41 protein-coding genes and 2 pseudogenes (1 of these 43 running past the window's edge) are annotated in these 47102 nt (G+C 36.5%); 39 read left to right on the forward strand and 4 right to left on the reverse strand.

The annotated features are described in order from the left end of the window. On the forward strand, positions 1-260 hold the 3' portion of the coding sequence (locus ACFP65_RS09740) for a formylglycine-generating enzyme family protein (RefSeq protein WP_379918117.1). The gene continues 766 nt to the left of window position 1, outside the view; 260 of the gene's 1026 nt are visible here — the last part of the coding sequence; its start codon lies off the left edge, out of view; it ends in the stop codon at positions 258-260. Positions 261-302: 42 nt separating this feature from the next. On the opposite strand, the gene ACFP65_RS09745 is transcribed toward ACFP65_RS09740, so the two are convergent. Then, positions 303-644, reverse strand: coding sequence for a DUF6054 family protein (locus ACFP65_RS09745; RefSeq protein WP_379918119.1), 342 nt, complete (start codon positions 642-644; stop codon positions 303-305). Positions 645-837: 193 nt separating this feature from the next. Between ACFP65_RS09745 and ACFP65_RS09750 the strand changes: the two genes are divergently transcribed. The 14 genes from ACFP65_RS09750 (at position 838) to kduD (ending at position 15728) form a co-directional block, all read left to right on the forward strand. Next, on the forward strand, positions 838-1539 hold the full coding sequence (locus ACFP65_RS09750; RefSeq protein ID WP_379918121.1) for a GntR family transcriptional regulator: 702 nt from the start codon (positions 838-840) through the stop codon (positions 1537-1539). 88 nt (positions 1540-1627) lie between these two features. Next, the gene (locus tag ACFP65_RS09755) at positions 1628-2923 is read left to right on the forward strand and encodes a PTS sugar transporter subunit IIC (RefSeq protein WP_379918123.1); all 1296 of its coding nucleotides are present in this window, start codon (positions 1628-1630) and stop codon (positions 2921-2923) included. A 30-nt stretch (positions 2924-2953) separates the two neighbouring features. Beyond that, positions 2954-3223: a hypothetical protein gene (locus ACFP65_RS09760; protein WP_379918125.1), complete on the forward strand. Its 270-nt coding sequence runs from the start codon at positions 2954-2956 to the stop codon at positions 3221-3223. Further along, positions 3223-4308 carry a DUF871 domain-containing protein gene (locus ACFP65_RS09765; protein ID WP_379918126.1) on the forward strand — a complete coding sequence of 362 codons (1086 nt, stop codon included), beginning with the start codon at positions 3223-3225 and terminating at the stop codon, positions 4306-4308. Before ACFP65_RS09760 ends, ACFP65_RS09765 begins: the two co-directional genes overlap by 1 nt. Positions 4309-4317: 9 nt before the next feature. Beyond that, positions 4318-5427, forward strand: coding sequence for an amidohydrolase/deacetylase family metallohydrolase (locus ACFP65_RS09770; RefSeq protein WP_379918128.1), 1110 nt, complete (start codon positions 4318-4320; stop codon positions 5425-5427). A 2-nt stretch (positions 5428-5429) separates the two neighbouring features. Beyond that, positions 5430-6530 carry a DgaE family pyridoxal phosphate-dependent ammonia lyase gene (locus ACFP65_RS09775; RefSeq protein ID WP_379918130.1) on the forward strand — a complete coding sequence of 367 codons (1101 nt, stop codon included), beginning with the start codon at positions 5430-5432 and terminating at the stop codon, positions 6528-6530. Positions 6531-6547: 17 nt separating this feature from the next. After that, complete coding sequence (gene dagF / locus ACFP65_RS09780) at positions 6548-7303, forward strand: 2-dehydro-3-deoxy-phosphogluconate aldolase (protein WP_379918132.1); 756 nt, start codon at positions 6548-6550, stop codon at positions 7301-7303. 11 nt (positions 7304-7314) lie between these two features. Beyond that, on the forward strand, positions 7315-8304 hold the full coding sequence (locus tag ACFP65_RS09785) for a sugar kinase (protein WP_379918134.1): 990 nt from the start codon (positions 7315-7317) through the stop codon (positions 8302-8304). Positions 8305-8467: 163 nt separating this feature from the next. Beyond that, positions 8468-9142: a hypothetical protein gene (locus tag ACFP65_RS09790; RefSeq protein WP_379918136.1), complete on the forward strand. Its 675-nt coding sequence runs from the start codon at positions 8468-8470 to the stop codon at positions 9140-9142. A gap of 257 nt (positions 9143-9399) precedes the next feature. Further along, positions 9400-11139 carry a glycoside hydrolase family 35 protein gene (locus ACFP65_RS09795; RefSeq protein ID WP_379918138.1) on the forward strand — a complete coding sequence of 580 codons (1740 nt, stop codon included), beginning with the start codon at positions 9400-9402 and terminating at the stop codon, positions 11137-11139. 242 nt (positions 11140-11381) lie between these two features. Then, positions 11382-12914, forward strand: a complete 1533-nt coding sequence (locus ACFP65_RS09800; protein WP_379918139.1) for a glycoside hydrolase family 43 protein — start codon at positions 11382-11384, stop codon at positions 12912-12914. A gap of 81 nt (positions 12915-12995) precedes the next feature. Beyond that, on the forward strand, positions 12996-13874 hold the full coding sequence (locus ACFP65_RS09805; RefSeq protein ID WP_379918141.1) for an ROK family protein: 879 nt from the start codon (positions 12996-12998) through the stop codon (positions 13872-13874). Between the two features lie 212 nt (positions 13875-14086). Further along, positions 14087-14917: a 5-dehydro-4-deoxy-D-glucuronate isomerase gene (kduI, locus tag ACFP65_RS09810; RefSeq protein ID WP_379918143.1), complete on the forward strand. Its 831-nt coding sequence runs from the start codon at positions 14087-14089 to the stop codon at positions 14915-14917. A 28-nt stretch (positions 14918-14945) separates the two neighbouring features. Next, positions 14946-15728 (forward strand): 2-dehydro-3-deoxy-D-gluconate 5-dehydrogenase KduD, encoded by a 783-nt coding sequence (kduD, locus tag ACFP65_RS09815; RefSeq protein WP_379918145.1) that lies wholly within the window; start codon positions 14946-14948, stop codon positions 15726-15728. 53 nt (positions 15729-15781) lie between these two features. Here the strand turns inward: kduD and ACFP65_RS09820 are convergent, their stop codons facing one another. Next, entirely contained in the window at positions 15782-16540 is a 759-nt protein-coding gene (locus ACFP65_RS09820) for an IclR family transcriptional regulator (protein WP_379918147.1), read from the reverse strand. Between the two features lie 240 nt (positions 16541-16780). Between ACFP65_RS09820 and ACFP65_RS09825 the strand changes: the two genes are divergently transcribed. The 13 genes and pseudogenes from ACFP65_RS09825 (at position 16781) to ACFP65_RS09885 (ending at position 33353) form a co-directional block, all read left to right on the forward strand. After that, positions 16781-17626 (forward strand): sugar phosphate isomerase/epimerase family protein, encoded by an 846-nt coding sequence (locus ACFP65_RS09825; RefSeq protein ID WP_379918149.1) that lies wholly within the window; start codon positions 16781-16783, stop codon positions 17624-17626. 19 nt (positions 17627-17645) lie between these two features. Beyond that, positions 17646-18752 carry a glycoside hydrolase family 88/105 protein gene (locus ACFP65_RS09830; RefSeq protein ID WP_379918151.1) on the forward strand — a complete coding sequence of 369 codons (1107 nt, stop codon included), beginning with the start codon at positions 17646-17648 and terminating at the stop codon, positions 18750-18752. 112 nt (positions 18753-18864) lie between these two features. Next, a pseudogene (locus ACFP65_RS09835) lies at positions 18865-19119 on the forward strand (DUF624 domain-containing protein); the annotation flags it as partial. Between the two features lie 51 nt (positions 19120-19170). Beyond that, positions 19171-19497 (forward strand): hypothetical protein, encoded by a 327-nt coding sequence (locus tag ACFP65_RS09840; protein ID WP_379918319.1) that lies wholly within the window; start codon positions 19171-19173, stop codon positions 19495-19497. A gap of 45 nt (positions 19498-19542) precedes the next feature. Continuing rightward, complete coding sequence (locus ACFP65_RS09845) at positions 19543-21330, forward strand: glycoside hydrolase family 35 protein (RefSeq protein WP_379918153.1); 1788 nt, start codon at positions 19543-19545, stop codon at positions 21328-21330. A 20-nt stretch (positions 21331-21350) separates the two neighbouring features. Further along, on the forward strand, positions 21351-23204 hold the full coding sequence (locus ACFP65_RS09850; RefSeq protein ID WP_379918155.1) for a rhamnogalacturonan lyase: 1854 nt from the start codon (positions 21351-21353) through the stop codon (positions 23202-23204). Positions 23205-23386: 182 nt separating this feature from the next. After that, positions 23387-25675: a helix-turn-helix domain-containing protein gene (locus tag ACFP65_RS09855; RefSeq protein ID WP_379918157.1), complete on the forward strand. Its 2289-nt coding sequence runs from the start codon at positions 23387-23389 to the stop codon at positions 25673-25675. 18 nt (positions 25676-25693) lie between these two features. After that, positions 25694-26407, forward strand: coding sequence for a DUF1961 family protein (locus ACFP65_RS09860; RefSeq protein ID WP_379918159.1), 714 nt, complete (start codon positions 25694-25696; stop codon positions 26405-26407). Further along, complete coding sequence (locus tag ACFP65_RS09865) at positions 26400-27086, forward strand: YesL family protein (protein ID WP_379918161.1); 687 nt, start codon at positions 26400-26402, stop codon at positions 27084-27086. Before ACFP65_RS09860 ends, ACFP65_RS09865 begins: the two co-directional genes overlap by 8 nt. Further along, positions 27083-29599 carry a hypothetical protein gene (locus ACFP65_RS09870; RefSeq protein ID WP_379918163.1) on the forward strand — a complete coding sequence of 839 codons (2517 nt, stop codon included), beginning with the start codon at positions 27083-27085 and terminating at the stop codon, positions 29597-29599. The genes ACFP65_RS09865 and ACFP65_RS09870 overlap by 4 nt, the downstream gene beginning before the upstream one ends. 295 nt (positions 29600-29894) lie before the next feature. After that, complete coding sequence (locus ACFP65_RS09875; RefSeq protein WP_379918164.1) at positions 29895-31403, forward strand: extracellular solute-binding protein; 1509 nt, start codon at positions 29895-29897, stop codon at positions 31401-31403. A gap of 70 nt (positions 31404-31473) precedes the next feature. Next, positions 31474-32442: an ABC transporter permease gene (locus ACFP65_RS09880; protein ID WP_379918166.1), complete on the forward strand. Its 969-nt coding sequence runs from the start codon at positions 31474-31476 to the stop codon at positions 32440-32442. A gap of 17 nt (positions 32443-32459) precedes the next feature. Continuing rightward, positions 32460-33353, forward strand: a complete 894-nt coding sequence (locus tag ACFP65_RS09885; RefSeq protein ID WP_379918168.1) for a carbohydrate ABC transporter permease — start codon at positions 32460-32462, stop codon at positions 33351-33353. A gap of 97 nt (positions 33354-33450) precedes the next feature. On the opposite strand, the gene ACFP65_RS09890 is transcribed toward ACFP65_RS09885, so the two are convergent. Beyond that, positions 33451-34437: an AraC family transcriptional regulator gene (locus ACFP65_RS09890; RefSeq protein WP_379918170.1), complete on the reverse strand. Its 987-nt coding sequence runs from the start codon at positions 34435-34437 to the stop codon at positions 33451-33453. 296 nt (positions 34438-34733) lie between these two features. On the opposite strand from ACFP65_RS09890, the gene ACFP65_RS09895 reads away from it, so the two are divergent. The 8 genes from ACFP65_RS09895 to aldA are packed head-to-tail and all read left to right on the forward strand — an operon-like array spanning position 34734 to position 42926. Continuing rightward, on the forward strand, positions 34734-35693 hold the full coding sequence (locus ACFP65_RS09895; protein WP_379918313.1) for a TRAP transporter substrate-binding protein: 960 nt from the start codon (positions 34734-34736) through the stop codon (positions 35691-35693). Positions 35694-35709: 16 nt separating this feature from the next. Beyond that, a complete protein-coding gene (locus ACFP65_RS09900) occupies positions 35710-36237 on the forward strand; it encodes a TRAP transporter small permease (RefSeq protein ID WP_379918172.1) in 528 nt (175 codons plus the stop codon). Continuing rightward, positions 36227-37516, forward strand: a complete 1290-nt coding sequence (locus ACFP65_RS09905) for a TRAP transporter large permease (protein WP_379918174.1) — start codon at positions 36227-36229, stop codon at positions 37514-37516. The genes ACFP65_RS09900 and ACFP65_RS09905 overlap by 11 nt, the downstream gene beginning before the upstream one ends. Positions 37517-37561: 45 nt before the next feature. Beyond that, a complete protein-coding gene (gene rhaB / locus ACFP65_RS09910; protein WP_417498546.1) occupies positions 37562-38977 on the forward strand; it encodes a rhamnulokinase in 1416 nt (471 codons plus the stop codon). Positions 38978-38979: 2 nt separating this feature from the next. Beyond that, entirely contained in the window at positions 38980-40239 is a 1260-nt protein-coding gene (gene rhaA, locus ACFP65_RS09915) for an L-rhamnose isomerase (RefSeq protein WP_379918178.1), read from the forward strand. A gap of 28 nt (positions 40240-40267) precedes the next feature. Then, positions 40268-41089 carry a rhamnulose-1-phosphate aldolase gene (rhaD, locus tag ACFP65_RS09920; protein ID WP_379918180.1) on the forward strand — a complete coding sequence of 274 codons (822 nt, stop codon included), beginning with the start codon at positions 40268-40270 and terminating at the stop codon, positions 41087-41089. A 33-nt stretch (positions 41090-41122) separates the two neighbouring features. Then, positions 41123-41434 (forward strand): L-rhamnose mutarotase, encoded by a 312-nt coding sequence (gene rhaM / locus ACFP65_RS09925; RefSeq protein WP_379918181.1) that lies wholly within the window; start codon positions 41123-41125, stop codon positions 41432-41434. Between the two features lie 37 nt (positions 41435-41471). After that, positions 41472-42926 (forward strand): aldehyde dehydrogenase, encoded by a 1455-nt coding sequence (gene aldA, locus ACFP65_RS09930; protein WP_379918183.1) that lies wholly within the window; start codon positions 41472-41474, stop codon positions 42924-42926. A gap of 25 nt (positions 42927-42951) precedes the next feature. On the opposite strand, the gene ACFP65_RS09935 is transcribed toward aldA, so the two are convergent. Beyond that, positions 42952-43761 (reverse strand): helix-turn-helix domain-containing protein, encoded by an 810-nt coding sequence (locus tag ACFP65_RS09935; RefSeq protein ID WP_379918185.1) that lies wholly within the window; start codon positions 43759-43761, stop codon positions 42952-42954. A gap of 144 nt (positions 43762-43905) precedes the next feature. Between ACFP65_RS09935 and ACFP65_RS09940 the strand changes: the two genes are divergently transcribed. The 3 genes and pseudogenes from ACFP65_RS09940 to ACFP65_RS09950 form a co-directional block, all read left to right on the forward strand. Further along, positions 43906-45480 carry a hypothetical protein gene (locus ACFP65_RS09940; protein ID WP_379918187.1) on the forward strand — a complete coding sequence of 525 codons (1575 nt, stop codon included), beginning with the start codon at positions 43906-43908 and terminating at the stop codon, positions 45478-45480. Between the two features lie 75 nt (positions 45481-45555). Further along, complete coding sequence (locus ACFP65_RS09945; RefSeq protein WP_379918189.1) at positions 45556-46518, forward strand: ABC transporter permease; 963 nt, start codon at positions 45556-45558, stop codon at positions 46516-46518. A gap of 21 nt (positions 46519-46539) precedes the next feature. After that, positions 46540-47102 (forward strand): annotated as a pseudogene (locus tag ACFP65_RS09950) (hypothetical protein); the annotation flags it as partial.

The following is a 47102-nucleotide window of genomic DNA, read 5'->3' on the forward strand; positions in this document are numbered from 1 at the left end:
GAACATCTCCAGTAAAAGCTTTTCCACCCAATGACTACGGTATCTATAGTGTTTCCGGAAACGTCTGGGAGTGGGGAGCAGAATATTTTGATCCAAGCATCAAAGATCAAAAAGATGCACCTAGAGTTACACGGGGAGGGTCTTATCTTTGTCATGACTCTTATTGCAACCGTTATAGAGTATCAGCAAGAACGTCCAACACGCCTGATAGTTCCTCTGGCAATACTGGATTTAGATGTGGGAAATCTGTCATAGCATAAACAAAACCTATCACTCAATCATTTGAGTGGTAGGTTTTTCTTTTACCGTAACCAGGTTTTATTTATTTCCTCTAGAGACTGTTTAAATTCCTCTAAAAACGCACCTTCACCCCAGTTATTGATTTTGAGTGCAATAGCCTGGCTACCACCAGAAGAGATCGCAACGAGTTGAATCTTTCCTTCAAAATTTGTAATCATAATACTTAAGGATACTCTGCTAGAACCGATGATACTATAGCGTTCATAGACCATCATAGCAGATTGATTACCGAATCGGTAACCATCCTCGTAAACTGTTGTTGAGCTGATCTTTTGTGCTAACTCATGCACAACACTTACAAAAGTGTTAAAAACTCCAGTCGTCTCAAAAAGATATTTTGCCATTATGTTTCCTCTTTTCTAAAATAGTTGTCTGTAAATAAATTCTAACAGGTATATTCAAAAAACGTATCCTTCCTAAGCCTGGTTTTGTTTTAAGAAGAAAGCATACCCATTCGTGAAAAGTGGGAGAATCTAATATATGAGTATAATCTTATGATATACTAGACTAAACACCCTACAGTAAAGGATAGAGTATATGAAACGAAAAAAATTATTATATATTGAAATAGCGGAAACGCTACGTAAAAAAATTTTAAGTGGTGAGTATCCTGTAAATACTTTAATTCCTTCTGAAGTAGAGCTTGAGCGAACTTTTGAAGTGAGTAAAATTACGATTCGCAAAGCAGTGGAGATGTTAGTTGCAGATGGTTATCTGGAAAAAAGAAGCGGAAAAGGAACAACGGTTATCAGTGATCGGCTGTTTAATAATTTATCAAAAGCCAGATCTTTTTCTTCTATAGTAGAGGCAAGTGGGCAAATACTAGAAAAGAAAATATTAGCCATAGAAAAAGTCAGACTGACACCTGAAAATGAAGAACTATACGAATTGTTTGGATATGAAGCATATGAACTAACCAGATTATACTATTTGAACAAAGAAGCCTATATATATTTCAAGCATTATCTTCCTGTTCTAGGAGAAGAAGAGCATTTATTGACTCTTAAAAGTTCTCTATATAAATGGCTAAATCAGTTTGGAAAGCAAGTTGAACGATTTGAAGATAGTTTTGCTGTTGAAAAAATAGATTTTAAAACTCAACGATTATTAGAAACAAAGAATCAACATGTCTTGAAAAGAATTAGAAAAACGACTGCAAAAACAGGAGAAACAATTGAGTTATCTTACGCTTTTTATGATACAGAAAAATATCCATACAAAATAGATTACGACGTATAAATCAAAATAGTCAAGTATACGTTTACATTTAAACATTATAATGTTATATTGTTTCTGTAATCATTACAGAATTTATTAGGAGGATAACATGGACAAGTTAGTGGATTTTTTGAACGACAAGATTTTGCCTGTCGCTTCTATGATTAGTTCGCAAAGGCATATGGCAGCAATAAGGAAAGGGATTATCGCAACACTGCCCTTAACGATTATCGGATCGTTTTTTACGATTCTATTAAATATACCAATTGAATCCATTGCGGCACTCATAGAACCGTTTAAAGCTGTATTGGATATACCGTTTAGATTTACAGTCGGTATTTTATCGCTTTATGCCACCTTTGGTATTGCATCGTCATTGGCAAGAAGTTATAAGCTAGATGAAATGACAAGTGGCATATTAGCCGTCATGGGATTTCTTATGGCGACGGTCGTGCCTATTCAAGTTGTTGATGGCGCAGAAGGCATCATTGATGCTGGTCGTTACATGAGTGTCGGCTCTTTAAGTTCAGCATCTTTATTTGGTGCTATTGTAACCGCTATTATATCTGTAGAGATTTATAGATTTATGAAAGAAAAGAACTTCACGATTAAGATGCCGGAAGGCGTGCCACCTGAAGTAGCAAATTCTTTTATCGCTTTACTACCTACGGCGGTGATTTTACTCTTTTTCTGGATCGTTCGACACGTATTTGGATTTGATATCAGTGGTTTCTTAAGTGTTTTATTATTACCATTCAAAGATATACTAGCTGGAAATAGTCTGATAGGTGGACTGCTTACAGTATTCTTGATTACATTTTTCTGGGTACTAGGTATTCACGGACCAGCCATTATGGGACCAGTTATTAGACCATTCTGGGATATTTCTATTGCCGAGAATATGACCGCTTTCCAAGAAGGCGCGAGTGTAAATGCCTTACCCAACATCTTTACAGAACAATTTCTGCAATGGTTCGTATGGATTGGGGGTGCCGGCGGAACGTTGGCACTTGTTGTATTGTTTTTATTTTCAAAATCTAAATACTTGAAAAGTTTAGGTAGATTATCTTTTCTACCAGGATTATTCAATATCAATGAGCCTATCATTTTCGGTGCGCCAATTGTGATGAATCCTATTTTGGGGATTCCATTTATCGTAGCACCTTTGGTGACAACAACACTTTCTTATATTCTAACGGTTACAGAAGTTGTTCCGATGATGATGGCACGTCTGCCTTTCACAGTTTTATCTCCTATAGCTGCATGGATCAGTACTAACTGGAGTGTTATGGCTGGATTGCTCGTTATCATTAACTTCATTATTACGATTGCAATTTATTATCCGTTCTTTAAAGTGTTTGAGAAACAACAACTATTAAAAGAACAAGAAGAAACCGAAGACTAAAATGTCTAGACCTTTAGAAAGGAAGAGCATATGAGAATCGAAGAGTTGGCACTATATGTACTAGTTTTTATTTTGAGCCAAGTGGTCATTAAAAAAAATCAACGAGTTCAAGAATTTTTACAGAAGAAAACACTTTTTGTAGTTTCTTGTTGTTTGTTGGGCTTAGTTACCTTGTTAGCGATTGGTTCCTTTTTACCATTTCTTGGTCTCGTGATTCCTTTTGGAACGATTTTTATCTTTAGCGTAATTTACAAAAGATACTTTATTTTGTTTGAACATAATGAAAAGAGGTTTGTTTAATGAAAAGAAGACTGGGAATGTCGCTTTATCCTGACCACAGCGACTTTGAAAGCGACAAAGCTTATATAGATCTTACGAGTCAGTATCATTTTAAGCGTATCTTCATGAGTATGCTTGAAGTTACCGAAGGAAAAGAAAAAGTTGCTCAAAAATTTCAAAAAACGATCAAGTACGCGAAACAAAAAGGGTTCGAAGTTGTTTTGGATATCGCACCCAATATTTTTCAGGAACTAGAGATTTCTTATGATGATTTATCATTTTTCCATCAGCTCGGAGCTGATGGAATTCGTTTAGATGTTGGTTTTGATGGCAATAAGGAATCCATGATTTCATTTAATCCTTATGAACTAATGATTGAACTGAATATGAGTAATGACGTAGCTTATTTAAATAATATTTTGACATATGAACCTAACAAACCATTTTTATCAGGGTGTCATAATTTTTATCCACAAGAAGGGACGGCTTTACCCTATGATTTCTTTGTCAGTTGTAGTGAGCGATTTATAAAAGAAGGCTTGAGAACAGCTGCATTTATTACTTCTCAAGTGGGGAAGATAGGACCTTGGGATATAAATGATGGATTACCAACGCTTGAAATGCATAGACATCTACCAGTAGCCATTCAAGCGAAGCATCTTTTTGCGACAGGCTTGGTAGATGATGTCATCATCGGTAATGGATATGCTTCTGAAGCAGAATTAAAAGCATTATCTGAAATTGATCCTTATCGAATTGAATTTGAAATTGCGTTCGAACCAGATACGTCTGAAGAAGAAAAAGCGATCGTACTTGAAAATTTGCATTATAGACGTGGCGATATTACCCAGAGAATGGTACGTTCAACTGAAGTTAGAAAATTATATACAAACGAAAATCTTCCACACGATAACGAGATATCTTTTGCCAGAGGCGATGTGGTTATAGGAAATCATTTATTTGGAAAGTACCAAAATGAGTTACAAATCGTTTTAGAACCGCACTCTGACATTCGTAAAAATAAAGTAGGGAAAATTTCAGATGAAGAATTATTTCTATTAGAGTATATCACTCCATGGAAAAAGTTCAGATTTGCTAAGAAATGAGTGGTTCATTTGATAGACGTATTGATAATAAATGGGAAAACAGTCAACGATGAACCAATAGAGATTGCTATACAAGATGGTCAAATCTTAGAAGTTTCGTCCAAATTAACTTACAAATCAAAACAAACAATTGATTTAGAAAATCAGTCATATGTATCGGCTGGATGGATTGACGCGCACACTCACTGTTTCGAGGATTTACCACTGTATCATGATAGTCCTGATAAAATCGGCTATACTAAAGGGGTTACGACTGTTGTAGATGCTGGGACTACAGGAGCCGAAAATATTGGCGATTTCTATCAGGCAAGTAAGGATAGTATCACCAATGTTAAAGCACTGCTGAATATTTCTAAAACAGGCATTGTAAAACAGAGTGAGTTAGCGGATATGAACGATATTAATGAACAATCTGTTCTAGAAAGTGTTAAAAAATATGGGGACTTTATCGTCGGTCTCAAAGCTAGAATGAGTAAAACGGTTGTTGGAGAAAATGGTATCTTACCTTTAAAGGCAGCAAAATCTATTCAAAAGAAGGCAAAAAATTTACCCTTGATGGTGCATATTGGATCAGCTCCACCACTATTAGAAGAGATTCTTGAGTGGTTGGAAGACGGAGATATATTAACGCATTGTTTTAATGGAAAAGAAAACAATATTATGGACAGTCATCAGCAAATCAAAAAAAGTGTTTGGGACGCTTACGATAGAGGCATTGTATTCGATATAGGTCACGGCACGGATAGTTTTAATTTTGAAGTGGCTGAAGCAGCCTTAAAAGAAAAAATGAAAGCACACACGCTGAGTACCGATATATACCATCGAAATCGGGAAAATGGTCCGGTAATAGATTTTTCTACGACGATTGAGAAGTTAATCGTTGTGGGTTATTCACTGCAAGAGATTATACCTATGATTACGACAAGACCAGCTGAAATGTATCGTTTAAACAAAAAAGGACATTTGAAAGAACAATACGATGCTGACCTTACAATATTTAAAGTCGAGAAGAACACAAAAATGCTGACAGACGCCAACGGAAATATAAGAAATACAGATATCATCGTTAAACCAACGCATTCAATTATTGGTGGTTCAGTATATGGTTTAGGAGGATAATTTTGGATTATTATAAAAAATACGACCTTAAAAAGGTTATCAATGCTAGTGGAAAAATGAGTATACTCGGTGTTTCAATCTATTCAGAAGAAACAGTTTCTGCACAAGTATTTGGATCCCAACATTTTTTCGAAATGAAACAGCTAGTTGAGCATACTGGTAATCACATAGCGAAACTTTTAGGTGTTGAGAGTGCCTACATCGTTTCTTCAGCATCCGCTGGAATTGCACAATCAGTAGCTGGAATAATCGGAATGGGTTCGAAAGCTCATGTATACGATCCTTATAATCAAAGTATGACTAAGAGGGAAATCGTTATACCTAAAGGACATAACGTCGACTATGGAACACCTGTAGAGGTGATGGTTCAATTAGGTGGAGGGAAAGTTGTTGAAGCTGGATATGCCAATATGTGTAGTGCAGATCATATTGAAAATATAATCACCGCCCAAACAGCTGCAATCCTTTATGTTAAAAGCCATCATGCTGTACAAAAAAGTATGCTTTCAATCAGCGAAACTGTTGAAATTGCACATAAATTTGATTTGCCGTTAATAGTCGATGCAGCAGCCGAAGAAGATTTGAAAAAGTACTACGAATTGGGTGCTGACATTACAATTTATAGCGGTGCAAAAGCGATAGAAGGTCCAAGTTCTGGAGTTGTATTAGGAAAATCCGAGTGGATCGATAAGATTAAAATGCAATCAGATGGTATAGGAAGAGCGATGAAGATTGGAAAAGAAAATATTCTTGGATTATCTGAAGCAATTGAAGCTTATTTAGTAAATGGTGCTGAAAGTGGAGAAGATATGAAAAATAGACTAGATAGCTTCGTTAGAGAGCTAAACACTCTAACTGGTATTCATTCAAAAATCATTCAAGATACTGCCGGTCGTGATATATACAGAGCTCAAATTACAGTAGATAATGATAACCAAGAAATTTCTGCCACTCAACTCGTGGATAAATTGAAGCAAGGTGATCCGGCTATTTACACAAGAGATTACCAAAAGAATAATGGCATCATTGAATTCGATGTAAGAGCTGTAAGTCTTGAAGATATGCAAGACATCATGGATAGAATGAAAGCATTAATGAAGTAAATGATGGGAGAGTTAGTATGAAAAAAGAACCAAATTATTTAGGAGATCGATTATCACTGAATGTACTAGCAAATTCTATTGAAAATGCGAAAGCATGCTACGAAGCTGCTGGAGGGCATATACTTTTGGGTGTACTATCAAAAGATTATGATACAGATGAAGTAGCGATTGAAGATATGCAACAGTACATTAAAGTTACAGACAATGCACTTTCAATTGGACTTGGAGCGGGCGATCCTAATCAAAGTCAAATGGTTAGTAGACTCGCTGGTGAATTACAGCCACAACATGTTAATCAAGTGTTTACTGGGGTCGGTACGAGTAGAGGAAAGCTTGCACAAGATCAAACAATTGTGAATGGCCTTGTGTCTCCTACGGGTAAAGTTGGTTATGTAAATATCGCAACAGGTCCTTTAAGTAGTAAAGGGGCAAGTGTTGATGTCCCGATTGAAGTGGCCATAACGTTATTAAAAGATATGGGTGGAAGTTCAATCAAATATTTTCCGATGAAAGGACTTAGCCACAAAGAAGAATATAAAGCCGTAGCAAAAGCTTGTGCAGAAAATGATTTTCTGTTGGAACCGACAGGTGGAATTGATTTAGAAAATTTTGAAGAAATCGTTGAAATCGCGCTAAGTGCAGGCGTAAAAAAAGTGATTCCGCATGTCTACAGCTCTATTATTGATTCTAATTCAGGAAACACTAGACCTGAAGATGTTTCTAAGCTATATGCTATAATGGAAAAACTAGTTGAGAAATACAAGAACCAATAGGGGGGTCCACAATGAAGATCGTAGCTTTTGGAGAAGTCATGATGAGACTAACACCTCCAGAGTATAAATTACTTGAACAATCTAGTCAGTTAGATATGAGTTTCACTGGAACTGGATTGAATATTTTAAGCGGCCTGTCTCATTTCGGGTACTACACCAGCTTGCTGACTAGACTACCAAAGAATCATATTGGAAAAGTGGCTGCTGGACAGATCAGAAAATTGGGAGTACAAGACTCTAATATTCAGTTTGGTGATCAGCACATGGGTGTTTATTTCTTGGAAATGGGCTACGGTGTTAGACCTTCAGAAGTGACTTATATGGATCGCAGCAATAGTGCATTTGGGAAAAGTACATTATCAGATTATGATATTGAGAAAATAGTAGACGAGTATAACATCATTCATATTTGTGGTATTACCCTTTCTCTATCTAAAAGTGTAAAAGAGGTAGCTATAAAGTTAGCGCAAGTCGGTAAGGAAAAAGGTAAAATCATTTGTTTTGATTTCAACTATCGTCCAAGCTTGAATAAAAATATTAATAAAGAAGAAATAAAGAATGCTTACAAACAAATTCTACCTCATTGTTCTATTGTAATAGGTGGAGAACGAGATTTGTTAGAACTGTTAAATTATCCTGTAGACCTTTTTCAAAATCTGGCACTTCAATTTGTAAAAGAGTTTGATTTAGATTTTTTTGCTGGAACCAATAGAGGTAGCAGCGAGCATAGTCAAACAATATCTGGGTTTGTCGTTCACAATGAAGAATATGTTGTAACCACTGAACACTCACTTAATGTATATGATCGAATCGGTACTGGAGATGCATTTGTTACTGGACTATTAACAGGTATAATTGAACAATGGGCTGATAAAAAAATAATAGAGTTTGCTGTTGCAAGTTCAGTTTTGGCGCATACGATGTTTGGTGACAGTTTTATTATTGATAAATCAATGGTAGATAGTTATCTAGAAGGAAACCAAATGAATGTGATTAGATGATAGATAGTTAAGAAACTTGCGCTGAGATAATTATGAGCGTAAGTTTTTTTGTTATGAAGTCATTTTAGACATTCTTTTTCAAATTTATAAAGTATACTATTTAAAACAAATACTTATATGAATAAAAATAAGTTAAAATAGTAAATGAAAAAGGGGCAAGTATATGAAAAGTTGGAAATGGTTCATGTCAGCTGTCGTGCTATCAGGTATGCTAGCAGGATGCTCAGGGACTGATAATGGAGAATCAGCCCAGACAGAAGTAGAAACAGTCGAAGAAGCTGGTACGGATACAAATATAACTGAAGCAGAAACTGAGGATACAGATACAGAAGTAACAGATGCTTCTGAAACAGATAGCTCTTCAATGAGTATGAACGAGACAGATGAAGAAACTGGTGAAAGTGTAACGGGCGAATTGGTTCTTTCAAAAGCCTATGAAGAAGCAAATGCAACGGCAGAAAGTAATCCACTTGTACAACTAGCGGAAGATTTCTTAGCAGCGAACCCAAATATTGGCGAAGAAGGTTTATTGAACGTCAGTTACACAGGAAACTGGTACGAAGAAGAAGAACAATTATATGGTGTTTTCCTTTTGACGAATAGAACCGGTATGGTCATCAATGACATGGACTTCAGATTTAGTTGGGCATACGAAGGCAAACCAGTAGTAGAAAACCAGGTGATCAATTACCGAGAATCAGACATGAGTACGCTACCTGAAAATGCCTCGATTCTACTATTGATCCCAGTAGATTCAGCTAGAGAAGAACTTGTTAAATCAATGACTAAATCAGAAGATCTTTATCTTTCAATCAGCCATATTGAAGTCTTGAATTAATCAAAATGCTAACTCTATGAATTTCTCCCTCCAATCTCATGAGGATTAGGAGGGAGTTCTAGTCAATAAAGAATATAATGGACGATATTAATAAGATTTACTATCACATTAGAAGCTAAAATTAAAAATATATTAAAATATTTACTAAATATTAGGAAATTTACTAAAGAACATTTGCCTTATTCACTCAGTCATGACATAATTTAAGAAAGGCTTGAAAGGCCTTTCTTTTACTTAATTATTGAGGCGGTGGATAAATGTTTGAGATTAAAGAAACATTTTATATAAATGGAAATCCTGTAAAAATTGTATCCGGAGCGTTACATTATTTTAGAGTCGTACCAGAATATTGGGAAGACCGATTATCCAAACTTAAAGCAATGGGCTGTAACACAGTCGAGACATATGTGCCATGGAACATGCATGAACCAAAAGAAGGACAGTACAACTTCGAAGGTCAATATGATATCAAAAAGTATATAGAAATTGCACAATCACTAGATTTATATGTAATTGTCAGACCGGCTCCTTATATTTGTGCTGAATGGGAGTTTGGCGGGTTGCCAGCGTGGCTTTTAAAAGACCGCAATATGAAATTCAGAACTTACTATGAACCGTTTATCGAGAAAGTGGATCGTTACTATAGCCATCTACTAAAAGAAATTGATTCAATGCAAGTAACTAAGTCAGGGCCAGTCATTATGATGCAAGTAGAAAATGAATATGGCAGTTATGGTAACGATAAAAAATATTTAAATGCATTAGTTGATATGATGAAAAAATACGGAGTTGAAGTACCTTTGGTCACGAGTGACGGAACATGGATGGATATGTTAGAGAACGGAACCATCCCTGAAACGGCTTTACCAACTGCAAACTTCGGATCTGGAAGTAAAGAACATTTCAAAAAATTGAAAGCGTTCCACAAGAGTGATGCTCCTTTGATGGTCATGGAGTTTTGGAATGGCTGGTTCACTGCTTGGGGTGATGAAGCCTATAAGCACACTTCTTATGAGGAACAAGTAGATGAAATCGATGCAATTCTTTCAGAAGGACACATTAACTTCTACATGATTCATGGGGGAACGAATTTCGGATTCACAAATGGATCGAATTATTATGATCAGTTAACGCCAGATATTACGTCCTATGACTATGATGCGCCAATCACCGAATGGGGAGACGTTACTGAAAAGTTTAAAGCTTTTAGAGCAGTAATAGAGAAACATGTTGATTATGATATTCCAGAGATGCCTGCACCAGTAGAGAAAAAAGCATACGGAACAGTTTCTCTGAAAGCTAGAACATCTTTATTCGATAATCTGAACAACTTATCAAAACCGATTGAAGATATGTCGACGCTATCAATGGAAGACCTAGACCAAAATTTTGGATATGTTTTGTATAAAAATAATTTAGGTGAAAAGCGTAAAATTGAAGAATTTGAACTCGTTAAAGCAAATGATAGAGCAAAAGTCTTTATCAATCGTCAACACGAACTGACTCAATATGATAGAGAACTCGGTCAAAAAGTTTCTTTTGATTTAAAAGAGAAAGAAAATGAAATGAGTATCTTGGTTGAAAATATGGGGCGTGTAAATTACGGTAAAAACATGATTCACCAACAAAAAGGGATTACTGATGGTGTCTTGGTTAATGGAGCCTTCCGAAATGGCTGGGTACATTATGGTTTACCGTTAGACAATATTGAGCAAGTCGACTACAACCAGCCAGCAATTGAAGGGGAGCCTTCTTTTAGCCAGTTTGAATTTACTATTGAAGAAGCACAAGATACATTCATAGATATGACCGGCTGGGGTAAAGGTGTTGTCTTTATCAACGGATTTAATTTAGGAAGATTCTGGGAAGTTGGACCGCAGTTCAAACTTTATGTACCGGGACCATTACTGAAACAAGGTACCAATGAAATTGTTGTGTTTGAAACAGAAGGTACGGTTAGGGATTCTATTGAACTAACAGACAAAGCACCTTATTAAAATAGTAACCAGTTTGGTTGTATTTGGAAAGTCTCGCTTATAATAAAGCGAGACTTTTTTATTGGATTTAGAGGGATTGGTATCTATTTCTACTTAAAGATGTGATAAACTATAAATGTAGGAATGCGGTTACATCAGAAGTTGCGATTTTTTGAAACTGTTTCTAGTCTAGCAAGTTATAGTCGTTCTGTTCGAAAGTGACTCATATTGAAAGTCTATTATTCACGAAAAGGAGAAAGCGAATGAATCAGTTTACAAACCCTGTTATTAAAGGTTTTGCTCCAGATCCATCGATCTGTGCAGTTGGTGAAGATTACTATTTAGTGAATTCTACTTTTGCCTACTTTCCTGGTATCCCAATTTATCATAGCAAAGATTTAGTTAACTGGACCCAAATTGGAAATGTGCTGGACCGCAAAGAGCAACTAGATCTTCAAGATGTAGAGGTCTCAGAAGGCGTATTTGCTCCAACGATTCGCTATCATGAAGGTTTATTTTACGTGATTACAACAAATTTACCTCATGGAGGAAATTTTGTCGTAACAGCAAAATCCCCTTCAGGACCATGGTCAGATCCTTATTACTTAACGGACGCACAAGGAATTGATCCTAGTTTGTTTTTCGATGAGGATGGTACATGTTATTACGTGGGAATGAGATCGAATCTTTCTGGCGAACGGTATCCCGGTGATACTGAAATTTGGATTCAGCAGTTTGATCCTCAACTAATGAAACTTATTGGAGTTAGTGCATCTATATATAAAGGTGCATTCAAAGAAGCTGAGTGGACAGAAGGCCCCCATTTGTATAAGCGTGAAGGCTTTTACTACCTTTTAATTGCCGAAGGAGGTACAGCGTTTCACCATTCTGTTTCAATTGCACGAAGTGAAAAAATTGATGGATGGTATGTCAGTTGTCCCAACAATCCTATTTTAACGCATAGACATCTAGGTAGCCTCTACCCAATTCAAAATGTTGGACATGGAGATATGATTGAGACTAGTAGCGGACAGTGGTTTTTAGTTTGCTTGGCTAGCAGGATGATAGAAGGGAAAAGTAACCTTGGAAGGGAAACGTTTCTGGCTAAAATTAACTGGGAAAATGGATGGCCAGTTGTAAATCCTGGTGAAGGTAAATTACTGATCGAACAGCAACATAGTTTACCGCTTTATCCTATTGAAGAAAAAACTTCCTATATATTAGATCAAGTTGATTCAGGACTGCTTTATTTAAAGAATCCTGATCTTGCTTACTATGATCGCTATAGTCGAAAAGGATGGATTAGATTATATCCATCAGAGACAAAAATTGATTCAAAAAATGGGTCACCAACCTACCTTGCAATCAGACAAAGATCTACTGATTATGAATTGTCTACAAGAGTGCAAGTTCGTTTGAAGACAAACGAAGAAGCAGGGATCGTTCTGTTTTTAGATCACTTGAATTCTTTAAGACTAACGGTGTATTGTTTGGAAGATCAACTTATTGCACAAATGGCTTTGATTGAAAATGGAGAAGAAACCTATCTTGGTTCAAGGACATTAGAGAGCACTGACTGTATTTTAAAAATTAAAGGCAACGGACAAAAACTGACCGGAATGGTTTCTGTGGATCATCAAGATTATGTAGTTGCAGATCAGATCGATACACATTTTTTAAGTACGGAAGATGCCGGAGGTTTCGTAGGGTGTACGCATGGAATTTATTGTGTTTCTCCTCATCGACAGACTGGTTACGCAGATTTCAATTGGCTCAATATTCTTGTTAATGATTAATTAAATATAAGGTAACCTATGTTATAAATAATGTTTGAGTTGAATCTATAAAATTGAAAAACGAAGGTTGAGTGAACGTATATGGCTATATTAGCATTTGATATTGGTGGTACATCAGTAAAATACGCTATCTGGAAAGATGAAGAACTGATAGAAAAAAGCTCTTTTAAATCGCCTCCTACATGGGATGAGATGAAAGATTTCTTGGTAGAAATAAAAGAGAGATTTGATACAGATTACGAGCTGGATGGTATAGCTATTTCTTCTCCAGGTGCTGTAAACCAAGAAGCGCGAACTATTGAAGGGATTAGTGCATTACCTTACTTACATTACTTTCCTATATATGATGAACTTGAAACTTTATTATCTTTGCCAGTTTCTATAGAGAATGATGCCAACTGTTCAGCATTGGCAGAAGTATGGAAAGGTGCAGCTAAAGATAAGCAAAATGTTTTGTTTGTAGTTGTTGGAACGGGTATTGGTGGTTCTGTAATAGTTGATAAAGAAGTTCAGCACGGTGCTCATCTATTCGGTGGTGAGTTTGGAATCATGCTACTAAATGAAAGACAGACATTTAGCCAATTGGGTACAACGGTTGCGCTCGCAAAACGTTATAACAAAAAAATGGATATGATGGCTATGCCTGTTGATGGAAGAACGGTTTTTGACTTAGCTGAACGAGGCGATGAAGTCGCTTTAGAGGAAGTCAATAAATTTTATAGATACTTGTCGATAGGGTTGTTTAATCTCACTTATGCGTTTGACCCTGAAGTGATTCTAATTGGTGGAGGCGTATCCAGTAGACCGGACTTATTAGAAAAATTGAATGCAGAGATTGAAACCTTAATGAAAGAACTTGGATTAGATATTTTTAGGCCAATACTAGATGTTTGTGCGTATAAAAATGATGCCAATTTGATTGGTGCAGTTTATAATTTCAAGAGCAATTATCCGAATTAAGTCATAATGATTGTTGAGCGTAGATATATCAGGAAACATTCTGATATGTCTACGCTTTTTTATTTGAAGAATTTCCTATATGGAAACTGTTTTAAATTGCTAGAAATGACTTGCATAAAAGAAATCGCTTTACTATACTATGTATATAGTTTCTTATAAGAAAATAATATTTCCAAATAAGAAATAATCAAATTAATCAGGAGGAATTATTTATGGAAACAAGATATGCTACGGGACCGAATGACGTTAAAAGACTGACAACTGATGAATTACGTAAGCAATTTATGGTGGAGAAAATCTTTGTACCGGGTGAAATTACATTAACGTATACTCATCACGACCGTATGATTTTTGGTGGTGTTGTTCCGACTGGAAAAGAACTTTCAATCCAATTAGATAAAGAACTAGGTGTTGACTATTTCCTAGAACGTCGAGAACTTGGCTTGATCAATATTGGTGGAGACGGAACCATTGTATTAGATGGTGAAAAGCATGATGTAAATAACCGTGATGGATTCTATGTTGGTAAAGAAACAAAAGAACTGATCTTTGACTCAGTTGACCCTAATAAACCAGCAAAATTCTATGTAGTTTCTACGCCTGCACACAAAAAATATCCAACTGTTAAATTAGACATCAATAAAATGAATCCGCTTGAAAAAGGGGAGCAAAGCACATTAAATGAGCGTAAAATTTATCAGTATATCCATCCAAACAATTGTGAAAGCTGCCAGTTACAGATGGGATATACGATTTTAGAACCAGGAAGTACTTGGAACACAATGCCAGCACACACGCATGACCGTCGTATGGAAGTTTATCTGTATTTCAATATGGAACAAAATACAAGAGCATTCCACTTTATGGGTGAACCGGATGAAACACGTCACTTAGTTATGGCAAATGAACAAGCGGCTATTTCACCAAGCTGGTCTATTCACTGTGGTGTTGCCACAGCAGATTATACATTTATCTGGGCAATGTGTGGAGAAAATATCACTTATGATGATATGGATCATGTAGATATGGGCGATTTAAAATAATTTCGATACCAATAGGAGGTAATGAGGAATGAATGATCTTTTAAAAGACTTTTCTTTAGACATGTTTTCACTACAAGGGAAAACAGCGTTAGTTACTGGTGGAAATACAGGATTAGGAATGGCATATGTCGTTGCGTTAGCTAAAGCTGGTGCAGACGTAATGGTTGCGACATTTGATAATAATGTTGAAGAAGTGACTTCTTTAGTAGAACCTACTGGAGTCAGACTGGAATTTTACCAAGCAGATTTAACAAAAATTGATCAGATGGAAGCAATGGTTGAAAAAACTGTAGAGCTTTTCGGAAAAATTGATATCCTAATAAACAATGCAGGTGCTATTAGACGTGCGCCTTTACTTGAATACAAAGACGAAGACTGGCAAGCTGTTGTTGATATTAATCAAAACGCCGTTTACTACTTAAGTCAGCGTGTAGCTAAACATATGGTTTCTCAGGGGTATGGTAAAATCATAAATATCGCTTCTATGCTTTCTTTCCAAGGTGGGAAATTTGTTCCTTCTTATACGGCAAGTAAACATGCTGTGCAAGGATTAACAAGAGCCTTTGCTAATGAGCTAGCTGAACACAACGTTACAGTAAATGCAATTGCTCCAGGTTACTTTATCTCTGCAAATACAGCGCCCATTCGAGCAGATGAGAAACGTAACAAGGAAATCGTTGATCGTATTCCTGCAGCGAGATGGGGAGATCCATCAGAACTTATGGGAACAGTCGTATTCCTAGCAAGTCCAGCTTCAGATTATGTAAATGGTCATGTACTAGCAGTTGACGGTGGATGGTTAACAAGATAACTAGAGTAAATAAAAGTAGCTACCCAGTCATTTGATTGGGTAGCTACACTTACTTAACTCAATGCTTTGATTAGTTTTTCTCTGTACAAGAGGATGTTGTTTTGCAGTGATTCGAGTACCTCATCTGAGAGTCGATATTTTGGCAAGCTGACACTGATTGCACCATAGTTGGTTTTCCCTACAGTGATGCTTGAACCGATACAAAATACATCAAGGTCGTGTTCACCATTATCAAACGCAAATCCAACTTTTCTTGCTTGGTTGACTTCATTAAATAATCGCTCAGGTGTGGTAATCGTATTTTCGGTTTTACCAATCAGTTCATTTTTCTCAATGTAATAAGCAATATCATCGTCATCTAGATCAGCAAGCACAGCCTTTCCCATTGCAGAACAATAAAGTGGAATAGATTTTCCAATTTCACTATAAAGGGATACCGGTTTTTTGCTGGCGATCTTAGTAATATATTTAATGTAACCAAACTCGTGAATCCCTAAATGAACGGTTTCGTCAGTGGCTTTCTGTAGATCTTCTAAAAAGGGTTGAGCGATGCGCTTGATACTCAGTTGATGCAGACTTTTATTGGCATATTTTAAAAGCCTTGGTCCAAGACTGAACAGTTTTGTATCTGGATCTTTTTGTACGTATCCTATTAAAAGTAGTGTATTTAAAATTTTTGAAGCGGTCGGTGGCGTTAAACCTGTATGCTTTGCGATTTCGCTGAGTCTGTGCTGACTATCGTCACTGGAAAGGAATTCCAATATATCATCAGCTTTCAATAAAACACTGCCATAAGCCTGTTTTTGTACCATAATTTGATGTTCCTCTCTAGATGTTATTTCTTAAATGCAAAGTTGCTTTCCTTATAAGAAATTTTTATCATTATATCAGACGTTCGTCATCGGCACAATAGGCTTACAAGCAGGCACGAGTATGTTTGTTAAATTGCTTATATGGAAATTCTGTTGTCTAGGTAGAAACAGAAAGGAAAGTTCTATATAATTGTGGTAAGGCTTACATTTATCAAATTAAATCAAAGGATGCTGTTAGAAATGAATTTGAATATAGGAATTAGAGCACATGATATTGACAATACAACGCTTGAAGATTTAGTTCATAAACTTCAAGAAAAATCGATTTATTCCATTCAACTTGCCCTATTGAAATCAGTTAAGGAAGTCACTTTGACCAATGAGAACTTTAATGTTGGTCTTGCAAGGAAAATAGGAAGACTGTTTGATCAGAACCAAGTCGATATTATCGTACTTGGTTGTTACATCAATATGATTCATCCAGATGAAAATGAACGAAAAAAAGCACTCGATTTCTTTAAAACACATATTCGTTATGCAAGCGACTTTAAAGCAGCAACAGTCGCTTCTGAAACGGGCGGTGTTTATCCTGAAATCCAGTTCACTAAAGATAATTACACAGAAGAGGCTTATCAAAAAGTACTGAAAAGTATGAAAGAGCTGGTAGCTGAAGCTGAGAAGTTTGGTGTGATCATGACAGTGGAAGGGGGAATCAATCATCCGATTTATTCACCTGAAATGATGGAACGGCTATTGAACGATGTAAATTCCAATAACCTTCAGGTCATCCTTGATCCTGTTAATTACTTGTATCCTGAAGATGCAAGTTTAAATACCCAACACGAAGTCATTGATCAAGCATTTGAACGATTTGGCGATAAAATCACAGTCATTCATGCCAAAGACTTTAAAGTAAAAGATGGACAACTAGAAATTGTTCCGGTGGGAACGGGAGATATGGATTATGCATATCTGATAGATAAAATCAGTAAGACAAAACCATGGATTCCAATTCTTTTAGAAGAAACACAAGAACCACACATAGATAATAGTATAGAGTTTTTGAATCAACTAAATCATAATTAGACAAAGGATGGGTAAAAGAATGAGTACAACAGTAAACACAGAATTAAACAAAGACTTAATCGTTGAAAAAATCAACTTATTAGCTGAGAATCTGTCAAACATTAGTGATGTAAATGGTGAGTTTTTATTCGAACTGGATGGCATGATGATCGATGATAAAAGCTGGCATGTATGGAACTGGCCACAAGGTGTCGGTCTTTATGGACTGCATTCTTACTATAAACTGACGAAGAACTCAGAAGCTAAAAGAATCTTAGACGAATGGTTCGAGCAACGCTTACTGGAAGGATCACCTCCTAAAAATGTCAATACGATGGCGCCGTTACTGACAATGGCTTTTATTTACGAAGAAGAAAACAAGACAGAGTTTAAACCTTATCTAGAACAGTGGGCTGAATGGGTTATGCACGATATGCCTAGAACGGATGAAAATGGACTTCAACATATGACTTATGGACCACCAAACACCAACCAATTATGGGCAGATACTTTAATGATGACCGTACTACCTTTAGCAAAAATTGGTCTTTTACTCGATAAACCGGAATATGTAGAAGAAGCTAAAAGACAATTCTTACTTCATATCAAATACTTGTCTGACCGCAAAACAGGTCTATGGTACCATGGTTGGACTTTTGAGGGACATCATCATTTCGCTGATGCGCTATGGGGACGTGGAAACTGCTGGGCAACGATTGCTATTCCAGAAATTATCGATATTTTGAACTTGAAAAAAAGCGACAACTTCTATGAATTTTTAGTAGAAACGCTTAAAAGACAAGTAGAAGCGTTAGGCGAGTATCAGGATGAAAGTGGTTTATGGCCGACACTGATCAATGAATCAGACTCATACCTTGAAGCATCGGCTACTGCCGGATTTGTATTTGGTATTTTGAAAGGAATCCGTAAACGTTATTTATCAAAAGAACATTTGCCAATGGCTGAAAAAGCGATCAAAGGTTTATTAGATAATATCAATGAAGAAGGAGAGCTTGAAAAAGTTTCTATCGGGACAGCGCTTAGAGGAGAATTGGATTATTACCGTAATGTCAAAATTACGACCATGCCTTATGGTCAATCTCTAGCAATCTTAGCTTTCTCAGAATATCTATACACATATGCATAAGAAATAAAAAATGATTTAGTTAGATTTCATGAAAGGTGGAAGGCTGGAGAAGCTACTTTGTCTGTCTTCCATTTTCATTACATATATCTATTCCAATTAAAGCAGGTGTATCATGACAAGTTCTATTTTTCTAGATAAATTTTATAAGTTACTCAACTGGCTGAAAATTTTAATTTGTTTAAACCTGTTATGGATAGGATTTACTGTTACAGGACTAGGAATTCTGGGGTGGGCTCCCGCGTTAGTTTCAGTGTTTGGTGTGCTAAAAAAATTGCTCGAAAAACAAACCTTTCATTTACCTTTATTCAAAATTTTTCTTCACCATTACAAAGCGTATTTCATTAAAAGTAATTTATTAGGCTATCTATTTCTTATCAGCTTTAGTAGTTGCTTGTATATTCTTTCGAGGAGCACTCAATTGAATGAAGTACTGTTTTTTATTGTTTCAATAGTATTCGGTGCTGTAATCAGTTTGCTTGCCGTCACAGCTGTGTTTTGTATTCCTGTCTTATTAGAAGAGAAGAAAGGATACACTAAAGTCATCAAAACTAGTTTGGATAAAGGATTAAGTTTTATCCTATATTCAGTTAGCATCCTAGTCTCTATGATTGCAATCACTTTTCTCTTCTTATACTTTCCCTATCTATTGATTGGTCTTTCGGTGAGTTTACCAGCAGTAATGATTAGTTTGGTAAATGCACAGATCGATAGAAAAGAAACATTTGAAAAAACAAAAGAATATTAGCTACCGCTAAATTTGTAAGCGGTTAATATAAAAGGAGACGAAAAAATGACTCAAAAACATATTCGGATCGATGATCAAATTACAATTGGAAATAAACCCGTTAAGATTATCTCTGGATCCGTACACTACGGGCGGATTCACCCTAGTTATTGGAGAGATAGACTTGAGAAAATTAAAACGATGGGCTGCAATACTATTGAGACTTATGTTCCCTGGAATATTCATGAACCAGAAAAAGGCACCTTTCAGTTTGAAGGACAATACGATTTGATTCAATTCATTGAGTTGATTCATGAGCTAGATCTGTATTTGATTTTAAGAGCTTCTCCATACATATGTGCTGAATGGGAATTTGGAGGATTACCTTATTGGCTTTTAAAAGACCGTAATATGAGAGTACGCAGTTTGTATCAGCCTTACATGGACCATCTTGAAGCATTTTTTGAAGTACTGATTCCTAAAGTGGCAAACTATCAAATTCATAAAGGTGGACCCATTATATTGGTTCAAGTAGAAAATGAATATGGCTATTTTAGTAACGAAAAAACGTATACAAGAAAGCTGGCAGATATTTATAAACGGTACGGTATTGAAGTGCCGCTTGTAACTTCTGATAGCACACGGGAAAGCATTATGATGTCTGGAGAAATTTCTGATGTAGCGATGCCCACGATCAATTGTGGGTTCGATCTTAAGGAACGCTCTCAGATACTGGATAAAGTGAATCCTGGAAAACCAAGAATCGCGATGGAATTCTGGTCAGGGTGGTTCAATATTTGGGGCAGTCCTTCTCAAGAAGGAAGAGATGTGAATCAAATCAATAAAGACCTCAAAGAGATGATGGAGATTGGTCATGTCAATTTATATATGGCTCATGGGGGTACGAACTTCGGCTTTATGAATGGTGCGAATTACTATGAAAAAGTAGACGAAGAAGGAAATTTTGTTGAAGAGTATGCTCCTGCAACAACTTCCTATGATTACGGTGCACCGATATCAGAAAATGGAGACTTAAAAGAGCGGTACTGGACCTACAAACAAACCATACAAGACATTACCGGTATAAAGACCACTGTGCCGGAAGAATTGAAAAAAACGAAAAAAATGGCTTATGGAAACCTTCATATTCAAGAAAAAGTGGCGTTATCTGAAACGTTAGAAGATTTAGTAAAACCCATATTTTCTCATTACCCAATGACGATGGAAGAGTTGGATCAAGATTTTGGTTATGTCTTGTATAGAAGCAAACTTGGAGACAAAGACTGGTCACAAACCATCAAATTACTCGGCACGAAAGATAGAGCCCAGGTCTTTTTGAACAATCAACTTCAATTCTCTGCTTATTTGAAAACCTTCTACAAGAAACAATCGATTCAACTAGAAAAAGGCACAGAAAACGTACTTGATATTCTCGTTGAAAATATGGGACGAGTCAACTTTGGACCTTATTTAGATGATCAGCGCAAGGGGATTACGAAAGCCGTTATGCTAGATGAATATCAGCATACAGGCTGGTATCATTACGCGCTCTCATTAAAAGAAATTGAAAAAGTAGATTTCAAAAAGGAATACAAAGAACAAGTTCCCGCCTTTTACAGATCGAGTTTACTGATAGAAGAGGTAGCGGACACCTATATCACATTACCTGGTTGGGGCAAAGGAGTCCTATTCATAAACGGTTTCAATATTGGTCGATTCTGGGAAAAGGGACCTCAAGAAAGCTATTATATACCGGCTCCCTTGCTAAAAGAAGGAGAAAACGAAGTCATTATTTTTGAAACAGAAGGAAAAGTAACGGATAAAGTAACGTTTATCGAAAATCTAATCAGCTAATCCACTGGAGGAGACATAAAGTGACGCAAATCATAGAAAAAGTCGGAAAACAGTTAGAGTATCTTGATAGAGGGTTAATTGCGGTGAAGACGGATAAAGGAATTTTGGTTCGTTGGCGGATTCAAATCACTGAGTACGCAGAAGCTCGTTTTGAATTGTATAGAGATAAAGAAAAAATTGCCGATATCAATCAGTCTGAAAATAGTAATGTTCTGGATAAAGAAGGTCGAATGGATTCTCAGTACAGCGTTAAAACGATCTTACCGGGAAAAGAAGCGACTTGGTCAGAATCTGTAAGTGTTCACGAGCATCCTTATTTTGATATTCCTATGCAAAAACCTGCAGATGGCATCACACCTGATGGGAAGACGTATACTTATTCAGCAAATGATCTTTCGGTCGGAGACGTCAATGGAGACGGTCGTTACGAACTTTTTGTGAAATGGTATCCCAGCAATGCAAAGGACAATGCCCATGAAGGATATACCGGAAATACTTATCTGGATTGCTATACGTTAGAAGGGAAACAACTATGGCGAATCGATCTAGGGGTAAACATTCGCTCAGGCGCCCATTACACACAATTTCTAGTTTTTGATTATGACGGAGATGGAATCGCCGAACTCCTATGCAAAACAGCTGATGGCACAATTGATGGAGTAGGCACGGTCATTGGAGATGCGACTCTAGACCATAGAAACGAACAAGGTTTTGTAGGCGAAGGTGCGGAATTTTTGACACTTTTTGACGGTGAAACTGGAAAAGCTTTGGATACGATACCTTATAAACCAGATAGAGGAATCCCTGGAAGTTGGGGGGATCACGAATGGAATCGTGAGGACCGCTTCTTGGGTGGCGTAGCTTATTTGAATGGTCAAACGCCTAGTGCTCTTGTTTGTAGAGGCTATTACACGAGAGCAGTCATAGTTGCTTATGACGTGGAAGATAAAAAACTTGTGGAACGTTGGACAATGGATTCTGACGATGGAGTACCAGAACTGATGGGTCAGGGCGCCCATTCTCTAAGTGTTGCAGATGTTGACGGAGATGGGTTTGATGAAATCATCTATGGAGCGGCCGTGATTGATCATGATGGTTCTTTACTATATTCCACAGGTATCGGACATGGCGATGCACTTCATGTTGGGAAATTTGATTTGGACCGTGACGGTCTTCAAATTTTTATGACACACGAACAGACACCAAATGAACATGGATTCGAGATTCACGACGGGAAAACGGGAGAAATTTTATTCAGTATCCCTTCTCCTGATGAAGATATCGGACGTGGTATCGCAGCAGACATCGACCCAAGGTACAGAGGGGTTCAACTGTGGGGCTATGCACCAGAAGGACCACTTAGAGTCAAAGGAACAGAAAGCTACTATACCGTTAAAGGAGAAGTGATTGACGGTCCGGTTTTACCAGCTAATTTCGTGATTTGGTGGACAGGAGATTTAGGTAGAGAGATATTAGATCATGATTTTAATCCAGATACAGAAGATGGTATCGGAACGATCATGAAGTGGAACTGGGAAAAAGGGGAAACAGAATTATTATTAAAAGCTGAAGGAACGAAGTCAAATAACGGGACTAAAGGAAATCCAAATATTCAGGCAGATTTGTTTGGAGATTGGCGTGAAGAAGTGATTTGGAGAGCAGATGACTCAACATTCCTTAGAGTATACACCACCCCTTATTACAGTCCACATAGACTATACACTTTGATGCATGACTCTATGTACCGCGTAGCAATCGCTTGGCAAAATGTTGCATATAACCAACCACCACATCCAAGTTTTTATATTGGATATGATAAAGATGCGATTCAAATTCCTTTACCAGAGGTTCATTTAGTGAAGAAAAACCAATAGAACGTTACTGCTATGAAGTGATTTACCATATAATCGTGACAAATTCCTTAGATAAAGATGAGCAGATTGCTGACACAAGAAGCGTCTTGTTCATCTTTTCTAATTTACTTAGATGTTTAATAAAAAAACATCCATACTCTCAGACGCCTTTTTAAAAGTATGACATCGGGAGGGATAATGATTTGAAACCATTGATCCAATTGAACTGGAGACGCTTTTTAAAAGCAATTACTTATTCAAAGCATATTGAAAAGAAAAAATGGATATTGATTTTATTGGTCATCAGCATACCCAGTCTGTTGATTGGTTTAATGATGTATGTTTTTGGTATTGCGCATCTGAAAGCAGAATTAATTGAAAACCACGAAGAACAGATTGCGAATCAAGTAGAGTATATGGATTCACAAATTAGAAGTCTGGAAGTGAATTTGAACTATCTCAGTCATGAACGTCCGTTTAGAAGATCGTTAGCGGATGTTAATTTTCAAGAGGATTTTGAAATGACAGAGCAACTGTCTAGCACGCTATTTTCAATGCAAAATAGCAATACTTTAATAGAACAGGTCCATCTTTTCATCAATTCTGAAAGACCTTCTGTATTCAATCCTCAGTTTCATTGGACAAATGAAGAGATTACAGCAGAGTATCAAAGATATCTTACAAATGAAGAAACCTTTTTCTGGGAAAGAAATTATATAAAGGCGGAAGAGGCTAATCATAAATTCCCGCTTGTACTCGTAAGAAATCTATCTTCCTATCAAACGTTTGATGATAATGCTTCTGTGTCGTTTGTCGTTGAACTGAATCAGGACTCGATGCTACAGATGATTGATGGATTAAGTATGAATAGTGAGGGGACAGCTTTTCTAATTGATGAGAAAACCGGGATGATCGTCTCTTCCAACCATAATCGGTCACGTTTTCTGATTGATAATTTACTTAACGAAGAACACACTGAACCTTCATTTACAACAAGCTGGGATGGACAAAGTTATTCTGTTTCATCAGGTTCTATCAACCGAGTAGATACAGATTGGACGTATATGTCCGTTGTTCCGATTTCTTATATCACAGCTCCAATCGAACGGTTATCTCAAATACTGATTGTCACAAGCCTTATAGGTATGATTATCTCTTACATTATTGGAAATTTTGCATTGAAATCTGTTTATCAGCCATTTTCCAAATTTATGGATGCCATTAGCACAGAAGGCGACGATTCTGAAAATACGATTGACTCCTTGAATCGAAATTGGAAAGCAATCAATCAAGAGAAAGAATTTTTAGAGATGGAAGTAGACCAGTTAAATCAAAAGCTGATTGAACATTTCATGACGCAACTGGTAAGAGGTCAGTTAACAAGTGATTCAGAAGAAACGCTGCGCGAACGTGCAGAAAAATATCATATCGATGTCGTTAACAAACATTTTTACTTTATGGACATTGAACTCACGGATAAAAAGAAAAAACCTTTACTGCAAAAAAAGATAGAAGAGTGTATTGATAGTACCAACTATCCAATCCAATTCAATGATCGTTTTACGGGAATCGTATGGATTGTAGAAGATGAAAACGAGTTAAAACCACAAGTTGAAAAGCTTTATCAATCCATTAATGCAGATGTAGCTATGGACAAAGTGATTATGCTACTCAGTCATTCAGTGGAGCAGTTATCGGATATCTATCAAGCTGTAGAACAAGTTTATCAGAGGAAATACAAGAAAAACGTTTATGAACATACGGTTTTGATTTGGTTATCTGATCTTGAAGAAGGTCAACAGCAGCATATTCCTTTGGATTATCCTTTTTCCATTGAGAGTGACATCATACAGGCAATCGATTATCTCAATTTCGACCGAGCCGTTCAACTGTTGGATCAATTTATTCAACTACTTGTTGAACAAGATGAAAGAAGTATTCAGTATGGCTTCATACAGTTGTATAGTGGGATTCAGTCTCAGATACTAAGAGATGGGTTGAGTCCTTATAAAGTATTTGAAGGTAGAAATATCATGAAAGAAATCATGCATAACTATGATATTTTGAATTTAAAACAATTGCTCATCGAACGTGTAATTAAACCTTATATCACCGCAAAGGAATCAGAAGACTTAACGACACAGGAATATATTGTAAAAGAAGCCATCAGATATATTCAGGCCAATTATATGTATGATCTTTCACTGGAAGAATGTGCGGAAGAGCTCGAAGTCAATACGTATAATTTGAGTAGGTGGTTCAAGCAAGCTGTAAAAGAAAACTTTTCAGAATATGTGACCCATTATCGAATGGAAAAAGCTAAAAGACTTTTAGCTGATACGGATAATAAAATAGGGGAAATAGCGGAAAGCGTGGGCTATCAGAATAGTTACTTCAACCGATTATTTAAAAAATTGTTTTCCATGACACCAGGCCAATATAGAAAACTGCATCAGAAACCAGACCAGCTTGAAACTCGGTTCAAATCTTGAAAGAGAGGGTGGTAAAAAATGGAAGCAAACTACTTGTTTGAAAAAGGAAAACAGCTTTACCAAAACGCATTAAAAACTGAAGATGATTTAAAAGATTTCGTTTCTGAGGGTACAGTGGTAACTTCAATACAAAATAATGAACTTATATTGGAACAAGAACAGAATAATGATGATACCCACTTTGTTTATTGGAACAAAAAACACTTTCCTGACAACATTGTTATCGAGTGGAACTTTAGACCATTAGCTGAGCCGGGTTTATGTATGCTGTTTTTTGCGGCAAGCGGAAAGGGAGGAAGAGATTTGTTCGATACAAGTCTTCCCGCTAGATCTGGAAAATATCCGGAATATCATTCTGGAGAAATCAATGCCCTACACTTATCTTACTTTAGAAGAAAATGGGAAGAAGAGAGGGCCTTTCATACGTGTAACTTGAGGAAAAGTGCTGGATTTCATCTGGTTGCTCAAGGAGCTGATCCTATTCCTTCGGTTGTTGATGTTAATCAGAACTATCAGATGAAACTGATTTATTATAAAGGGATTGTTCAATTTTCTATCAACAATCTTGTCGTTTTAGAGTGGGAAGATAAAGATCCTTCAACGGGACCAGTACTTCAAACAGGTAAAATCGGGTTTAGACAAATGGCACCAATGAAAGCAGCTTATAGTCGGTTGAGAATCAGTGAAGCGCATTTGATCCATAGAATGAAGCGAGGTGAAAAGGATGAATAACCCAAATGGATTTATGGGGAGATTATACCAGGGAGTAGAGTTTCTTTATCATTTACTCTTTTTAAATGTACTGTGGCTTGCCTTCACTTTACTAGGTGGAATCGTTCTAGGTTTTGGTCCGAGTACAGTTGCGTTATATGCTGTAACAAGAAAATGGATACAGAAAGAGATTGGAACGGATAAAGATATTTTTTTGACTTACTGGACGACCTTTAAAAAAGAATTTATAGCAGGAAATATCATTGGTTGGAGTACATTGATTGTTTTTTATATGCTTCTTGTAAATTATCGGTTTACGAACCTCAGAACAGGTTCGGTGTTTGCTTTTGTAAATGCCGGGACGATTGTAATGGCTGGAATATTATCTATTTTATCGGCTTACCTTATCCCGCTTTATGTTCATTATCGATTAAAATGGAAAGATTACCTGACTAAAGCTTTAATTCTATCCTTTATCCAACCTTTACCAACCCTACTAATCGTTTTCTGGTTAGTTCTGGTTGCCTTTCTGACATGGCGTTTATTCCCCTTTTCTCTACTAGTCAGCATGAGTGGGCTTGCCTACGGCTTAATGGGCATTTGTTATTCATCTTTCATGAGAAATGAGTTCTTACTTGAAGATAAAGAAAAACAGAAAAGTAAACACTATTATTCTGATTACAAAGGAGAAAAGAAATGAAATTAGCTTGGTTAGATAAAGTGCCTGAGATTCCTACTGGTATAACATTTGGACTACCTTGGGGCAAAGGGGAAATAACAGAAGATCAATTGCTTAAAGGATTTAAATTGAATCATCACCCCATACAAAGTTGGCCTACAGCTTACTGGCCGGATGGAACCGTCAAATGGACCGCTCATTCTGGTATTGTAAGTGTAGACGATCAAGATCTTGAACTATCTTTATCCAAAGATCAATATCAAACACAATCGGATCTTTATTTTGAGGAGGACGAAGAACACTTAAAGATAGATAATGGTCTAATGAGCGTGACCTTCAATAAAACGGGCACGATATTAATCAAAGAAATTACGAATCAGCAGTCAGAAATAGTTGCTAAACATGGACGTTTGATCAGTACTATACAAAGGATCGAAAAAATAGAGCAAGCAACCATACGTAAGGATAGTCAACAGGAAACGACCATAACATCTGTTTTACTTGAAAGAATCGGATCTTTTCAGGCAACGGTAAAAATAAGTGGATATATGGGAGAAAATCGACTATTACCTTTTAATTTCAGAGTTAAAATATATAAAGAGTCTCCCGTTTTGTCGATTGTTTCCACTCAATTTTATAACGGAGACCCAGAAAAAGACTTTGTCAGTAGTTTGGGATTTGAACTGGAGACATCATTTAAAGGAGAAGCTTATAATAGACAAGCGAGGTTAGCGAGTGGTCAGAAAATTTATAATGAGGCTGCGCAAAATCTTGCGACTAGACGTTACCGCTCATCCTCTCTTTATAAGAAACAATTGAATGGACAAATTATCCAGAAAAATGCAGAGACCGAGGCAATCATTTCTGAATCCGCAGGTAATGCGATTTGGAATGATTATACCTTCTATCAGAATACTGCGTCGAGTGGTGTCTATCGAAAGAGAACCCATCGGGATAGTGCTTGGTTAACGGTACCGACGATTGAACAGTCTGATGGTTTGCTTTATGCAGGTGGAGTAACAGGTGGGGTGGCTATTGGGCTAAGAAATCTTGCTGAAAAGTTCCCAAGTCAACTGTCTATTAGCAATTTGAATGAAGACGTTTCTAAAGCAACGATTTGGTTCTGGTCTGCTGAACATGAACCAATGGACTTGAGACATTATGATCATCAAACACATGTGGATGCTGCATATGAAGGGTTCCCTGAGATGAGAGCGACTCCGGTCGGAATTTCAAATACTGATGAAGCGATGATTATGCTGTTTGATCATATTCCAGAGGATAAAGAATTAATAGAGTATGCTGCTCAGTTAAATCAACCACCTCTACTCGTCGCTTCATCAGACTATTATTTTGGAACGAAAGCAACTGGAGAATGGAGCCCAGTAAGTAAGGCTTCCAAAGAAGATCAATTTATCGAAGAACAATTGCAGTTTCTACTGGATTATTACATTCAAGAAATTGAACAAAGAAGCTGGAAGGGCTACTGGAACTTTGGAGATATTATGCATTCCTATGATAAAGACAGACACCAATGGTTTTACGATACAGGCGGTTACGCATGGCAGAATACTGAATTAGTGCCTAATCTTTGGTTATGGTACAGTTTCTTTCGAACAGGAAGTGCAGATACTTTCCGTATGGTTGAAGCGATGTCGAGACATAATAGTGAAGTCGATCGTTATCATTTTGGAGAATATGCTGGACTTGGATCTAGACACAATGTCAGTCACTGGGGATGTGGCTGTAAAGAGGCTAGAATCAGCATGGCTTGTCTATACAAGTATTTCTATTATTTAACAGGTGATGAAAGAATGAAAGATCTGCTTGAAGAAACGAATCATGCAGATAAAACACTTGAAACGCTTGATCCGATGAGAGAGTTTTATGAAAAACCAGAAAAAGAAGACATCACCCATGCTAGACTTGGACCAGATTGGGCTGCTTTTACATCAAACTGGATGTCAAAATGGGAAAGAGATAAAGATGTTACGGCACTAAAAAGTATTCAGACCGGACTTGAGGGGATAAAAGCAAGTCCACATCGATTACTTTCAGGACCAACTTTTGAGTATGATACGACTTCAAAAGAATTGATTTATATTGGAACACCGAAAGAAGGTGCCTACCATATGGAAATTGCTTTTGGTGCTCCACAAGTTTGGATAGAACTAGCTGGATTGTTGGAGGACGATCAATTCCAAGATATGCTTGCTGAATTCGGGAAGGTCTACGCAATGGAAGATCAACAAATGATTGAACAAATGGATTCAGAAATTAGACCTCAAAAATTTGCCTGGCCGATGTTTTCAGCAGGGCTTGTTGCGTATGCTGCCAATCGGTTGAAAGATTCTGAATTAATGAAAATCGCTGAACATTATTTATTTGATGAAGAGATCTCTGGTATTCAATTACCTATTCAGATTGAAATGGTCGACACGTGGAAAGCGTTAAAAGAAATACCTTGGATGACCACAAATGTTGCTGCTCAGTGGAGTTTGAATGTTTTGATGTATTTAAAATATAGACGCTGAAAATTGGTTTTAATCGAGTGGACAAGAAGAGTAGTTTCTTGTCCTTTCTATTTTATCAAGTGATTTAAAGGATGAATAAGATGTTTAATCAATATTTAAAGCGTTTACAACAAAGTGTTATTTGTGCAAGAAAGTTAAATTTATAAAATCATATAGTGAAAAAACCTTGATATATAGGGAATATTATAGAAATTTGTATTACAAGAAGAAGATATTGTGGAAAATATGTAAGCGTTTTATTATTAAGTGGCAAAGAAAACAATATATCTACAAAAATAGAAAAGGGGATTGGATTATGAATTCTTGGAAAAAGAACTTAACGTTATCTGCATCACTTCTATCAGCTACATTACTAGTAGCTTGTGGAGACGGAGGAAATGCCGAAGGAGGATCAGGTGATGGAGAAAGTTCAGGAATTGAAACAATCAACATTATGGCACCGACATTTGAAACAACTGCTCCACCATCTGGGAACGAATGGGAAGAAGCGTTGGTAGAATTTACAGATCAAAATATCAACATTGACTGGGTGCCAAATGTAAATTATACAGATAGGATGAATGTTACTCTAGCTTCAAGTAATATTCCACATGTTATGGTTGTCCAAGGCAAAGACCCAGGATTTTTAAACTCCGCAGAAGCTGGTGCTTTTTGGGAATTGACAGATTACTTAGATGAATACGAAAACCTCAGTCAATACAATGAAGATATTTTGTTGAATTCTTCTATAAATGGTCAAGTATTTGGCATACCTAGAGAAAGAGATATTATGAGATCCACTGCTATGATTAGACGAGACTGGCTTGAAAATCTTGGACTAGATGTACCAACTTCAGTTGATGAATTGTACGATGTCCTGACAGCCTTTACGAATGATGATCCAAACCAATCTGGCGCGGATGATACGGTTGGTATGATTATTCCAACTTGGTATGGTGCACTGGATACATTATCTGTTTGGACCGGCGCTCCGAATATATGGGGGTTAGAAGATGGAGAAATCGTTCCTACTTTTGCTACTGAAGGATATATTGATTCGCTAGAAATGGTTAGAAATATGGTAGACGAAGGACTGATCAATTCGGATTTCACTACTTTAAGCCCAGATGACTGGGATTCAGCAATGTTTAATGGTGAAGGTGGCGTCATCATTGATGTTTATTCCAGAGCTATGAGAATCAACAATTTATTTAATGACGAGAACGGAACTGAAAACGAAACTTATGTCGATATTACAGGGACACTGACTGCTCCGGATGGTAATGAATATGGTCAATCTACGGATGGGTACTCAGGTTTCCTAGCAATCTCTAAACAAACGGTCACAACAGAAGAACAACTTGAAGAAGTGTTGACGTTCCTAGATAAGTTAGTTTCTACAGAAGGTGCAAACTTATTGAACCACGGAATCGAAGGGGTAACCTATGAGTTAGATGATGAGGGATATGTTGTACCACTTGAAAATGATCTTTTACCGTATAGTTTGGAACAATTAAGTATGTACGGCGAAATCAATTCTATGAGGCCTGAAGGAGAAATGGCTGAAACACGTTACCGTCTGATGGAAGAAAATGAAGAAAATGCGGTATACAATGCAGCTGCTCCATTAGTATCTGATATTTATGCTCGTCAAGGATCTCAATTAGATGACATCATTGAAGATGCACGTGTCCGTTATATTGCTGGTCAAATTTCTAGAGAAGAATTCGATAATGAAATTGAAAGATGGTATTCAAGTGGTGGACAAAGTGTTATTGATGAATTAACTGAAAAACACCAAGAATTAATGGAAACGCAAGAATAAGACTTTGATGGAGTTAAAGGAGACTAGGATAATCGGTCTCCTTTATCTTTCTTATAGAAAGGGTGTAAATATGAGACAAGAAGTATCAACAGAAGTCTTAGAGAAACCAATCTCTTCTAAAAACGTAAAAAAGAAAAGTAAGCAAAAATATTTTTGGCAATATAAATACCTCTATTTAATGTTGTTACCCGGTTTAATTTATTTTGCAGTATTTAGATATGCACCGATGTATGGGATTCAAATTGCCTTTAGAAATTATGTACCATTCTTAGGGATGCATAGTAGTGAATGGGTTGGATTAGAACAATTCCGACAATTTTTCAGTAGTCCAGATTTTGGAAGAATTATGTTTAACACTTTGTTTATTTCTTTTTTAAGTGTAGCGGTATCTTTTCCAATTCCAGTATTACTGGCGATACTATTAAATGAATTGAGACACGCGGTTTACAAGAAACTCATACAAACTTTTATTTATATTCCACATTTTTTATCATGGACAATCGTTGTTGGATTGACGCACGTACTTTTCTCCATTAATGGAGGAGCAGTCACAGAAATTTTGGCATCAATATTTGGTGAAAGGATTGATTTTCTAGCCAATCCAAACTGGTTTAGACCGATGATTATTCTTCAACAAGTTTGGAAAGGGGCTGGGTGGGGAACGATTATTTTCCTAGCCGCACTATCAAGAGTTTCTCCAGAACAATATGAAGCTGCTATTGTAGATGGAGCTGGACGTTTTAGAAGAATTTGGCACGTTACATTGCCAGCAATTAGACCGACTATCGTCATTATGTTGATTCTGACAATGGGATCTGTATTAAGTACGGGTTTTGATCAGTTATTCTTGATGACGAACTCATTGAACCGATCCGTAGCGGATGTATTTGATACCTACGTGTATCAGATGGGGATCACTCAAGCAGCTTATTCTTATAGTGCTGCGGTTGGATTATTCAAGTCAGTTGTCGGAATCATATTGATTGTTTCAACAGATTTCATTGCTAAAAAAGTAGATCCAGATAGTGGACTATTTTAGAAAGGAGAAAAATAATTATGAGTACAAATGCTTCATTACACGAACTGCATAATACAAAAGGTGGTAGAATTTTTGATAAGTTAAATATTATATTCTTACTACTCTTTGCATTAACTACAGTCTTACCGTTTTTATATGTAGTAGCAGGATCTTTTGCTACAGAAGCTGAAATTGCTCGAAGAGCTTTTTTCATCTGGCCAGAAACGTTCACCCTGAATGCTTATAGACATATCTTTACTTCTCAGGCGTTCATAAGAAGTATCATCATTACAATTGGTGTTACAGTCGTTGGTACATTAACTCAATTATTTTTTACTTTTACAATGGCCTATCCATTATCGAAGAGACATTTAAAGGGGAATAAATTACTGATGAATATCGTTATATTTGCGATGTTGTTCAGTGGAGGAATGATTCCAACTTATCTGATTGTAGAACAACTAGGATTGATCAATTCATATTGGGCGCTGATTTTACCAGGAGCTATCAATCCATTCAACTTGATTATCATCAAAAACTTTTTCCAGCATTTTTCTTCAGAGCTAGAAGAATCTGCCAAAATTGACGGGGCTACAGAATTACAAATATTCTGGAGAATCGTACTACCGCTTTCCAAACCGATTATTGCGACTTTTGCACTGTTTTATGCGGTAGCGATCTGGAATGATTTTATGGGACCATTACTTTATATGCATGACACTTCAAAGTGGACTTTGCAATTGTTGCTCCGCCAAGTAACGATATCTTCAGATCCAAATGCTCTAGGACAAATGGATCCAGATTTTGTTCCTCCTGAAGAAGGGTTGAAGTTAGCCATTATCGTTATCGCAACATTTCCGATTATGTGTATTTATCCATTCTTACAAAAACACTTCGCAAAAGGCATTATGATTGGTTCAGTGAAAGGATAATGCTTTAAAGAGCTTAAATCTCAATAGGAATACAAACATATCCGTTTTAAATGACTCATATTTGTGGGGTCAACACATAGAAAAGCACAAGACTAATTTACTGGTCTTGTGCTTTTAATTTTCTATAGGCACCTGGATTTAACTTATACATTTCTCTAAATTTTCTGTAAAAGTAGGATTTGTTCTGTAAACCAATAGCTCTACAAACTTCTTCGATTGGAATCTCGGTGCTTTCAATCAAAAATCGTGCACGTTTCAATCGTTCCTCCGTGACTAATGAAACAAAAGTTTTGCCTGTTTTTTCTTTAATAATTTCGGATAAATAGTTTGTACTATAGCTTAATTGTTTCGAAAGTTGTTCCAGACTGATAGATTTATAGTTTGCTTCAATTTCCTTTAAAACTTGAATGATCATTTTATTCGTATGTGAGTCTTTTGGATTCTTATCCAGTTTATATTTTGTATTTCCAACTAGTTCCATAAACAAGATAGGAAGGTAGTAACTCAAAATTTCATTTGAAAAGGTGGATTCAGTAAAATATTTATTTAACATTTGTATCAGAATCGATTTGATAGACGGATTCTGACTACTTTCAAAGATGATATATTGACCTTTAGATTTTTCTGATACTGTCCGAACAAGAAACTGGAAAAGACTATTGTCTTGTGTGTTGACCTGACTTAGCAGCTTATGATCAAATTTAGTTTGAGGAAAGATAATATTGATTAAAATATCCTCATTTCTTAAAGGTTCAATAGAGTGGGTGGAGCCATGATCCAGAAGCAATAATTCTCCTTCTTTTAAAGTGTTTTTTTCTCCATTGATGGTCTGGTGACATTCGCCTTTGAGCATATAATTTAGTTCTAAAAATTGGTGGGTATGTTCCGGATATTTTGCAAATCTGTTATGTTTGCTTATGTAGATTCGGTCATTTTTAAGAAAGTATTGGTCTGTTAACACCATCTTTCCATTAGAATAATCAAAAGATTCCTCGGGTAGATCAATGATGAAATCACCATTTAATCGTTGTCTCTTTTCAATGGAATTATAATTATATAAGTACTGATAAACAATTTCCTGCATATGTTTAACCTCCTTTAGTTAGAATTATAGCTTAAATGAATCCGATTTCAACTTTTGTAACCTAATTCTAATGTACCTTCTTCAAATTTAACCTTAATCGGAGAAATGGTTACTATTTTACATAGATTTCGTCATTTATGATACATAGATATATCGATAAGATTGAATTATATAAAAGCGCTTTATTTATATTGTAACTAAAACTGAATTAGATCACTCAATTATTAAAGACGTAGTGATCATCATATGGAGGGAAAACCGTGTTAAAGAAAATTGGATTAAGTGTTTTATTTTTTATGATTCCAGTTTTAACTGGATGTGGCACAACAAGTTCTGCTGAAGATGTAACCGTGTTCAGATTCGCTTATGCAAGTAACAGTCAACCGGTTAAAGATTCGATGGCATTATTTGGAGAACTAGTAGAAGAGAAATCAAATGGTGGCATGCGGGTAGAATACTATCCAGATAGTCAGCTAGGAGGAGAAACCGACCTTATTCAATTAACCCAAACAGGTGCGATTGATTTCACAAAAGTCAGTGGAGCAGCACTGGAAGGATTCTCAGAGACTTATTCTATTTTTGGTATTCCATATCTGTTTGATGATGAAGAAAGTTTCTTCAAAGTTATGGAAGATGAGTCTATTACACAAGAAATCTATGAATCAACAAGTGATTTAGGATTTAGAGGTATTACTTATTACGACGGTGGACAACGAAGCTTCTATATGGCAGACAGTCCCGTAGAGTCACCAGATGATTTGGTGGGTAAAAGGATTCGTACGATGGAAAGTGAAACCGCTGTTAGGATGATGAGTTTATTAGGAGGATCTGCTGTCCCTATGGGTAGTGACGAAGTTTATGCTTCACTTCAGTCAGGTTTAATAGACGGTTCTGAAAACAATGAATTTGTACTGGTTACAGCAGGTCACGGGAATGTAGCAAACTACTATAGCTACGATCAGCATACGCGTATTCCAGACATCATCATTATGAATGATGAAAAAATGAATAGTCTCACACAAGAAGAGCAAGATATCATTTTGGAATCCGCAAAAGAATCAACTGAGTATCAAAAAGAAGTATTTAATGAAGCAATTGAAAATGAAAAACAAGAAGCGCAAGCACAATATAATGTGGAATTCAATGAAGTAGATAATGAGCCGTTTAGAGAATTGGTTAAACCAATTGCAGAAGATTTTGCGAATGACGAAAACTTTTCTGAACTCTATCAATCCATCATTGATGCGCAACAATAACTTAAGGAGAGAAAGTATGCAGACTTTTAAAAAGTACTTAAATAAATTTCTAGAAACGATATGTAGTGTTCTACTTTCTGTCATGTTACTACTTGTACTATGGCAAGTTTTTACGAGAACTGTTTTGAACAATCCAAGTACCGTAACAGAAGAAATCGTTCGATTTTCACTAGTCTGGTTATCCATGCTAGCTGGTGCGTATTCAGTAGGTAGAAATGCGCACGTAGTCGTTACCTTTATTCAAGATAAATTCAGTCGAAAATTTCGCTTTTGGATTGCTCAAGGAATCCATGTGTTTTTCATGTTGTTCTCTGTATCCGTTCTAATTTATGGAGGGATAAGAGGTGTTATGATTTCTGTCGCGCAGACGTCTCCTTCTTTAGGTCTTTCTATGGCAGTTGTATTTTTAGCAGTACCTGTATCGGGTATTTTCTTCTTTCTCTATAGTCTAATTAACTTGATCGACTTGAGAAGCGTAGGAGAACTGGTTGATGAAAATACTCGAAATGAGCTTGAAAAGGATGTGAACAATCGTGGCGTTTGAAGCAGGATTAATTTTAATTGTAATATTTATGGCGTTACTAATCATTGGTGTTCCAATTGCAATCGCAATAGCTGTATCTTCTATTTCAATCATCGTGATCAATTTACCACTGGATATTACGATGTTTACAGCAGCACAGAAAATCGTTACAAGTTTAAATAGCTTTACGCTCATTTCAATTCCCTTGTTTATTATGTCGGGCATTATCATGAACAATGGTGGGATTGCCAAACGGCTCATCAAATTTTCAATGTTGTTAGTCGGACGCATTCCAGGTGCGCTAGCGATTACCAATACGATTGGTAATGGACTATTTGGTTCAATGTCGAGTTCAGCCATTGCCGCTTCTACTGCAATTGGTGGGGTATTGGTTCCTCAACAAATCGATTCAGGTTATGACAGAGGCTTTGCTGCAGCAGCAAATATCGCTTCTGCACCGTCAGGAATGATCATACCACCAAGTACAGCTTTCATTATGTACTCTCTTGTAAGTGGCGCTTCTATCTCTGCGTTATTTTTAGGAGGTTATATTGTTGGTGCGCTTTGGATCTTAATTATTTCACTGATTTGCTTCGTTATAGCAAAGAAAAATAAGTATCCAATCGTTGAAATCGAAGTAACTGAAAGTAAATTAAAAATCATTATGGATGCTGTACCTAGTTTACTTCTGATTTTTATTGTTATTGGCGGAATCTTAACAGGATTCTTCACAGCAATTGAAGCATCTGCAGTATGTGTGGCGTATTCCTTATTGTTGTCTATGATTTATAGAACAATCAGCATCAAAGACTTCCCTAATTTATTCAGACAAACCATCGAAACGTCTGGAACCATTATGTTACTCCTTGCAACGTCTTCACTGATGTCATTTGGTATGGCGTTGAATGGTATTCCAGCAGCTGTCAGTGAACTTGTACTTGGCGTTTCTGCGAATGCATTCTTCACACTACTGATTATCAATGTCATTTTCTTATTCGTTGGATGTTTCATGGATGTCGGGCCAGCTATTTTGATTTTCACACCAATATTCTTACCGATTGTACAAGAAATTGGAATCGATCCAGTGCATTTCGGATTGTTTGCCATCATGAACTTTTCAGTAGGATCCATTACACCACCAGTAGGGACGGGTCTTTATGTTGGTGCAAGTGTCGCCCAAGTTAAGTTTGAGAAAGTCATCAAACCACTTTTACCATTTTATATTGCAATCTTGGGATTATTATTAGCTATCACTTATTTCCCAGAGTTGATTATGTGGTTCCCGAATTTATTAGGATAGAACAGTCGAAATTTTGAAATTTGATTTGTAAAAGAGGTGATGAAAGTGAATCAGTATATTGCGGTAGATATCGGCGCAAGTAGTGGGCGCCTAATCTTAAGTCATATAGAAGAAGGAAAACTTAAAATAGAGGAAGTTCATCGATTTGAAAATGGATTTCAGAAAATCAATCATCATGATCGGTGGAACATTGATGCACTGATTCGAGAAATTTTTATCGGTCTTGAAAAGGTTAAAGCGATGGGGGTAGAAAAAGCTTACCTTGGAGTGGACACATGGGCTGTTGATTATGTCATGGTCAACAAGGACAGAGAAAAAATTGCGGATCCTATTAGTTATAGAGATCAGCGAACTCAACATAGTATGGACCAATTAACCAGTAAAGTTTCCAAAGAATCTATCTATGAAAAGACAGGTATTCAGTTTTTAGAATTAAATACACTCTATCAGCTGTATGCAGAAAATAAGAAGCTACTAAAAAAAGCAGATAAATTATTGTTTATACCAGATTATATCGGTTTTGTGCTTACTGGAAAACAAGTGACTGAAATTACGAATGCTTCGACCACACAGATGCTGAACTTGAGAAGTGCTTTGTTTGATGATGAGCTGATGGAAATCGTTGAGGTCACAAACGATTTGTTTGCACCTTTAACAGATCCAGGTCAAGTGCTTGGCGTTATCCAAGAAAGATGGAAAGACCAGTTTGATATACCTGAAATTACGGTTGTGACCGTTGCTTCTCATGATACAGCTAGCGCAGTTGTAGGCGTTCCTTCAAATACGGATAAAAACTGGGCTTACCTATCTAGTGGTACCTGGTCTTTGATTGGAATAGAATCATCCGTTCCAATCAATTCACATGAGGCTTTCCAGCACAACTTCACAAATGAATGGGGAGCATATGGAACTTACCGTTTTCTGAAAAATATCATGGGACTATGGATGGTTCAAGAAATTAGGCGATTAAGTGAAGATGGATTAGGCTTCAAGGAAATGGCAGAGCTAGCTAATCAGGTACCTAACTTTCAATCTGTTATTGATGTAAATGATCCACGATTTACCAATCCAGATAATATGATCGAAGAAATTCAACTTGCTTGTAAAGAAAGCAAACAGCCGGTTCCTGAAACAACAGGCGAGCTGGTCAATTGTGTGTATTCTAGTTTAGCTAAAAGTTATGATCTGGAATTGAAAAATCTAGAAAAAATTACGGGGAAAACTATTGAGCAGTTATACATTGTAGGTGGAGGATCAAACGTAAAGAAACTGAACCAACTTACTGCAGATTTAACCGGTAAGGAAGTGTATGCTGGTCCAAGTGAAGCAACAGCGATTGGAAATATTGTCGTTCAGATGATAGCCGCGAAAGAATTAACAGATATTAAAGAAGCTAGAGAAATCATTAGAGAATCTTTTGAGATTGAGCGATTCCATTCAAAAAAAACTAAAGGAGTATAGATATGGATACTGAAAAAGTCAAAAGTCGTTATCAAGAAGCGAGTAGACGTTACAAAGAACTGGGCGTTGACGTAGAACAGGCTTTGGAAAAATTAGCACAAACCAAAATTTCCATGCATTGCTGGCAAGGAGATGATGTACTTGGATTTATGAACGAAGGAGGAGAATTATCGGGAGGGATCATGTCTACTGGGGACTACCTAGGAAGAGCACGAAACCCAAAAGAGTTAAGGCAGGATATAGACAAAGCACTCTCGTTGATACCAGGTCATCATAAGTTAAACTTACATGCAATGTATGCGGACACCGACGAAAAAATTGATTTAAATGAAATCGAACCAAAGCACTTTGAGAAATGGGTGGATTGGGCTAAGGAGAAACAAGTCGGATTGGATTTTAATCCTTCATTCTTTAATCATGATATGTTTAAAGATGGATTTACATTAGCACATCCCGATAAAGAGGTTAGAGATTTTTGGATCGAACACGGTAAACGTTCAAGAAAGATTGCGGAGTATCTGGGTAGAGAATTAGGTGAAGTTAGTTTCAACAACTTCTGGGTACCTGATGGAATGAAAGATAATCCAATCGATCGACTTTCTCCTAGAAAAAGATTAATGGAAGCGTATGATGAGATATTCGAAGAAGATTTAAATCCAGAATACACCATTGATACGGTTGAATCTAAACTTTTTGGAATTGGTGCTGAGGCGTATACAGTAGGTTCACATGAATTTTACATGGGGTATGGTTTATCAAGAAACAAAACAATTTTAATGGATGCAGGACATTATCACCCTACTGAAGTCATTTCAAACAAAATTTCAGCTTTAGCTTTATTCAGTGAACACTTGATGCTACACGTTAGTAGACCGATTCGCTGGGATAGTGATCATGTGGTTATTATGGATGATGAATTACAAGAAATTATGAGAGAAATTGTTCGAAATGAATTGTTAGACCGTACAGCCATTGGTTTAGATTTCTTTGATGCAACGATCAACCGAATTGCTGCATGGGTGGTTGGGGTTAGAAATACTCAAAAAGCTTTACTTAAAGCCTTGCTAGATCCAGTTGCAGAATTAAAAGATGCAGAAGCTAACTTTGATTTCACGAAAAGACTCGTTTATACAGAAGAAATGAAAGACCTACCTTATAGTGATATCTGGAATTACTTCTGTTTAATCAATGATGTGCCTGTTGGGATCGAATGGTACGAAGAAGTGAAAGCATATGAAAAAGACGTTTTGATGAATCGATAAAAATGAGTGAATTGAAGGAGTAGGAATAATGATTATGCAAAACATCGTTGAAAGTCAATTTGTTAGAGAAATGTGTGAAATCACGCAAGTCATGTACAGAAGAAATTGGGACGAGAGAAATGGTGGAAATATTACGCTTTTGTTAACCGAAGAAGAGGTTTCTCCCTATGCTAATTTAACGGATATCAAAAGAACGATTCCAGTTGATTTTGATGCTAGAGCACTTGCCGGGAAATATTTTTTAGTCACAGGTTCTGGAAAATATTTCAAGAACGTTGAAAAAGATCCCGAGTATAATCTTGGATTGATTCGTGTATCAGAACAAGGAAATGGTGTTGAATTGCTTTGGGGATTAACGGATGGGTCCGTTCCTACGAGCGAACTACCGAGTCATTTCCAAAGCCATATTGCACGCCTGAGTGTTGATCCAGAAAACAGAGTAATCATGCATTGTCATGCGACACACCTTTTAGCGATGACTTTTACACATTCTCTCGATGAAAAAGAACTTACGCGCAAGTTATGGAAATTATGTACCGAATGTATCGTCGTATTCCCAGAAGGTGTTTCTACGATTCCTTGGATTGTACCCGGTACAAATGAAATCGGAGAAGCAACTTCTGAAAAAATGAAAGAAACAAGACTTGTTGTATGGCCCTATCACGGTATATATGGTGCTGGTCAAACGATGGAAGAGACGTTTGGATTGATTGAAACAGTTGAAAAAGCTGCAGAAGTTTACACTCATATCCAAGCACAAGGGGGAATGAAGGCTGAGATTTCAGACGAACAACTCAAGCAATTGGCCGACAGATTTGGTGTAGAACCTAGAGCTGGGTATTTAAATTAAAAAGAACGAGCTGAACTGAAAGGAGGTGTTTGATTGATCAAAAAGGCCATTCGCATGAAAGTATATGCTGATCAACACGAAGAATATAAAAAGAGACATGATGAAATCTGGCCAGAATTAGAGCAGGCAATAAAAGAACATGGTTGCAAAAGTTACAGTATCTGGCTAGATGAAGAGACACATCTATTGTTTGGTTATCTAGAAATTGAAGATGAAGATCGATGGAACCAACTTTCAAATACTGCTATCAATCAAAAATGGTGGGCGTATATGAAAGACGTTATGGAAACAAATGAGGACGATTCACCAGTAACAGTTTCGCTTAAGAACGTTTTTGACATATAAACATCCATTGTGGATGATTTAAAAAGGAGAGAATCAAATGAGTTTAAAATTGGACCAGTACAAAATGTATATTGATGGAGCATTCGTAGACGCAAGTAATGGTGAAACTTTTGATAATATTAATCCTTCAACTGCTGAAGTGCTAAATCAGATTCCTAAAGCCACAGAGAAAGATTTAGAACGCGCATTAGATGCCGCAAATCGTGCTCAAAAAGAATGGAAACATGTACCTTCTGCAGAAAGAGCAGAATACTTATTTAAAATTTCTGATTTGATTCTAGAAAACAAAGAAACATTTGCAAAAATCATTTCTACAGAAGTCGGTAAAGTAAATGCACAGGCAATTGGAGAAGTTGAAGCAACAGCTGAATACTTCAAATACTATGCTGGTTGGGCTAGAAAATATGAAGGAGAAATCATTCCAAGTGATCGACCGAACGAAAATATTCTGATCTTCAAAAAACCTCTAGGTGTTGTTGCAGGTATTCTGCCATGGAATTATCCATTCTTCCTGATTGCACGTAAGGTGGCGCCGGCATTGTTAACAGGGAATACAACCGTTATTAAACCCTCAAGTAGTTCTCCAAACAATGCTTTAATTTTTGCTCAACTATTGGAGCAAATCAACCTACCTAATGGTGTTGTCAATATTCTAACAGGCGACCGCAGCTTAGGAAGTAAATTAGCTGAAAGTTCGAAAGTGGATCTCGTTTCCATTACAGGTTCTGTAGGTGCTGGTCAATCCGTTATGGAAGCTGCTGCTAAAAACATTACTAAAGTAAGTCTGGAATTAGGTGGAAAAGCACCTTCCGTTGTATGGAAAGATGCTGACTTGGATTTAACGGTTAAATCGATTGTTGACTCTAGAGTCATTAACACCGGTCAAGTATGTAACTGTACAGAACGTGTTTATGTTCATGAAGACATCAAAGAAGCCTTCTATGAAAAAATTACGGAAGCAATGAGTGCCGTCACGTATGGTAATCCGATTGAAGACGGATCAGTTGGTATGGGACCACTAATTACTGAATCTGGTTTACAGTCTGTAGCTGACAAAGTAGAACAGGCGAAAAAAGATGGTGCCCGCGTATTAACAGGCGGAAATAAAGATAATAGTAAAGCTGGTTATTTCTTTGAACCGACTGTTATTGTGGATACTAAAAACGATATGCAAATTATGCAAGAAGAAGTTTTTGGACCAGTACTTCCAATAGGGACATTCAGTACGCTGGATGAAGCATTAGAGATGGCCAATGATTCTGAATTCGGTTTAACTTCAGCAATCTTCACAAATGATACAAATGTGATGATGAAGTTCATCAATAACATGGATGCTGGAGAAGTTTATGTGAATAGAGAAAGTTTTGAATCAATTCAAGGATTCCATGCTGGATGGAAGAAATCTGGTATTGGTGGAGCTGATGGCCGCCACGGATTAGAAGAATTCCTTGCAACAACCGTAGCGTATATAGATTACGACGATAAAGTATAAAATTAAAACACTTCATTCTTAAGGTTCAATTTAAGAATGAAGTGTTTATTTTATTTATTTTTTTATAGGTGGATGGAGTCATTCCAGTAACTTTTTTGAATTGTCGATAAAAATGCACTTCAGTAGCATAGCCACATTGATAGGCTATTTGATTAATTGACAGTCGAGTAGTCGACATAAGATGTTTGGCATGAACAATTTTTATTTGAATAATATCTTTGCGAAAAGAAATTCCAAAGAGCTGTTTGTATAAGTATTGAAAATAAGATGTACTAATGCCCATTTTGGCAGCTATCTCATTAGGTTCATAATTCAAAGAAATACTAGACTGAATATCTAACCTTAACTTTTTTAATTTGCGATTAAATGGACTATAAGCATACTTAGTTGGTTCAGTCATATAAGATACATAAACATTATTTAATATTAGTTGAATCAACATAGAAAGATTTTGATCTCTGACGATGCCAGGAGTGTAACTAAATTCCCAAATCAATTCTTGTAAGAGTAAATTAATATTGGTTGATTCTGTGACTGGAATAAACGTATTACAAGGTAATCCAATCTTTTGGAACACAGAAACATCGCAGTCAAAATGAAACCAATCATCGATATATTGACCTGAAGGGTTATGATAACTATAAGGTGAATCAGGTTCAATAATGACTATAGAATTCGATTCAACGTCTGATATTATATCATTAATGGTAAAAGAAGCAGATGTTTTCACGTGCAGTAAAACGTAATTTGGAACCCCAGCAGGACGACTCATTTTAAATTTAGGGGTATGTCTGACGTTGAGGCCACCAGTTAAATATTTAAAATTCTCTGACATTAAGAAACCTCCATAAATTTTGAATGGTCGATAGTCAAAAAGGTTAGATAAAAATCGAAAAGGAAATTGTAGCGCTTACAAAAATATTATATCATTATTTTAACAGATAATACACAATGATTCAAAATTTGAGGGGGAAACAAGATGTCAAAAATAAGATTTAAAAGTACACTACTTTTAACAATCGCTAGTGCACTATTTCTTGCTAGTTGTGGGAATACAGCGCAAGACAGTGGGAATTCAGCAACAGAAATTCCGGATTTAGACAATGATTCACTATGGATTTGGGGAGGCGTAGCACCACATTCGTCAGTGGGGACAATTGAAAATTCGCCATTCCACCAAGGTCTTATTGAAAACACTGAACTTGATATCGAATGGCAGTTTGCTCCCGAAGGTACAGATGGAAATCAGGCTTATAATTTAATGATTACTCAAGATGTATTACCTGATTTAATTTGGCACAGTTGGATGGGTGAGGCGAGTCGAGCGATTGATGAAGGCGTTATTAGAGATTTAACAGACGATTTACAAGAAAAAGCTCCAAATTATTGGCAGTATCTGCAAGACAATCCTGATATTGATAGAGCTATGAGAACTGACGACGGTAAATATTATATGTTTAGTTTTTACAGAGAAGAACCATTTCAGTCAGTATATCAAGGACCCATGGTAAGACAAGACTGGCTTAATGAACAGAATTTAGAAATTCCTGAAAATATCGAGGATTGGACAAATGTTATTGAGAATTTTAATGAGAACTATGGAGCACAATTTTCATTCTTAACTAACTGGCGAATGAGTCCGGGATTAGCAGGTGCTTTTGGGGCCTATGGATCCTTTGAGCCTAGATTCTATTTAGAAGACGATGAAATCAAGTTTGCACAGTCACAATCTGAATGGAAAGATTATATGACTTGGCTAAATGATCTGAATTCAAGAGGATTACTGGATCCTGATTTTGTAACCCTTGATGATCAAAATATGCAGACGAAAGCTGCACAAGACCAGTTCGGTATTACCGTTATGAATGGAGGCTCATTGCTTACATTTAATAATGATGCTCGAGCTAATGATACCGGTGCTGAATGGATTGGGATTCCTTATCCGAACCAAGTAGATGGAACAAAATCTTCTTCTATATTTGCAGAAGATATGTATGTGGCGCAAGGATATGCAATTTCAACCAGCATAGATGAAGAAAGGTTAGATAATGCCTATAAATATTTAGACTGGGCATTTACAGAAGAAGGCTACAATTACTGGAACTTCGGTACAGAGGGTGAAACATGGGAAATGGTAGATGGAAAACCTACTTTTACGAACATAATTGAAGAACATGATTTGGATAAAGATGCTGCACTTGCTTTGTATACGGGGAATATCGGATATGGTTTAGGTGTACAAGCAGCTCGATTTATTGAACTAAGAACGGATGAAGCATCTTATGAAGCAGCATTTAACTGGTCAGAAGACCAAGAAGACGCAATCATGGCAAATGTACCTGCTTCTGTAACGATGACTGCCGAAGAAAGCCGAGAAGATGCCAATTTGTTGAATACGCTTAATACTTATGTTTTAGAAGAATCAATTAAATTTATCACGGGTGGTAGAAGTTTAGATGAGTTTGATGCATTTGCTCAAGAATTAGACGATATGGGATTAGATAGAATGTTAGAAATTCGTAATGATGCTTATCAAAGATACTTATCTAGGTAAGGCATAAAGTAGTAAAGAGGTAGTGCAGAGACTGCCTCTTTATTGTTTTTCAATAAATTTGAAAGGGGTCTTAAAATGGAAGATAGTTCAATAGACGGAAAATATGGGAGAACAGTAAAAAATAATCCATCTTACCTTGAAAGAGTAAAAAAAGACTTCCACCACAATAAAATTAAATACCTTATGGCATTGCCTGTTATTATATTTTTTCTAGTTTTTGCTTATCGTCCAATGTATGGGTTACTAATGGTATTTCAGAATTTTAGTCCACGCCTAGGTATTGAAGGAAGTGAGTGGGTAGGTTTTTACCACTTTCAAAGATTTTTCAACGATCCAAATGCGTTTAGAATCATAAGAAATACATTTAATATTAGTATTTGGAGTCTTTTATTCGGATTTCCAGCACCCATAATTTTGGCGTTATTAATCAACGAGATAAAAAATAAATATGTTAAAAGAATTGTTCAAACGGTATCTTATATGCCTTATTTTGTTTCAATCGTTGTTGTTTGTAGTTTGATTATTTTTTTCACTCAATCAAATGGACTGATTCCTAGTATGATGGACTTTTTTGGTTTACAAAGACAAAATATTCTAGCTAATCCTAGATATTTTGTTCCAATTTACGTTATATCTGGAATATGGCAAACAGTTGGTTGGGATTCTATTATCTATTTAGCAGCCTTGTCAGGAATCGATCAAGAACAATATGAAGCTGCTAAGATTGATGGGGCTAGTAAGTTTCAACAAATGTGGAACATTACCATTCCCGGGTTGAAACCAACTATTATCATTTTACTAATTTTGAGAATGGGCTCTCTACTGAGTGTTGGCTTTGAAAAAATATTGCTTTTATATTCGCCATCTACTTTCTCAGTTGCAGATGTAATCTCAACATATGTTTATAGAATGGGACTTTTGAATGCGGACTATAGTTATGCCGCAGCAATCGGATTATTGAATACATTAGTGAATCTAACTTTATTATTACTTACAAATCATATATCGAAAAAAGTTGCCGGCTCAGGGTTATTCTAACTCAAAGAAAGGAAGACGTGTATGTTTCAATCAAAAGTCTTAAAAAAGACAGTAAAGGATTCTCGCGGGGATCAAATATTTTCTTATTTTAATGGTGTCTTTATGTTTCTAATCTCGCTTGCGTGTTTATATCCAATCTGGTACGTGCTAGTAGCCTCATTTTCAAGTACCGGCGCTATTAATGCCAACTTAGGAAAATTACTTTGGCCACAAGACTTCAGTTTAGGGGCCTATTCAATGGCTTTAAGGCATCCACTAATTCTTTCAGGATTTCGAAATATCTTTCTGATATTAGTATTATCTTTGCCTTTACAGATGTTTATGACAATCCTTTGTGGGTATTTCATGGCTGCAAAAGATGTTATGTTCAAGAATATCATTGTTTCCTTCTTTATGTTTACGATGTTTTTCAGTGGAGGTCTAATCCCAATGTATATGAATCAAAGACAATTGGGACTTTATAATAATATTTGGGCATTAGTGATCCCTGGAGCTCTTAGTTTATTTAATGCGATTATTTGTAAGACTGCTATAGAAGTGATACCTGATAGTCTAACGGAATCAGCGCATATGGATGGGGCTGG

Origin of the sequence: Marinilactibacillus sp. GCM10026970 (assembly GCF_042660675.1) — a bacterium.
In the GTDB taxonomy this organism is placed as follows: domain Bacteria; phylum Bacillota; class Bacilli; order Lactobacillales; family Carnobacteriaceae_A; genus Marinilactibacillus.

Bases quoted from the DNA above. Each gene is read 5' to 3' on its own strand.
- rhaA (WP_379918178.1), top strand. From the start codon at position 38,980: ATGGATACTGAAAAAGTCAAAAGTCGTTATCAAGAAGCGAGTAGACGT.
- rhaD (WP_379918180.1), top strand. From the start codon at position 40,268: ATGATTATGCAAAACATCGTTGAAAGTCAATTTGTTAGAGAAATGTGT.
- ACFP65_RS09830 (WP_379918151.1), top strand. From the start codon at position 17,646: ATGAGTACAACAGTAAACACAGAATTAAACAAAGACTTAATCGTTGAA.
- ACFP65_RS09900 (WP_379918172.1), top strand. From the start codon at position 35,710: ATGCAGACTTTTAAAAAGTACTTAAATAAATTTCTAGAAACGATATGT.
- ACFP65_RS09885 (WP_379918168.1), top strand. From the start codon at position 32,460: ATGAGTACAAATGCTTCATTACACGAACTGCATAATACAAAAGGTGGT.
- ACFP65_RS09795 (WP_379918138.1), top strand. From the start codon at position 9,400: ATGTTTGAGATTAAAGAAACATTTTATATAAATGGAAATCCTGTAAAA.
- dagF (WP_379918132.1), top strand. From the start codon at position 6,548: ATGAAAAAAGAACCAAATTATTTAGGAGATCGATTATCACTGAATGTA.
- kduD (WP_379918145.1), top strand. From the start codon at position 14,946: ATGAATGATCTTTTAAAAGACTTTTCTTTAGACATGTTTTCACTACAA.
- ACFP65_RS09890 (WP_379918170.1), bottom strand. From the start codon at position 34,437: ATGCAGGAAATTGTTTATCAGTACTTATATAATTATAATTCCATTGAA.
- ACFP65_RS09935 (WP_379918185.1), bottom strand. From the start codon at position 43,761: ATGTCAGAGAATTTTAAATATTTAACTGGTGGCCTCAACGTCAGACAT.
- ACFP65_RS09820 (WP_379918147.1), bottom strand. From the start codon at position 16,540: ATGGTACAAAAACAGGCTTATGGCAGTGTTTTATTGAAAGCTGATGAT.
- ACFP65_RS09760 (WP_379918125.1), top strand. From the start codon at position 2,954: ATGAGAATCGAAGAGTTGGCACTATATGTACTAGTTTTTATTTTGAGC.
- ACFP65_RS09755 (WP_379918123.1), top strand. From the start codon at position 1,628: ATGGACAAGTTAGTGGATTTTTTGAACGACAAGATTTTGCCTGTCGCT.
- ACFP65_RS09895 (WP_379918313.1), top strand. From the start codon at position 34,734: ATGATTCCAGTTTTAACTGGATGTGGCACAACAAGTTCTGCTGAAGAT.
- ACFP65_RS09790 (WP_379918136.1), top strand. From the start codon at position 8,468: ATGAAAAGTTGGAAATGGTTCATGTCAGCTGTCGTGCTATCAGGTATG.
- ACFP65_RS09805 (WP_379918141.1), top strand. From the start codon at position 12,996: ATGGCTATATTAGCATTTGATATTGGTGGTACATCAGTAAAATACGCT.
- ACFP65_RS09880 (WP_379918166.1), top strand. From the start codon at position 31,474: ATGAGACAAGAAGTATCAACAGAAGTCTTAGAGAAACCAATCTCTTCT.
- ACFP65_RS09765 (WP_379918126.1), top strand. From the start codon at position 3,223: ATGAAAAGAAGACTGGGAATGTCGCTTTATCCTGACCACAGCGACTTT.
- ACFP65_RS09940 (WP_379918187.1), top strand. From the start codon at position 43,906: ATGTCAAAAATAAGATTTAAAAGTACACTACTTTTAACAATCGCTAGT.
- aldA (WP_379918183.1), top strand. From the start codon at position 41,472: ATGAGTTTAAAATTGGACCAGTACAAAATGTATATTGATGGAGCATTC.
- ACFP65_RS09745 (WP_379918119.1), bottom strand. From the start codon at position 644: ATGGCAAAATATCTTTTTGAGACGACTGGAGTTTTTAACACTTTTGTA.
- kduI (WP_379918143.1), top strand. From the start codon at position 14,087: ATGGAAACAAGATATGCTACGGGACCGAATGACGTTAAAAGACTGACA.
- ACFP65_RS09800 (WP_379918139.1), top strand. From the start codon at position 11,382: ATGAATCAGTTTACAAACCCTGTTATTAAAGGTTTTGCTCCAGATCCA.
- ACFP65_RS09945 (WP_379918189.1), top strand. From the start codon at position 45,556: ATGGAAGATAGTTCAATAGACGGAAAATATGGGAGAACAGTAAAAAAT.
- ACFP65_RS09860 (WP_379918159.1), top strand. From the start codon at position 25,694: ATGGAAGCAAACTACTTGTTTGAAAAAGGAAAACAGCTTTACCAAAAC.
- ACFP65_RS09865 (WP_379918161.1), top strand. From the start codon at position 26,400: ATGAATAACCCAAATGGATTTATGGGGAGATTATACCAGGGAGTAGAG.
- ACFP65_RS09875 (WP_379918164.1), top strand. From the start codon at position 29,895: ATGAATTCTTGGAAAAAGAACTTAACGTTATCTGCATCACTTCTATCA.
- ACFP65_RS09785 (WP_379918134.1), top strand. From the start codon at position 7,315: ATGAAGATCGTAGCTTTTGGAGAAGTCATGATGAGACTAACACCTCCA.
- ACFP65_RS09825 (WP_379918149.1), top strand. From the start codon at position 16,781: ATGAATTTGAATATAGGAATTAGAGCACATGATATTGACAATACAACG.
- ACFP65_RS09750 (WP_379918121.1), top strand. From the start codon at position 838: ATGAAACGAAAAAAATTATTATATATTGAAATAGCGGAAACGCTACGT.
- ACFP65_RS09845 (WP_379918153.1), top strand. From the start codon at position 19,543: ATGACTCAAAAACATATTCGGATCGATGATCAAATTACAATTGGAAAT.
- ACFP65_RS09870 (WP_379918163.1), top strand. From the start codon at position 27,083: ATGAAATTAGCTTGGTTAGATAAAGTGCCTGAGATTCCTACTGGTATA.